This window comes from Amazonocrinis nigriterrae CENA67 (assembly GCF_016056305.1).
Classification (GTDB): domain Bacteria; phylum Cyanobacteriota; class Cyanobacteriia; order Cyanobacteriales; family Nostocaceae; genus Amazonocrinis; species Amazonocrinis nigriterrae.
The window spans coordinates 94,429-152,093 of sequence record NZ_JAECZC010000001.1 but is presented as its reverse complement, the minus strand read 5'-3'; the positions used below and the strand labels follow the sequence as shown (position 1 = coordinate 152,093).

51 protein-coding genes are annotated in these 57,665 nt (G+C 41.5%); 29 read left to right on the top strand and 22 right to left on the bottom strand.

Features of this window, described 5'->3' with window-relative positions; all coding sequences use genetic code 11:
- Positions 1-723, top strand: a 723-nt coding sequence (locus I8748_RS00675; protein WP_198122789.1) for an NAD(P)(+) transhydrogenase (Re/Si-specific) subunit beta, incomplete at its 5' end; no start/stop codon positions are given.
- 372 nt (positions 724-1,095) lie between these two features.
- Here the strand turns inward: I8748_RS00675 and I8748_RS00670 are convergent.
- On the bottom strand, positions 1,096-1,539 hold the full coding sequence (locus tag I8748_RS00670; RefSeq protein ID WP_198122788.1) for an HNH endonuclease: 444 nt from the start codon (positions 1,537-1,539) through the stop codon (positions 1,096-1,098).
- A 163-nt stretch (positions 1,540-1,702) separates the two neighbouring features.
- Between I8748_RS00670 and I8748_RS00665 the strand changes: the two genes are divergently transcribed.
- The gene (locus tag I8748_RS00665) at positions 1,703-2,374 is read left to right on the top strand and encodes a DUF4351 domain-containing protein (RefSeq protein ID WP_214662360.1); all 672 of its coding nucleotides are present in this window, start codon (positions 1,703-1,705) and stop codon (positions 2,372-2,374) included.
- A 21-nt stretch (positions 2,375-2,395) separates the two neighbouring features.
- The gene (locus I8748_RS00660; RefSeq protein WP_198122787.1) at positions 2,396-2,611 is read left to right on the top strand and encodes a DUF4351 domain-containing protein; all 216 of its coding nucleotides are present in this window, start codon (positions 2,396-2,398) and stop codon (positions 2,609-2,611) included.
- Positions 2,612-2,714: 103 nt separating this feature from the next.
- Here the strand turns inward: I8748_RS00660 and I8748_RS00655 are convergent, their stop codons facing one another.
- Together I8748_RS00655 and petN are read right to left on the bottom strand one after the other, a co-directional pair.
- On the bottom strand, positions 2,715-2,876 hold the full coding sequence (locus tag I8748_RS00655; protein ID WP_096558240.1) for a hypothetical protein: 162 nt from the start codon (positions 2,874-2,876) through the stop codon (positions 2,715-2,717).
- 7 nt (positions 2,877-2,883) lie between these two features.
- Positions 2,884-2,973 carry a cytochrome b6-f complex subunit PetN gene (petN, locus tag I8748_RS00650; RefSeq protein WP_010998401.1) on the bottom strand — a complete coding sequence of 30 codons (90 nt, stop codon included), beginning with the start codon at positions 2,971-2,973 and terminating at the stop codon, positions 2,884-2,886.
- Positions 2,974-3,195: 222 nt separating this feature from the next.
- Between petN and I8748_RS00645 the strand changes: the two genes are divergently transcribed.
- From I8748_RS00645 to I8748_RS00625, 5 genes are all read left to right on the top strand, one after another.
- The gene (locus I8748_RS00645) at positions 3,196-3,630 is read left to right on the top strand and encodes a hypothetical protein (protein WP_198122918.1); all 435 of its coding nucleotides are present in this window, start codon (positions 3,196-3,198) and stop codon (positions 3,628-3,630) included.
- 248 nt (positions 3,631-3,878) lie between these two features.
- Positions 3,879-4,442 (top strand): 3'-5' exonuclease, encoded by a 564-nt coding sequence (locus I8748_RS00640; protein ID WP_198122786.1) that lies wholly within the window; start codon positions 3,879-3,881, stop codon positions 4,440-4,442.
- Between the two features lie 550 nt (positions 4,443-4,992).
- Positions 4,993-6,432 carry a folate/biopterin family MFS transporter gene (locus I8748_RS00635; protein WP_198122785.1) on the top strand — a complete coding sequence of 480 codons (1,440 nt, stop codon included), beginning with the start codon at positions 4,993-4,995 and terminating at the stop codon, positions 6,430-6,432.
- 154 nt (positions 6,433-6,586) lie between these two features.
- Complete coding sequence (locus tag I8748_RS00630) at positions 6,587-8,086, top strand: carotenoid oxygenase family protein (RefSeq protein ID WP_198122784.1); 1,500 nt, start codon at positions 6,587-6,589, stop codon at positions 8,084-8,086.
- Between the two features lie 182 nt (positions 8,087-8,268).
- Positions 8,269-9,558 (top strand): Glu/Leu/Phe/Val family dehydrogenase, encoded by a 1,290-nt coding sequence (locus tag I8748_RS00625; RefSeq protein ID WP_198122783.1) that lies wholly within the window; start codon positions 8,269-8,271, stop codon positions 9,556-9,558.
- 242 nt (positions 9,559-9,800) lie between these two features.
- Here the strand turns inward: I8748_RS00625 and I8748_RS00620 are convergent, their stop codons facing one another.
- The 9 genes from I8748_RS00620 to I8748_RS00580 form a co-directional block, all read right to left on the bottom strand.
- Positions 9,801-10,415: a cytochrome c oxidase subunit 3 gene (locus I8748_RS00620; RefSeq protein ID WP_096558247.1), complete on the bottom strand. Its 615-nt coding sequence runs from the start codon at positions 10,413-10,415 to the stop codon at positions 9,801-9,803.
- A gap of 230 nt (positions 10,416-10,645) precedes the next feature.
- On the bottom strand, positions 10,646-12,331 hold the full coding sequence (gene ctaD, locus I8748_RS00615) for a cytochrome c oxidase subunit I (RefSeq protein ID WP_198122782.1): 1,686 nt from the start codon (positions 12,329-12,331) through the stop codon (positions 10,646-10,648).
- Between the two features lie 14 nt (positions 12,332-12,345).
- Positions 12,346-13,272 carry a cytochrome c oxidase subunit II gene (locus I8748_RS00610; RefSeq protein WP_198122781.1) on the bottom strand — a complete coding sequence of 309 codons (927 nt, stop codon included), beginning with the start codon at positions 13,270-13,272 and terminating at the stop codon, positions 12,346-12,348.
- 100 nt (positions 13,273-13,372) lie between these two features.
- Positions 13,373-13,975 carry a DUF2231 domain-containing protein gene (locus I8748_RS00605; RefSeq protein WP_198122780.1) on the bottom strand — a complete coding sequence of 201 codons (603 nt, stop codon included), beginning with the start codon at positions 13,973-13,975 and terminating at the stop codon, positions 13,373-13,375.
- Entirely contained in the window at positions 13,972-14,472 is a 501-nt protein-coding gene (locus I8748_RS00600) for a DUF2231 domain-containing protein (RefSeq protein WP_198122779.1), read from the bottom strand. Before I8748_RS00600 ends, I8748_RS00605 begins: the two co-directional genes overlap by 4 nt.
- A gap of 593 nt (positions 14,473-15,065) precedes the next feature.
- Positions 15,066-15,620 carry an HNH endonuclease gene (locus I8748_RS00595; RefSeq protein WP_198122778.1) on the bottom strand — a complete coding sequence of 185 codons (555 nt, stop codon included), beginning with the start codon at positions 15,618-15,620 and terminating at the stop codon, positions 15,066-15,068.
- 616 nt (positions 15,621-16,236) lie between these two features.
- Entirely contained in the window at positions 16,237-16,452 is a 216-nt protein-coding gene (locus I8748_RS00590) for a hypothetical protein (RefSeq protein WP_198122777.1), read from the bottom strand.
- Between the two features lie 25 nt (positions 16,453-16,477).
- Positions 16,478-16,639, bottom strand: a complete 162-nt coding sequence (locus I8748_RS00585) for a hypothetical protein (protein ID WP_198122776.1) — start codon at positions 16,637-16,639, stop codon at positions 16,478-16,480.
- A gap of 422 nt (positions 16,640-17,061) precedes the next feature.
- Positions 17,062-18,663: a 2-isopropylmalate synthase gene (locus I8748_RS00580; RefSeq protein WP_214662359.1), complete on the bottom strand. Its 1,602-nt coding sequence runs from the start codon at positions 18,661-18,663 to the stop codon at positions 17,062-17,064.
- Between the two features lie 134 nt (positions 18,664-18,797).
- Between I8748_RS00580 and I8748_RS00575 the strand changes: the two genes are divergently transcribed.
- Positions 18,798-19,478 carry a GntR family transcriptional regulator gene (locus I8748_RS00575; RefSeq protein WP_198122775.1) on the top strand — a complete coding sequence of 227 codons (681 nt, stop codon included), beginning with the start codon at positions 18,798-18,800 and terminating at the stop codon, positions 19,476-19,478.
- 53 nt (positions 19,479-19,531) lie between these two features.
- Here the strand turns inward: I8748_RS00575 and I8748_RS00570 are convergent, their stop codons facing one another.
- Together I8748_RS00570 and I8748_RS00565 are read right to left on the bottom strand one after the other, a co-directional pair.
- Positions 19,532-21,736 (bottom strand): carotenoid oxygenase family protein, encoded by a 2,205-nt coding sequence (locus I8748_RS00570; protein ID WP_198122774.1) that lies wholly within the window; start codon positions 21,734-21,736, stop codon positions 19,532-19,534.
- Positions 21,737-21,828: 92 nt separating this feature from the next.
- Complete coding sequence (locus I8748_RS00565) at positions 21,829-25,428, bottom strand: WD40 domain-containing protein (protein ID WP_198122773.1); 3,600 nt, start codon at positions 25,426-25,428, stop codon at positions 21,829-21,831.
- Between the two features lie 268 nt (positions 25,429-25,696).
- Here I8748_RS00565 and I8748_RS00560 point away from each other — a divergent pair, with 268 nt between their 5' ends.
- The 12 genes from I8748_RS00560 to I8748_RS00505 all read left to right on the top strand — a co-directional run bounded on the left by I8748_RS00560 (position 25,697) and on the right by I8748_RS00505 (position 38,007).
- Positions 25,697-25,906 (top strand): hypothetical protein, encoded by a 210-nt coding sequence (locus tag I8748_RS00560; RefSeq protein WP_198122772.1) that lies wholly within the window; start codon positions 25,697-25,699, stop codon positions 25,904-25,906.
- A 100-nt stretch (positions 25,907-26,006) separates the two neighbouring features.
- A complete protein-coding gene (locus I8748_RS00555; protein ID WP_198122771.1) occupies positions 26,007-26,999 on the top strand; it encodes a 50S ribosomal protein L11 methyltransferase in 993 nt (330 codons plus the stop codon).
- A 246-nt stretch (positions 27,000-27,245) separates the two neighbouring features.
- Positions 27,246-28,685 carry an iron-containing redox enzyme family protein gene (locus I8748_RS00550; RefSeq protein ID WP_198122770.1) on the top strand — a complete coding sequence of 480 codons (1,440 nt, stop codon included), beginning with the start codon at positions 27,246-27,248 and terminating at the stop codon, positions 28,683-28,685.
- Positions 28,673-28,957: a Rieske 2Fe-2S domain-containing protein gene (locus tag I8748_RS00545; RefSeq protein ID WP_198122769.1), complete on the top strand. Its 285-nt coding sequence runs from the start codon at positions 28,673-28,675 to the stop codon at positions 28,955-28,957. The genes I8748_RS00550 and I8748_RS00545 overlap by 13 nt, the downstream gene beginning before the upstream one ends.
- Before the next feature lie 210 nt (positions 28,958-29,167).
- Positions 29,168-30,445 carry an ATP-grasp domain-containing protein gene (locus tag I8748_RS00540; protein ID WP_198122768.1) on the top strand — a complete coding sequence of 426 codons (1,278 nt, stop codon included), beginning with the start codon at positions 29,168-29,170 and terminating at the stop codon, positions 30,443-30,445.
- Positions 30,442-31,704: an MFS transporter gene (locus tag I8748_RS00535; protein ID WP_198122767.1), complete on the top strand. Its 1,263-nt coding sequence runs from the start codon at positions 30,442-30,444 to the stop codon at positions 31,702-31,704. Before I8748_RS00540 ends, I8748_RS00535 begins: the two co-directional genes overlap by 4 nt.
- 211 nt (positions 31,705-31,915) lie before the next feature.
- A complete protein-coding gene (locus I8748_RS00530; RefSeq protein ID WP_198122766.1) occupies positions 31,916-32,866 on the top strand; it encodes an alpha/beta hydrolase in 951 nt (316 codons plus the stop codon).
- Positions 32,856-34,136 (top strand): ATP-grasp domain-containing protein, encoded by a 1,281-nt coding sequence (locus I8748_RS00525; protein ID WP_198122765.1) that lies wholly within the window; start codon positions 32,856-32,858, stop codon positions 34,134-34,136. Before I8748_RS00530 ends, I8748_RS00525 begins: the two co-directional genes overlap by 11 nt.
- Complete coding sequence (locus I8748_RS00520) at positions 34,137-35,060, top strand: alpha/beta fold hydrolase (protein WP_198122764.1); 924 nt, start codon at positions 34,137-34,139, stop codon at positions 35,058-35,060. It abuts the gene before it with no gap.
- A 307-nt stretch (positions 35,061-35,367) separates the two neighbouring features.
- A complete protein-coding gene (locus tag I8748_RS00515) occupies positions 35,368-36,108 on the top strand; it encodes a M24 family metallopeptidase (RefSeq protein ID WP_198122763.1) in 741 nt (246 codons plus the stop codon).
- Between the two features lie 79 nt (positions 36,109-36,187).
- The gene (gene ada / locus I8748_RS00510; protein ID WP_198122762.1) at positions 36,188-37,279 is read left to right on the top strand and encodes a bifunctional DNA-binding transcriptional regulator/O6-methylguanine-DNA methyltransferase Ada; all 1,092 of its coding nucleotides are present in this window, start codon (positions 36,188-36,190) and stop codon (positions 37,277-37,279) included.
- Positions 37,276-38,007: a 2OG-Fe(II) oxygenase gene (locus I8748_RS00505; protein ID WP_198122761.1), complete on the top strand. Its 732-nt coding sequence runs from the start codon at positions 37,276-37,278 to the stop codon at positions 38,005-38,007. The genes ada and I8748_RS00505 overlap by 4 nt, the downstream gene beginning before the upstream one ends.
- A 92-nt stretch (positions 38,008-38,099) precedes the next feature.
- Here I8748_RS00505 and I8748_RS00500 read toward each other — a convergent pair whose 3' ends face one another.
- The gene (locus I8748_RS00500; RefSeq protein WP_198122760.1) at positions 38,100-40,568 is read right to left on the bottom strand and encodes a lipoxygenase family protein; all 2,469 of its coding nucleotides are present in this window, start codon (positions 40,566-40,568) and stop codon (positions 38,100-38,102) included.
- Between the two features lie 312 nt (positions 40,569-40,880).
- On the opposite strand from I8748_RS00500, the gene I8748_RS00495 reads away from it, so the two are divergent.
- Entirely contained in the window at positions 40,881-42,812 is a 1,932-nt protein-coding gene (locus I8748_RS00495; protein WP_318781170.1) for a S9 family peptidase, read from the top strand.
- Between the two features lie 305 nt (positions 42,813-43,117).
- On the opposite strand, the gene I8748_RS00490 is transcribed toward I8748_RS00495, so the two are convergent.
- Positions 43,118-43,978, bottom strand: a complete 861-nt coding sequence (locus I8748_RS00490; protein WP_198122759.1) for a GGDEF domain-containing protein — start codon at positions 43,976-43,978, stop codon at positions 43,118-43,120.
- 1,369 nt (positions 43,979-45,347) lie between these two features.
- Here I8748_RS00490 and I8748_RS00485 point away from each other — a divergent pair.
- Positions 45,348-45,641, top strand: a complete 294-nt coding sequence (locus I8748_RS00485) for a hypothetical protein (protein ID WP_096558278.1) — start codon at positions 45,348-45,350, stop codon at positions 45,639-45,641.
- A 1,399-nt stretch (positions 45,642-47,040) separates the two neighbouring features.
- Here the strand turns inward: I8748_RS00485 and I8748_RS00480 are convergent.
- The gene (locus I8748_RS00480) at positions 47,041-47,256 is read right to left on the bottom strand and encodes a hypothetical protein (protein ID WP_198122758.1); all 216 of its coding nucleotides are present in this window, start codon (positions 47,254-47,256) and stop codon (positions 47,041-47,043) included.
- A 230-nt stretch (positions 47,257-47,486) separates the two neighbouring features.
- Between I8748_RS00480 and I8748_RS00475 the strand changes: the two genes are divergently transcribed.
- Positions 47,487-48,656, top strand: coding sequence for a homocysteine biosynthesis protein (locus I8748_RS00475; protein WP_198122757.1), 1,170 nt, complete (start codon positions 47,487-47,489; stop codon positions 48,654-48,656).
- Positions 48,657-48,780: 124 nt separating this feature from the next.
- Here I8748_RS00475 and I8748_RS00470 read toward each other — a convergent pair whose 3' ends face one another.
- Positions 48,781-49,779, bottom strand: a complete 999-nt coding sequence (locus I8748_RS00470) for a hypothetical protein (RefSeq protein ID WP_198122756.1) — start codon at positions 49,777-49,779, stop codon at positions 48,781-48,783.
- A gap of 604 nt (positions 49,780-50,383) precedes the next feature.
- On the opposite strand from I8748_RS00470, the gene I8748_RS00465 reads away from it, so the two are divergent.
- Positions 50,384-51,274, top strand: coding sequence for a tetratricopeptide repeat protein (locus I8748_RS00465; protein WP_198122755.1), 891 nt, complete (start codon positions 50,384-50,386; stop codon positions 51,272-51,274).
- Between the two features lie 119 nt (positions 51,275-51,393).
- Here the strand turns inward: I8748_RS00465 and I8748_RS00460 are convergent, their stop codons facing one another.
- Positions 51,394-52,011 carry a TMEM165/GDT1 family protein gene (locus tag I8748_RS00460; RefSeq protein WP_198122754.1) on the bottom strand — a complete coding sequence of 206 codons (618 nt, stop codon included), beginning with the start codon at positions 52,009-52,011 and terminating at the stop codon, positions 51,394-51,396.
- 252 nt (positions 52,012-52,263) lie between these two features.
- The gene (locus I8748_RS00455) at positions 52,264-53,259 is read right to left on the bottom strand and encodes a protochlorophyllide reductase (RefSeq protein ID WP_198122753.1); all 996 of its coding nucleotides are present in this window, start codon (positions 53,257-53,259) and stop codon (positions 52,264-52,266) included.
- A 519-nt stretch (positions 53,260-53,778) separates the two neighbouring features.
- Between I8748_RS00455 and dtd the strand changes: the two genes are divergently transcribed.
- The 3 genes from dtd to I8748_RS00440 all read left to right on the top strand — a co-directional run bounded on the left by dtd (position 53,779) and on the right by I8748_RS00440 (position 55,253).
- Positions 53,779-54,231, top strand: coding sequence for a D-aminoacyl-tRNA deacylase (dtd, locus tag I8748_RS00450; RefSeq protein ID WP_198122752.1), 453 nt, complete (start codon positions 53,779-53,781; stop codon positions 54,229-54,231).
- 105 nt (positions 54,232-54,336) lie between these two features.
- Positions 54,337-54,678 (top strand): photosystem II reaction center protein Psb28, encoded by a 342-nt coding sequence (psb28, locus tag I8748_RS00445; RefSeq protein WP_198122751.1) that lies wholly within the window; start codon positions 54,337-54,339, stop codon positions 54,676-54,678.
- 62 nt (positions 54,679-54,740) lie between these two features.
- Positions 54,741-55,253, top strand: coding sequence for a MogA/MoaB family molybdenum cofactor biosynthesis protein (locus I8748_RS00440; RefSeq protein ID WP_198122750.1), 513 nt, complete (start codon positions 54,741-54,743; stop codon positions 55,251-55,253).
- Between the two features lie 213 nt (positions 55,254-55,466).
- On the opposite strand, the gene mraY is transcribed toward I8748_RS00440, so the two are convergent.
- Positions 55,467-56,570 (bottom strand): phospho-N-acetylmuramoyl-pentapeptide-transferase, encoded by a 1,104-nt coding sequence (mraY, locus tag I8748_RS00435; protein ID WP_198122749.1) that lies wholly within the window; start codon positions 56,568-56,570, stop codon positions 55,467-55,469.
- 80 nt (positions 56,571-56,650) lie between these two features.
- Entirely contained in the window at positions 56,651-56,890 is a 240-nt protein-coding gene (locus tag I8748_RS00430; RefSeq protein WP_096552300.1) for a DUF3134 domain-containing protein, read from the bottom strand.
- Positions 56,891-57,137: 247 nt separating this feature from the next.
- Between I8748_RS00430 and I8748_RS00425 the strand changes: the two genes are divergently transcribed.
- On the top strand, positions 57,138-57,665 hold a 528-nt coding region (locus tag I8748_RS00425; RefSeq protein ID WP_198122748.1), incomplete at its 3' end, for a PAP/fibrillin family protein.

Sequence of the window (57,665 nt, the reverse complement as noted above, 5' to 3'; positions counted from 1 at the left end):
GCATCGGCTGCTGGGTTTGTGGTGATGAACAATATGTTGATCATCGCTGGGGCATTAGTGGGAGCCTCTGGTATTATCCTTACTGAAATTATGTGTAAAGCAATGAACCGTTCGCTGTTCAGCGTATTGTTCAGTGCTTTTGGTACAGCCGCCGCCGGTGGTGGTGCGGCTGGTGGTGCTGCAATTGATCAAACCGTCCGCAGCATCGATCCCGAAGAAGGCGCGATGATGTTGGGTTATGCGCGTAACGTGGTGATTGTACCTGGTTACGGTATGGCTGTAGCCCAAGCACAGCATAGTGTGCGGGAATTGGCAGATCAATTAGAACGTATGGGTGTTGATGTGAAGTATGCTATTCATCCTGTAGCTGGAAGAATGCCGGGGCATATGAATGTGTTGCTGGCTGAGGCAAATGTGCCTTATACCCAGTTGTATGATATGGATGATATTAATCCCCAGTTTGAACAAGCCGATGTGGCTTTAGTAATTGGGGCGAATGATGTGGTAAATCCAGCGGCGCGTAGTGATACCAATAGCCCAATTTATGGTATGCCGATTCTGGAAGTAGATCGGGCGAAGCAAACGATTGTGATTAAGCGCGGGATGAGTACGGGTTTTGCTGGTGTAGATAATGAGTTGTTCTACAAGGATAAAACTACGATGCTCTTTGGTAGCGCGAAGGATATGGTGTCGAAGTTGGTTTCGGAAGTGAAGCAGCTTTAAACGAACCGCCAAGACGCCAAGGGCGCCAAGGAAGAATTTAGAGAGTTAGCTTGCCTTGGGGATGTAATATTCCTGGGGCAAGTTTTTTAATCAATAAGCAAGTGTTGCAAATTTAAATTACAATGGCATACATTTTCAATTTATTCCATATTTCTATGGTATAAAAACCTGTATTTCTCTCGTCATCTGCCATAACACGTACTACTTTAATACCTGGACGCTCGTATTTCTCTAAACTTTTTTGAAGGTATTCTATGACATGTTTAACATTTTTATCTTCTACTGCAAAAAAATCAATATTAAAATTTCGTTCTATGAAGCTATTATCAACAATATAAGTTATACCACGAACAATTTTATGGCACAGACGCTCTATTTTTTTGATGGAATTATAATCGACAGATATTCAGGATAGTATCGATTGCTTTGTGAACGAAAATTTGGATAAATACCTTTATTTGGTAATGTTTTAAACTTAACTATTTCTTTTATTAGCTTCTCTCTTTTTCTTTGTCTTATTCGTTTCTCTTTACTATCGGTTGCATATTCTGGATCTATCGACCTTAAAACTTTTTCTGTAATCCCACTAGATTTTGCGTATTCAGGATCGATGCATAAACCTAATCTAAGTAGTAGATCTTCTTCCAACTTCCCATATTCTTGATTGCATTCTCTACAGGACGGTATTGTCCATCTTTGCAAATTTTCAGGAGTAGTATCTGGATACCAGGCAGACGGGAAAACATGATCCCGTGTTAAACTGTCTACGTTTTCTAGGCAATGTACACATCTGCCAGACTTATGTCGTTTAGCCATTATTTCCTTTAATACAGTCACTACTGAATTTGGTACTTATGTACTATAAAACTTATCCATATAAATAGTAATTTGTCAATAATCTAAAATAGATAATTTATAGATATATGCTTCCCTAATTCAGTCTCAGAAACAAAAAGCATGGTCTAAACAATCTCTACGATTGTTCGCCTCTTATCTTTTACTCTGCGTCCTCTGCGCCTCTGCGGTTCGTAAAAAAAGCCAATCCCACAACCAGCCACTACCCACCACCAAAATTTTACCAAGCGATCGCCCCAACAAAGCCGAGATCAGTTTTCATCAATTAGCATTTCCCAATAAGGTTATCTTGCAGTTCAACTATGATGTCATCCAGTTGAATCGCCTGAATTGGCGAGAATTCCTGCAACAACAAAACCCAGTAGCTAGTGCGCTCATGGCTAAAATGAACATAGCACCAAAAGACCGCCCCAGAGTAAAATCTGAGTGTCTGCGCTTGCTGGCTACCTTACAGTTAGATCCTGCAAGGATGCAATTGGTTTCTGGGTTTATTGACACTTACCTTCGTCTAAATGCTCAAGAAGAACAAATTTTTAAAACTCAAATCGCTCAATTTGAACCAACTCAACAGGAGGTAGTTATGCAAATTGTCACTAGTTGGATGGAGGAAGGAATACAACAAGGAGAGTTGAAAATTATTCAACGTCAATTAACAAGGCGAATTGGTGTGATTACTCCTGAATTACAACAACAACTGCAAAGGTTATCCGTAACTCAGTTAGAAAATTTAGCAGAAGCCTTACTAGATTTTTCAAATGAAGCTGATTTAATTGCTTGGTTACAACAATTAGAATGAGAGTTGCTGAAGGAAGTAGTTATGCAAATTGTCACCAGCTGGATGGAGGAAGGAATACAACAAGGAGAATTAAAAATAATTCAGCGTTTATTAACAAGGCGAATTGGTGTGATTACTCCTGAATTACAACAACAACTGCAAAGGTTATCCGTAACTCAGTTAGAAGATTTAGCAGAAGCCTTACTAGATTTTTCAAATGAAGCTGATTTAATTGCTTGGTTACAAAAATTACAATAGAAATTGCTGATTATTCTCAATTAAACGAAAGGACACGCTATTACCGTGTCCCTTCTCAAATTTTTTTGAACTAAAAAACCAGGCTCAATTTGCTGTGAGATAATTATCGCCGTTTAGCAGGAGTGCGTCGGGTTTCGCGTTTTTCGTCTTCTCGACGACGGCGATCGCGCCAATCTGCCAGCGTTAAGTATCCAATGCCACCAGTAACTGCTAGCAACAGCACAAAAGCAACTAAAGCCAAAATACTCAGGAATTGACTTTCCACGATTTCCTTACAATCCGTTGCGTCCCCAAACTACCATTGCAATTGACCAAGTAAACACAACCAAAAGTGATACCCAACCCAGTGTCAAAATCGCCATAGTTTTACTTTTGAAATTATTTACAAACCGTATCTAATATTTATCATACTGGGAACTGGGGACTTTGAAGTTAGTTGTCAGTTGTTATTCTCCCTCATCTCCCTCATCCCCTCTGCTCCTCTGCTCCTCTGCTCCGAAAGCTCCCCATCTCCCTCCGCTTCCTCAATACTCAGTCGCCATGAATACAGGAGTCAAGTGAAAGAAACTTCAGATCATCAATTGATGGCAGAACGCTTAGAATCTCTCAAAGCTGGAATCATTGGAGGTTTTTCTCTGAGTTCTGCTTTTATCATTGCCAGTTTTGTCAATACCTCACTGCTAGCGAAGTATTTTCCATCACTAGCCTATCTACAAATAGATTTTAATTGGCACTGGTGGCTAAGTTGTGCGATCGCTGTTTTTTCTGGTTTGCTGTTTGGCGTCACTTATCGCTATATCATCCGCTCAGATCAAAATCCTCAACTCAAAGCTGGTGGTGTGTTAGCTTTTGGTTTGGTGCGAGGATTAAGCCAGATAGAAATCGGCTGGAATTCACACAGCACAGTTTTGCCTTTTTTAGTGCTGGCTGTTGAAAGTATATCTTTGTTTGCAGTGGGAGCGATCGCTCTCCATACCGCTATTCAACTTGGCTGGCTCAAGCCTTTTCCATCAGTCTAAATTTCACGCCGTAAATTCTATGTTTAGTCAATCACAGGTGATTAAAATAGTGTATGAGATTGGCAATCATTACAAATTCAAGAAACACTCGAAACTCCAAAGCTAGATTTGATCAGAATTTAGGCAAGTGTTTCTTGAAAATAGATGTTGTTATATTACAATAATACTAAATACTACAATATGTATATAATATAGCTGCACTGCAAATTTGCAAGTAGTAAAAAAATACATAGTTTCATATCCTCAATATGAAAACCCAAATATCCCACTATTTTTTGATAGTCGATTTGGAGGCTACTTGCTGCAACAATGGCAGTATTCCCAGTCATGAAATGGAAATCATCGAAATCGGTGCAGTAATGCTTAATAGAGCAACATGGAAAATTGATTCAGAGTTTCAGCAATTTATCCAACCAGTTAGACATCCACAACTCACATCTTTCTGCACTGAATTGACTAGTATTAGGCAACAAGATATTAACCAAGCACTAAGATTCCCAGAGGCAATTTCTGGTTTTAAAGAATTGATTGATTTATTTCCAAATTATATTTTCTGTTCTTGGGGAAACTACGATAAAAAGCAATTTCTACAAGATTGTCAATTTCATAATGTTCCTTATCCTTTTACTCCAGAACACATAAATATTAAAAAGGAATTTTCAGAATATCTTGGCGTATCTAAAGGATTCGGTATGGCAATGGCTCTTGAACTTTTGGGGATAGAGTTAAAAGGCATACATCATAGAGGCATAGACGATGCAAGGAACATTGCAGCTATTTACAAATATATTAAAACTCAAAAAATAAGCTGATATTAGAGACTATTTATAAACATACCTTAAAGTAGAGAACCAAAGAGATATAAGAAAAGCTAAGATGATATTTTTCCTCAGTCTTCTATTTTATTTTAAGTGCAGCTTATAGATGCTCATCTACGAATTAACACTTTACTTAAGTACAAATGAAATCCTTATTTTTAAGTACTGGCAATTTATGAATTGCTAAAGTCAGTATTTAATTTTATAGACCTTTTCTCCAAGCGATCGCAATATTCTATGCTATACGGCTGCTGATTTATTAACAAAATTCAATAAAGTATAATTAAGAAATAATAACTTAAAACATATATCCTAAGTAACACAGTCACCCCTTGAGTACATTGACCCTTGACGGTTGACACTCAACAGTCATCAGTCAGAAGTCATCAGCCAACAGCACTAAAGCTTAATCACCCACATTTACAATGCTGTCAGCCAATGAGGATTTTTACCTGTACAGCTATAGATTAGCTCTTTTTACAACCCAAATCATAAGAAATCGATATGATAAAAAAGTCGATAAAACTTCAAAAAGATTTATCAAATGTTAATTGACTCCTCTGGCTTGTCCAAAGTAAGAGACTCAGTAAAAGACAGAATTTTCTTCGGCCATGAACCAAGTGCCGAGTTAATTGCCATTCTTACGGTCTACTTTGTCCAAGGCGTTATCGGGTTGGCGCGTCTAGCCGTCAGCTTTTTCCTCAAAGACGAACTGCTACTGAGTCCATCTCAGGTGTCAGCACTATTGGGAATTGTCACTCTACCTTGGATTATCAAGCCTGCTTTTGGCTTTATCTCAGACGGCTTACCCATATTCGGCTACCGTCGGCGTCCATATCTAGTGCTAGCCGGGATACTGGGAGCTATTTCTTGGGTGAGTATGGCAACCATAGTTCATACTAGCTGGGCAGCAACAGTGACGATCGCTATTACTAGCCTTTCTGTGGCTATTAGTGATGTGATAGTTGACTCACTAGTCGTCGAACGAGCAAGAGTTGAATCGCAAGCGGATATTGGTTCACTACAATCTCTGTGCTGGGGTAGTTCCGCCTTGGGAGGTTTGATCACTGCCTATTTTAGCGGTATGTTACTCGAACATTTCACTACCCGCACGATATTTTGGATTACTGCTTTATTCCCTCTTCTAGTCTGTGCGATGGCTTGGTTCATTGCCGAGTCTCCCATTCGCAAAGATGCTAATAATGAAAGTTATAACACTAACTTTCTAAACGTCAAGCATCAACTGGGGCAACTACGCCAAGCCATCAGCCAAAAAGCAATATGGTTGCCAGCAGCATTCATTTTCATTTTGCAAGCAACCCCAAGCGCTGATTCAGCCTTTTTCTTCTTTACCACCAACGAACTCCACTTTCAACCAGAATTTTTAGGTAGGGTACGGCTGGTGACAAGTGCTGCTTCTTTAGCTGGTGTTTGGATTTTTCAACGATACCTTAAAAGTGTTCCATTTCGCGTAATTTTTGGTTGGTCTACCGTCATTTCATCAGTTTTAGGAATGACCATGTTGCTATTGGTGACTCATACCAACCGAGTTATAGGCATAGACGACTACTGGTTTAGTTTGGGTGACAGTCTCATACTCACTGTCATGGGGCAAATCGCCTATATGCCAATATTAGTACTAGCAGCGAGACTTTGCCCTTCAGGAGTGGAGGCGACATTATTTGCCTTGTTGATGTCGGTGATGAACTTGGGAGGAATAGTTAGCTACGGATCTGGGGCCATCATCATGCATTGGCTAGGAATTACTCAAACTAACTTTGACTACCTTTGGCTGTTGGTGATCATTACTAACCTCAGCACTTTGTTACCATTACCATTCCTCAGCTGGCTACCAAATAGTGGCTCACAAACTGAGACACCAGTATCGCAACCAGTGTTAGCCACTAATGGGGAAACACCATTGGTACCAGATTTCATACCTGAGTTAATACTGCAAGAATCAGAATCAGAAGCAGTTGACTAACAAAGAATTTAAAAATGGTTATTGGGCATTGGGAATTGGAAATTGGTTTAGTTATTCTCCCCCTCATCTTTTTCATCTCCCCTACTCCCTACTCCCCACTCCCTACTCCCTAATTTACTACTAGAAGGCAAGGTAACAAAAAAATATAAAACATATGCAGAATTTAAAAATTCAACAAAACCCAATTTTAGAAAAATCCTACACTCGTGCAGATTGGCAAGGAGGATATCAATCCCTTAAAGAAGAGTTTGATTATTGGATTGATGATGTAGAAGGAGAAATTCCTCTAGAACTGCAAGGTACGCTGTTTAGAAATGGCCCTGGTTTATTCGATGTAAATGGACAACGCCTTCATCACCCATTTGATGGTGATGGTATGATTAGCCGCGTCACTTTTGCCAATGGTCGTGCCCATTTTCGCAATCGCTTTATCCGCACCGAAGGCTATGTAGCAGAACAACAAGCTGGCAAAATTCTTTATCGTGGTGTCTTTGGTACTCAAAAACCAGGAGGCTGGCTAGCCAATATCTTTGACTTCAAACTCAAAAATATTGCTAACACCAATGTTATCTACTGGGGTGGTCAACTTTTGGCATTATGGGAAGCAGCTGAACCCCATATCCTCGACCCCCATACTTTAGAAACATTGGGGCGAGAATATTTCAACGGTGTTTTGTCAACTGGTGAAGCCTTTAGCGCTCATCCCCGTTTTGACCCTAGTTGCGAACAAGATGGTGGTGAACCTTGCCTAGTAAACTTTTCTATTAAACCGGGACTCTCTACCACAATTACTATTTTCGAGGTAAATTTGGCGGGGCAAATTGTGAGAAAACACGCTCATAGTGTTCCTGGTTTTTGTTTTATTCATGATTTTGTTATTACTCCTCAGTACTGCATCTTCTTCCAAAATCCTGTCAAGTTCAACCCCATACCTTTTGTCTTAGGAATACGTTCAGCGGGGGAATGTATCGATTTTCAACCACATCAACCAACTCGCATAATAGTTATTCCTCGCTTTCCCCAAACAAAGGAAGCTAAGGTAAAAATTTTAGAAACACAATCTGGTTTCATCTTCCACCACATTAATGCTTTTGAGGTAGGTAATGAGATTTTTATTGACTCCATTTCCTACGAATCTTTACCTGAAGTAGAACCAGAAAGCGATTTTCGGCAAGTTAATTTTGATGCAGTTTCGCCTGGACAACTCTGGCGATTTTATCTCAACCTCGACGATGAGACGGTACAAAGTAAGCTCATTGAAAGCCGGTGTTGTGAATTTCCTACTCTCAACCCAGCTAATGTGGGACGAAACTATCAATATTTATACATTGGTGCGGCTCATGCAGAAACTGGTAATGCTCCTTTACAAGCATTGCTGAAAATAGATTTAGAGTCAGGAAAAAGACAACTTTGGAGTGCTGCACCCCGTGGTTTCATGGGTGAACCAATTTTCGTTCCTCGCCCAGGTTCAAAGAAAGAAGATGATGGTTGGGTGCTGGCTTTAGTTTATGATGCTGCTACTCACCGCTCAGATGTGGTGATTTTGGATGCCAGTGATTTCTCCAAAGGAGCGATCGCTCGCTTGCATCTCAAGCACCACATACCCTATGGTCTACATGGCAGCTTTACTTCTGAAGTGTTTGTAACAACTTGATATCAGATGGTTATTTGTCATTTGTGAACACAGATAGTTTTTTCTGTGTTCACTTGCTTTACCATAAAATGAAAATAAAAATGTAACAAAAACTACAAAAACCTCATAATCTCCAAAAACAAGGATAAGCTAGGCATATATGTATCTGGCTCGCGAATAAACCGCGATGAGGAGAAAATTTTATGGTTTCATCACCTGTGCTGCCGTTGGAAGCTGCTTCTCCAGCGCACATTTGCCCATTCGATCAAGCATGTAGCTACCTAGAGGCAGCAGCTAAGGAATTAAGGTTAGCTCAAGGAATAGTAGAAATACTCAGCCATCCGCGCAAAGTGGTAACAGTTTCTATTCCTGTAAAACTAGATAATGGTGAGGTGCGAGTTTTCGCCGGACATCGAGTACAACATTCCGATATTTTAGGCCCTTACAAAGGCGGAACTCGTTACCATCCAGCCGTAACACTGCGAGAAGTGTCAGCCTTAGCAATGCTAATGACTTGGAAATGTGCATTGTTAGGTATACCCTACGGTGGTGGTAAGGGCGGTATTGCCATAGATCCAAAGCTTTATAGCGTCGGTGAATTAGAACGCATCACCCGTCGGTATACCAGCGAGTTGATTAAAGATATCGGCCCTTCCGTAGACATACCAGCACCAGACATGGGTACTTCTGCCCGTGAGATGGCTTGGATGATGGATACCTACTCAGTAAATGTTGGTCATGCTGTACCAGGCGTTGTCACTGGTAAGCCCCTTTCTGTTGGTGGTTCACTAGGACGGGAAATGGCAACCGGACGTGGCACAATGATTATTGTGCGTGAAGCGCTAGCAGACCAAGGAAAATCTTTGGTGGGAGTGCGAGTAGCTATCCAAGGTTTGGGTAATGTGGGAATGGCTGCGGCTGAATTATTACACGAAGCGGGAGCCAAAATCATAGCAGTCTCAAACAGTGCAGGTGGAATATATTCTGAAAATGGTCTGGATATTCCAGCATTGAAAGCCTACGTCGCTGCTAACCGTAAGAGTATTGCTGGTTTTCCCCAAACTGTATCAATTAGCAATGCAGATTTATTGACGTTACCCTGTGATGTCTTAATACCAGCAGCTTTGGAGAATCAAATCACTCAAGAGAATGTCAATCAAGTACAAGCGCAGATTGTAGCAGAAGCAGCGAATGGCCCAATTACCCTTGAAGCCAACCGAGTCTTAGAGGCGCGGGGTGTGACAGTCTTACCAGACATTTTGGCCAATGCTGGCGGTGTTGTCGTAAGTTATTTGGAGTGGGTGCAAGGTCTTTCTTATCTATTTTGGGATGAAGAACGCGTCAACCGCGAAATGGAACACTTGATGGTACAAGCTTATCACCAAGTCACCAAACAATCGAAATTACGGCAAATTCCTCTGCGATTAGCAGCTTACACCTTGGGAGTCGGCAGGGTTGCCCAAGCTTTGACTGACAGAGGTCTTTATCCTTAATTTTTTACTTAAGGACTAAACTTTTCAACTTCGTGTCTTAGTGTCTTGGTGGTAAAAAACTGACTTTTAAACCACCCTCCGGGTGACGCTCCTGCGTCGCTAACGCTGCGCTCACGGCAGTTCCTCATGGGGGTTTCCCCCATGAGGAACTGCCTCACCAAGGCACGAAGACACAAAGGTAAAAATAATTAGGCATGGAAGTAATTACTCTCATGCCCAATTATTGATTAGTTTTTGAATCCTTATTGCCAAATATAAATAAGGATAAACAAAACAATCCAAATGACATCGACAAAGTGCCAGAACAAAGAAGTAGCATTCACACCAAAGTGACCTGTCTCGTAGTTGCCAGGTATGAACGATCGCACTAAAATAATCAACTGCAACAGAATCCCGGTAAAAACGTGCAAACCGTGGAAACCTGTTAATAGATAAAACATACCTCCGAAGGTGCCAGCGGTGAAGCCAAAAGCTAGGTGACTCCATTCAATGGCCTGTCCCAGCAAAAAGTAGCTTCCCATGGCCATCGTTGCTAAGAGAAATAGGCGAAATCCCCACAAGTTATGACGTTGTAGTGCCCGTTCCGCCAAGTAAATTACAAAGCTACTAGCAACAAGAATTACCGTATTGATTGCAGGTTCTTTAATTTCTAATCCTTCAACACCAGCTGGTAGCCAATTAGGAGTAGTTGTTTTGTAGATAATGTATCCTGCAAAAAAACTGAGGAAAATAACACTTTCAGACAGTAAGAACACAATGAAGCCAAACATCTTACTGCCTTCTTCATCATGACCATGTTCGCCGCCTGTCTCATGCAGATGTTGCTGCAATTCATCTGAAACAATATAACTGTCCATTGGTGGAATTATCCTTTATCTTCAAAATCAAGCATTGGGAATTGGGAATAGGGCATTGGGCATTGGGAATAAAGCATCGGATTAGTTATTCTCCCTCATCCTCCTCATCTCCCCTGCTGTCTAAACGTTAATCTTTGGTGTAAAGTGAGTAATTTTGGGTTAGGACATTGGGCATCAAGACAAGTATTTTATGCACTATACGCTATGCCCCATGCCCTATGCCCAAAAACTTACTCTACACTTGTCAATGTCGCGTGACTATGAACTTCTTGTGTTAACGGTTCAGATTTGCCGTAACCATAAGGTTCAGAGATGACGATGGGAATTTCTTCAAAGTTCTCTACTGGGGGTGGTGAAGAAACCAACCACTCTAAGCCAATGGCCCGCCAAGGATTGTCTGGTGCTTTTTCACCTTGCATCCAAGAAATCACCATATTGAAAATGAAAGGCAAAGTGGACATTCCTAATAGGAATCCGCCGAGGCTAGCAATAATATTCCAGAATTCATACTCTGGGGCGTAAGAAGCAACTCGCCGTAACATCCCTTGTAATCCTAATGGGTGCATCGGTAAAAAGTTGAGATTGGTACCGATGAAGGCTAACCAAAAGTGCAATTTACCCCAACCTTCGTAGTACATACGTCCGGTCATTTTGGGGAACCAGTGATAGATGGCAGCATATAAGCCCATCGTCACGGTACCGTAGAGGACGTAGTGGAAGTGTCCGACTACAAAGTAAGTATTGTTAACGTGAACATCAACCGGCACAGAGGAAAGCATAATGCCTGTGATACCGGCAAACACAAACATCACTAATGCACCCAAGGCAAACAGCATGGGCGTATTCAGCCGCATCTTACCGCCCCAGATGGTCGCTACCCAAGCAAACACCTTAATGCCAGTGGGTACAGACACAAACATCGTAGTCAACATGAATATCAACCGCATCCAGCCAGGAGTACCGCTGACATACATATGGTGTACCCAAACAATAGCGCTGACTACGGCAATTAAGAGGGATGAAATCGCAACTACTTTGTAGCCAAACAGAGGCTTGCGAGAATAAACAGGGAAGATTTCTGAGAAGATGCCGAAGACGGGCAAAATAATCACGTAAACGGCGGGGTGGGAGTAGAACCAGAAGTAATGCTGGAACATCACAGGATTTCCTCCGTTAGCTGGGTTAAAAAAGCCAGTACCAACGGTGAGATCCAGTAGTAGCATCACTGCACCAGCAGTCAATGCAGGTAGTCCGAATAGTTGGATAATTTGGGCGCTAAATACTGCCCAAACAAAGAGAGGCATCCGGAAGAAGGTCATACCTGGCGCCCGCATCTTCACAATTGTGGTGACAAAGTTAACTGCCCCCATAATCGAAGATACCCCAGATATTGCCACCGCTAACAGCCAAATAACTTGTCCATTGATTAAGTTACCTGTGGGATTCTGGAGACTCACTGGTGGATAAGACCACCAACCGGCTTGGGCTGGCCCACCAGGAACAAAGAAACTACCCATCAAGAGAATCCCGACTACAGGCACCATCCAAAAGGCGACGGCGTTGAGGCGAGGAAATGCCATATCTCGCGCCCCAATCATCAGGGGTACTAGATAGTTAGCAAAACCAACTAGTGAGGGAAATGTCCACAAGAACAGCATGACAGTGCCGTGCATGGTGAACATGCCGTTATAAACGGTGCGGTCTACTAAATCTGCTTCGGGTGTTATCAGTTCTCCCCGTAGCACCATTGCAAAGATACCGCCGACTAGAAAGAAGAGGAATGAAGTAACAAGATATTGGATACCTATGACCTTGTGGTCAGTGCTAAAGCTGAAGTATCGCTTCCAGTCACCTGGGGATTCGTGGTGAGGCTTCTCAGTTGGGAGACTGAGGCCTTCAATAGGGATATTTGTCATCGGTGAGTTTCCTTTCAACCTGGGTAATTAACCAAAGGAGATGGCGCAGGTGCAACTGTCGCCCAACCAGTTTTGACTGCCTGAGTAGATGCTTGTGCATACTCAGAAGCTGCTTGATTGTTGGCTGGTGATGGTTTATGGGTTGCAGCTTGGGCTAGCCATTGGTGGTATTGTTCGGGAGATTCCACAACTACATTGGCTTGCATGGTTGCAAAGTATGTGCCGCTATATTGAGAGTCGGTGAGGCGATATTCACCGGTGCGGATGGGAGTGAATTCAAAGTCGATAGTGTGGTTGGGAATGATGTCTTGCTTGAGACGGAATGCAGGAATATAAAAGCCGTGCAGCACGTCTTCTGATTGCAAGGCTAAACGCACCCGGCGATCGCTAGGCAAATGCAATTCTGTACTAGTAACATTTTTCTCTGGATAGTGGAAAACCCAAGCCCATTGTTTAGCCACTACGTCAATCTTTTCTACAGGTTCAGCTAAAGCATCAACAGGTGCGTCTTTTGTTGCTGCATAAGCCGATTCCATTCCCATCGGATTATGTAAGTGAACTAGCTGGGCTGGGCCTTGAATTGCCATTTGTTCATAAACTTGAGAACTGTAACCTGCAATCCAAAGCACTAGCAGAACAGGGATAGCTGTCCAGACAACTTCTAAGGTGATATTACCTTCAATTGCTGGGCCGTCGCTGAAGTCATCTTTTTTCGCCCGATGGAAAATAATCGAATACACCAGAGTGCTAGTTACTCCTAGGAATATGAATGCACCCAGTGTCACCAAGAAGCTAATCAAATCGTCAATTAGGTGAGATTCAGCTGCTGCTTGTGGGGGAAGCCAAGAATAAGCTTGCTTACCTATCCAGAGACTCATGAAAGTCACTGCGATCGCACCCGTAAACAGCGTCAATATATTTAATATCTTGCGAATGTTCATAGTTAACGGGAATTGGGAATTGGGAATTGAGAATTGGGAATTGGGAATTGGGTATTAGACAACTGACCACTGACCACTGACAACTGACAACTGACAAATCTTACTTAAGGACTGTGTTCAGGTCTTTGCCTAACCGCAACAACTTATCTGCTGTGTTGTGTATGCCAAATTCGGCAGCCATTTGCGCTCCCAGTGTGCCGTGGAGGTACATAATGAACATGACTACTAAACCGGTGAGTAAATAACTCCAATGCACTTGTCTATCTGCATCTTCACTCCAGACGAAGCGCTGCCATCCTCTCCAGATTGTCATAATCAGAATCAGCGCTAATAAGAATACGCCACCAACGCCATGCCAAAGCATGGTTTCCATTGCCTGCAATCCCCAGGCGCTTTTAACATCGGTTGGTGGAGTTGCCAGCAGCATTTCATAAAAGCCTGCTGCGACGGTGAAAAAAGTGATGATGCTGGAAGCTAACATGTTGTACCAACCAACATCAAAAAAGTTGGCACGTTCAACTGAAATCGCTAAAAATTTGAAGACCCATTTTTGGAAGGGAAACAGCACACCAACGATATCAAAGGTAATGCCGATGATGAACAAACCTAGAGTTAGATGTACCAAGTTGGGATGAATGGGAATGGTGTAAGGTAGCCCATTTGCACCCAAATCGCTCAATTGATTGATCAGTTCAGAGTTCATGGCAAAATTCCTTCCTTTACCGCTTCCACAACTGGGACTGTGTGCAGTCCATATACCCAGACAAGTTCATCTCCAAGATAGACCTGCAAGCCAACTATCACAGTTAACAGCAGTCCTGCCCCAAGATAATAAATTGGTAATTTTTGTGGGTTGCGAGAACGAATTACATAGCGCCATGCTGTAATGGTCGCAATCAATCCTGAAAGTGACCAACCAATTAAGGTGTGTACATTTAGTACTGATTTAGCTAGATCGTAAGGTTGTGCCAAGCCTGCTTCAAATTGACCAAAAATGATGGCAACGAAGATGGCGATGGTAGCAACGAACATATTCCACCAACTCACCTCGAAAAGATGAGTTTTACCAGTAAAGTAACCAACTACATCACAGAAGAATGCAAACAATACCATCGCAATTACGAAGTGGACTACGATGGGATGGATCGTATCTGGGTAAGGTAAATTGTGATCGTTCAAAGATGTAAGATACTCAAGCATTGTATTCTCCTGGACATATCTACCGCTCCTCGTTAAACTCCTATGATTGACATGCAATCACAACACTACAAGCATTCACAGATAGCCGGAATTTATCATCAGATCTGCGTAGCGAAATCCGGCGGCTCTTGTGTCAGCTTTCTTGTAGCCAAATGATGGGGGGCTATTATTTATAGTTAATGATTGAGTTTAATTTATTTGTTCATGCTGATACTCTACAACAGTGATTTTTAATTTTTATAAACAAAATCAATGTTGGGAATTTGATTTAGTGTGTCCTATCTAATAGCTTAAGTTTTTTTTTAGTAATTGTCAAAGTATTAGAATATAAGCCCAAAAAAGCTTTATATCATAGCTTATTTTGCTGTTTTCCATAAATTGCACATCGAAAAATATTTAAATGTACAACAAAAAACATTTCTCAAAAATACATTTGTAATAGTAAATACAAAAGTATTTACAGCATGTTTTCTAATTATAAATCTAGTAATAATTGAAAGTAAATTAGTAATTATATTGGAAGTAGTAAGGCTTTGTAACAAGACCCCCGATTTCTTGTATAAGTCGGGGGTCTATGACAATTAAATATGACTTTATAGCCTACCTACAAACTCATCATTGTCAGTCAGGCGTTGGCTGTTCCAGAATTGTTCTGCAAATGCAACTGCTGGGTGAATTGGGGCTTTTGGCTTGGTTTTCAGTTCCATAGAGGTTTCATGAAGCAAGCGATCGCCTTTGGTTGAGTTACACTTATCACATGCGGTTACAACGTTGTCCCAACTGTGTTGTCCACCTTTTGAGCGGGGAATCACATGATCAAGGGTTAGATTCTTGGTACTACCGCAGTATTGGCAGGTATGGTTGTCTCGCTTCAGCACTTCACGGCGATTCACAGGAGGTACTTTCCAATGCCGTTCGGGATTGCCAATGGTCAAACGGATGTGTTCAGGAACTTGCAATACAACATTGGGTGAACGCACTTCCCAAAGCTTGGTGCTGCCAAACTCTAAGGATTCTGCCTGACCTGTGATTAAAAGTGCGATCGCTCGTCTAATATTAATACGTGCCAACGGTAGATAGTTCTTAGAAAAGACTACCACCGAGTTTTGTAATACATGTGGTTGTTGATTTCGCTGTCGAGCTTGCATATGTTAGTTGACTCCTCAAAAAACAACCCCCGCCTCTGATTATCAAAAGCGGGGGTGGGGAAGTACTCACTTTTTGCCCTATATTAGTGCCAGAAAGTATCCGCACCCCCCGCTCTGGATCAGTTGATCTGGATTGATCAATTTGGAAATAACTGCCTCTACGCCAACGCTTGCAGATTTACCGCCTAATAATCGATATTTTCCCTCAAACCCAAACAGCACGACTATTCGACCTGAAGCCTTGCTGGCTCGGCAATGCATCGCGTGATTCATGTTTGAAGAAAATCTGCCCATAATCGACAAGTTGTAATCTTTGTAATAAAGGCTAATATTTATAATACACTTGTAGTATGTATTTGTCTAGCAATTGGCAATTAAGGGAAAAAGCTATTTATATGCTGTGACTTTCATTTAGGAATTGATAGCAGTCGCAGGATGGTTGAGGACAGTGCTAATTACTCAAAGCTAGGAAATAACATCAAATCCGATAGTGTCTAGATGGTAAAAAAACCGCAGAGACGCAGATGACACAGAGGAAGAAAAAGAAGAAATAATTCCAACACAGACGGATTTGATATTATTGGGTTTTTACTCAGCACTTTGCTATAAATGCCGATTAGCTTACTAATATCGCCAGTCCTTTAACTGCGTTACTAGAAAATAGCGTACTACGTACTTTAGCGATGTCCACTGCAATCTGGCGAAAGATTTGCAAGAGTAGCTTAGTGTCAAAGCAGACACCCCGATTAAATAATGGCTTAACCTCATTTTCTACTACAGCGGTGAAGCTACGTACTAGGCTACGTTCACCAGACAAAGGTGTATCGAACAAAGCAACAGCTATGCGCCTAAATCCTTTAATGCTGGGCCAGTAAAGCTTGTATCAGTAATTTCAGCATTTCCACATAGAGAGGCCGAATGCCTGGATCAAGCCAAGCCATCACTGTAGCTACTAAAATAGCTATTGTGGCAGCATAGGCCAGCAAATTTACTGTTTTTGGGGGTAATTTTTTTACCATATTTAACGCTTCGTCAACTACTTTTAAAAGGTATTTGGTGAAGCGCTCAAGCTTTGTTGATTTAAAAGCTACTTTACAATTATTTACATACCCATCTGCCCAAAATGGGCAGATGGGTACGACCTCGCAAGAAAGCTAAGTGGGTAAATGTTCCACTTAGCTCACAGTCGCGCAAGAAAAGTGAACAGCATGACCTCATCAAAGCCTTGCTAGACAAGGCTTTTGTGCTATTCAGTCAAGAGCGTTTCTTGCTTGTTTCGTAACTCTTGGCTATAGCCGTACTTGTAGACCACTGTAGACGGCTGTAGATGACGAAAAACTCAGCTTTTGCGATTACTTCGCTTTGCTCGTAATGACGTAAAATCGTAATCCGTGCGTCAGTCCTGCTAAAAAAGAAGGACAGCCATCAGTCACTTAGCTATTCATACAGAAACCATTGTCTGACTTTGGGTTTGCAAGTAACGGTAAAGACGATTCAAGGCATTGATATAGGCATAAGCTGCTGCTACCACAATATCAGTATCCGATGCCTGACCAGAGAAGATGCGTTCTTCATGCCCTATACGAACTGTGACGGTTCCCAATGCATCAATTCCTGCGGTGACAGATTGGACGGAAAACTCAGTTAGTTGATTGGGAATCTGCACCAGTCGATTGATTGCCTGATACACTGCATCCACTGGGCCAGTACCTACACTCGCATCCGTCAGAATTTTGCCTTCGGGGGTGACAATTGTGATTGTTGCAGTTGGACAAGTGCAATCACCGCAGATTACTTGCACATGTTCGAGTTGAAAGCCACTGTCTATATAAAGTTGTGTCTCATCTCGAACGATCGCTTCTAAATCCCAGTCTGACATTTCTTTTTTCTTGTCTGCAACTTCTTTGAAGCGATTGAAGGCTTTGTTCAAATCAGCCTCACTCAGTTCAAAACCCAATTCTTTTAGTCTAGTACGGAAGGCGTTTCTGCCAGAGTGTTTACCCAACACAATCCGATTTTCTGGCAAACCGATGGCGGAGGCTTCCATAATTTCGTAGGTTTGGCGGTGCTTGATGATACCATCTTGATGGATACCAGACTCATGGGCGAAAGCGTTAGCGCCGACAATTGCTTTATTCGGCTGTATCAGCATTCCTGTTAATTGGGAAACCAAACAAGAGGTTTTGTAAATCTCCTGAGTTTTGATGTTGCACAAGGGTACATCAGAATCGACTGCACGACCAAAGTAAGGGTTAAAAAAGGGTTTGCGGACTTGCAGCGCCATGACAATTTCTTCTAATGCTGCATTCCCGGCTCGTTCGCCAATGCCATTGATAGTACACTCTACTTGACGCACACCATTTTCAATTGCCGCTAAGGCGTTAGCTGTGGCTAAACCCAAATCGTTTTGGGTATGAATTGAAAGAATCACTTGGTCGATATTGGCAACGTTTTCTCGAATGCCTTGGATTAAATTACCGATTTCTTTAGGTGTGCAGTAGCCAACGGTATCAGGAATGTTGATTGTAGTTGCACCTGCTGCGATCGCTCTCTCTAACACCTGATAAAGAAACTCAGGCTCAGTACGGCTAGCATCCATTGGTGAAAATTCTACATCGTCTACAAAGTATTTGGCATAGGCAACCATTTCTTGTGCGATCGCCAGCACTTCGCTACGAGACTTTTTCAACTGATATTTGAGGTGAATATCAGAGGTAGATATCATTGTATGAATTCTCGGACGAGCAGCACCTTTCAATGCTTCGGCGGCTGTTTGAATATCTTGGCGAACGGCTCTAGCTAAACTGCAAATAATCGGGCCATCCGCTATCCCTACTTGTTCAGCAATACTTTTAACAGCTTGAAAATCTCCAGGACTAGCGACGGCAAATCCGGCTTCAATCACATCAACCCCTAATAGAGCCAGTTGATGAGCGATCGCTAGCTTTTCTTCTACATTTAGAGTTGCGCCTGGTGACTGTTCGCCATCCCGCAGCGTTGTGTCGAAGATAATAACTCGGTCTGCTTGTGATCTAATGCTCATAACTGTCTCCGATAGTATTGGGGATTGGGAATTGGGTATTGGGAAAATTTTTCCCTAGTCCCCAGTCCCCAATCACCAGTCCCTTACTTTGGATATTGTATACATTTTTTTGGATATTGTATACAATATAAATTATGAACTTAAATGAACTAGCAGCCAATGTGCTGCAACAACAACGCAGTACCCCAGACTTAATTGCCGACGCTTTGCGAGAAGCGATTCTACGGGGTATTTTTGAGGAAGGGCAATCTTTAAGGCAAGATGAAATTGCTACTCAGTTTGGAGTCAGTCGCATTCCCGTGCGTGAAGCCCTCAAACATTTAGAGGCGGAAGGTTTGGTTACACTGCATCTCAACCGTGGGGCCATGGTGTCGGTGTTGACAGCAGCCGAGGCGCAGGAAATTTGTGAGATTCGCAGTGCTTTGGAAGTGAAAGCAATGCAGCTGGCAATACCCAAGTTAAATACATCTGACTTAGAAAAAGCTGCTGTGGTTCTAGAAGCAAGCGACCAAACAAGCGATGCGGGAGTATTGGCGAAACTGAATTGGGAATTTCATGCCACACTCTACGCAAGTGCAGAACGTCCGCGACTGCTGACAATGATTAAAAACCTGCACGTCAACATAGACCGCTATGTCCGGTTACAAATGGCACAAATGGATTATCAAGAACGCTCTCAAAAGGAACATTATCAACTCCTAAATGCTTGTCGTCAGCAGGATACAAAAGCGGCTGTGCGGCTACTAAAACGACATATTGACACAGCCGGAGAACAGCTAGTTACTTATTTGCTGCAAAAAGCGCAAAAGCGGTAAAATGTCTGAAATTAAATTATTAAGAGTTACAGCACAAATTGCATCAATTATATCTATTGTTTGGCAAAAATCTTGCTCATAACTGCTTCGGGAGTTTGCTGGATAAAGTGTGGATAGATAATTTCCTCAAATAATTCTTTGATTTGCAAATTAGAGTCTTTAATTAATTCTCTGTAATCTTCATATACAGAGATTTCGCGTTTTTTACGACGTTCATCTTCTGTATACTTTTCTTTATTAATTTCTTGCAACCAAGTTGAGTGAATAGTTAATCCAATATTGAGGCTAGAGTTATCAGAGGGCGCACGCAACCTATAAACTGGATTGTTATTGAAGTCATCCGCATGTAAAATCCAAAATTCATCTTGAGGTTGATTTGGATTTTCTGGATTATCAGCAAGAACCACACAAACTATATAACCATGAATTGAAGGATCTTTATCTTCAGGGCAAGGTGAAGAACTAGGAATGAACTGTGGTGTGCAAGCAAAATGTCCATATGGAAATTTAAAACAATCCACAATTTCCATCTTTTCTGCATCTAACCTCAATAATTGCGTGGGCTTATAGTCTTTAGGTAACTGAGTATAATGAATGTGGCGAAACCTACTATCTTTATAAGCTCTATAAATACGTTCAGGGATGGTTTCCCAAGAAAAACCCCACGACATCCAGTAAATATTTTTAACTATATCTGCCGTTTCATTTATGGATTCATTACACAATTCACGGCGTGTATAAACAGATAGAGACCAGGTAAATCTGGGGTCGCTGATAACTTTGGCATTGCTGATTACCCCAGCTTCAGCATCAATAATGTAACGTCCCAGGCAACCTAAATCCATTGTTCCTACAATCATGCCTGTTAATTCTTGCCGCAATTTATTTTTGCGAGCTGAGAAATCATATTTACCTACCCACTCAGTTACATCTGAGCCATTATTGTGTCCTACATGTAGAATAATTTTGTTTTCAGGGTTTTTGTAATCGACAGTGAAATGTGAGACTTCACGAGGTATAGTAACCTTTTTAACTTTTATTTTTTTCTTTGATTTTTGCTGAATTGTTGCAGAATTTAAATTATTTTCTTGTTTATTAGATAATGATTGACGACGTACAATATACAAATTAGTATAAGGTTCTGGAGGAATTAAACTTAATAATATGCTATAAATCCACGTACCAAATTTTAGGATATTTGTCCCTGCACCTTTATGATGTTTTTTATCAAAAAGAGATGAACGGAAAGTGTTTATAATAGAAACTATAGGGTTATTTAACTTATCAATCCAGGCTAGCCGATCTCGTAAAAAAGGAGAGAATATTTGAGCAAATTCTATTTTGAAGGCTATGTCCATAAAAATTATATAATCTTCGGTTATAGCCATTTGATGGATACTTTGATCTGGGCTAACTGTTTGTCCATCGGGGAGTATCATCTCCCATGAGGAGAAATCTTTTGTTACCAAATTATAGCGAATCAAAGTTGCATAACCATAGCGGATAGAGTCGATAATTTTGGTAATAGGATTACGATAATTGAATTGGTGTTTAATCCATTGTAAAATTTTTTGTATTGGCTTTCTTAGCCTATCTTTATAGCCTGTTGAGTAGTTGATAGTAAATAATTCTTCTTGATAATTTTCAGCTTTTTGAGATTTTAATTCCATCACATCGCTAACTGGATGAGCAGGATTAGAATAAGCACCAAAAATATCTGATAATGGGAATATTTCTTTCCATTTGTTGGTATTTCCTACAGGCTCCAATATTTCTAAAGTGTCGGGGTCAATTTCATAAGGGCGAGCTGCATCGAAAGTGACAAAAAGTTGATTATTCGTTTTCAAAAAAGCAGTATTTAGCTGATTACGCGAACCGAGAACTTGGCTGCGGCGGCTAGGCCCACCATTGCGAAACTTAAAGTTGCTAGGATACTTGTTTGGTTGCTTTTGGATAGCTAAGTCAGCATAATAACAAGGAGTTTTAGAAATTTTTGTCTTTAACTTTGCTTGACATCCCGTAAAATCTAGGCGATAAATCATACCATCACCATTGAGAACGAAACTCTCGTCACCATCCTCAGTATCGTCACTATAGGGTAAAGGAGCAGCAATAAAAACATAACCTGATAAATCATCAGGTAAATTGTCTACAAGAGATAATTCATTACTTTTAGGAACTTGTTGAAATATTGATAATTCGATTTCGTCGATTTCATCACGGCTAGCTTTCACTACCGAATTAGGAATTTGATACATTTTAAAATTATCCTTGATTTTAAAATTTGTAAAAAATTAGTGGTTTGAGCTTTTTTAAAGAAAAATAAATCCAAAGTTTTTGGATTTATTTTTTATATTGCTCCTAAAGTCATTAGATCGGATTTTTCTGCAACAGTGAGTCCTGTTGCTCCTGAAATTTGCATTCCTTCATAAGGTCTTTTAGTTCGCAATACGGCAAAATTTTCACCCGTGTTCACATCCCAAAGAATAATACTTTCATCTTGGCTAGCACTTGCTACTAGTTGACCATCTGGGCTAAATATTACTGACCAAACCCAATTTTGATGCCCAGCCAACTCTTGAATACATTTACCATCATGAACATTCCAGATGCGGATAGTTCGTTCGCAGGCACTAGTTACAATTTTTTGTCCATCAGGGCTAAAAGCTACAGATAGCACACTAGCATCATGCCCTGTTAAATTGCGAATACACTGACGCTTGCGTAAATCCCAGATTTTAATTGTTTTATCAGTACTTACGCTTACTAATAGTTGACCATCTGGACTAAAAGCTACCGACTTAACTCGACCTTTGTGCCCTTCCTCTTCCAAACTATATAGGCAGATGCCAGAAGCTACATCCCAAATGTCAACTGTACTCTCTCCGGCAGTAGCAAGCAAGGAACCTTCAGGGTTAAAAGTTGCTGCTCCTATTCGGTCGTCATATCCTTTTAAAGTATGAATGCATACTTGCTCATTTAATTGCCAAATTTTGATAGTTTTGTCATAACTTCCACTTACCAACAATTGGCCATTGGGACTAAAAGTAATACCCCATACATCACCAGCATGTTCGCTAAGAGTATACAAGCAATTACTGTTATTTATATCCCATATTTTGATTGTTCCATCTTCGCTGCCGCTAGCAATCAACTGACCATCAGGATGTAAAGCTACCGATAAGACAGGGCTTTCATGTCCTTTTAGTGTATGAAGATTTTGGTGGCTGAAAATGTCCCAAACTCTTACGGTATGGTCTTGATGAGCGCTGACTAATTGTTTGCCGTTGGGCGTAAATTTTGCCGATTTAACCCAGTTAGTGTAACCTTGGATGATTTTGAGGCATTTGCCGTCAGTAATGTCCCATATTCTCACTGTTTGGTCATCACTGCCAGTTGCTATCTGTTGCCCATCAGGATGGTAAGTGAGCGACCAAATTTGATTTGTATGCCCTGTAATTGTTTTTAAACATCTGCCGTCGGTAATGTCCCAAACTTTTATAGTTTTATCAGAACCTGCACTGGCAATTTGCTTGCCATCAGGACTAAATGCTGCTGTCCAAACCCAAAATGTATGACCTTGTAAAATATGTATGCAATCACCATTACTAACTTTCCAAAGCCTGATACTGCTGTCAAAACTACTACTAGCAATCATTTGACCATCTGGACTAAAACTGACACTCATAACCCAGTCTTGATGACCCTTAAGAACTCGGATACATCTACCAGTTTCTACCTCCCAAATTCTGATACTTTTGTCATTACTACTACTTGCGAGCAGCTTACCATCTGGACTAAAACTAACACTAATAACCCAACCTTCATGTCCTTCTAAAACTTGCAAGCATTCACCATTGTCAACATTCCAAAATTTTATTAGTCCGTCATCTCCGCAACTTGCTATTAAATTACCGCTAGGATGAAAAGTTGCTGTACGTAATATATTTTTATGGGCATCAATCGTACGAATGCAATTACCATTTTTTAAGTCCCAAAGTTTTATTGTTTTATCTTCACTGGCACTTAATATAATCTGATTATTTGGGCTAAAATCTATATTATATATCCAACTATCATGGCGATTTAAATTTAAAATATTTTGTCCTGTATCAACTTGCCATAATTTAGTTGAGCAGTTTGTATTACTAGTTGCTAACACTTGTCCATCGGGACTAAACCTGACAGATATAACTGCACCAAAAACTTTAGTAAATAGAGTTTTTTGAAAATTACAGTTTGAAAAATTTACATCATGTAATTCTATCCCTTGAAGATAAGCCTGCCGAATTGTTAAATCTGAGAAATCATAACCAGATAGGTCGATTTTTAAATGAATAAATAGGTGAAGAAGATTCCCAGCTATATAACCTTGTCTAAATGGTAATTCTTGTTTGATTTGGGTGAGAATAGATATTAATTTATTTTTAATATCAATATAGCTACCCAATTCTGATGCTAATTTATCAACTATTGGTTGAAGTATAAAGCGAATTTGTGCTTCTCTGATATAGTCTTTACTTTCGGCTTTAATCAGGGCGTAATCATTGAGGAATTTCTGTTGACTATTTGTAATATCATCACAGACCCCAACGATTATTCTCTGTGTCACATACTCCAAAACTACAGGTTGCAACACCAGTTGCTTTTCTTTTTGTTCAATCAATGCACGACGAGCAAGTGACTGTACCCCCTTTACCAACTCTCCCGTTACTGTTTCAAAAACAAAATCTGCTGCTAACTGGGGTAAAGAAACAGGTTCTCGATTTACTGCCAACCAATACATCAGTTGCTGTTCCAATGGCGACAGACGGTTAAATTGTTGCTCCAACAAGTCTTGGATATCCTCAAACTGCAACTTTCCTTGTCGTAGTAAGGGGATTAATTGCCCTATGTCACCCGCGCATACTTCTTTTACTGCCGCAGCTGCTATTTTTAAGGCTAATGGATTACCTGCGTAATGCGTGCATATTTCTTGTAACTCATTATCGTTGGCTGCAAAACAGCCCTTGGCATTCAAAATTTTACGCCCTTCAACTGGTGTTAGTCCAGACAAGAGCAGCGATCGCACCTTAAGATTTGGCCCTTCTAGTAGCGCTATCTCCTTCGGTTTCTCACGACTTGTTAGTATCAAACAACTTTGATGGTTAACTTCTCCAATTTGTTTTAGTAAATAACCGTAACCTTTATAACGCTCCTTGTATTGTCCAGCACTAGTACCACCTTCCAAAATAGATTCCAGATTATCGAGTATTATTAAACACCGAGATGCACGTAAATAATGTAAAAGACGTGAAACCTTATCTTCCAGGGAATCAGGCAAAGTTATTTCCTGTTTCTGAGATAAAAACTCAACTACTTGTATCAAAATTTCTTCAACTGGAGGTGCATTTTGTAGCGATCGCCAAATTACATATGTAAAATCATCTTGTATTTGTTGTGCCAGCTTGATTGATAAAGTAGTTTTACCAACTCCCCCCATACCAAGGAATGCTAACAGACGACAATTGCCACTGAGAATGCATTGATGCAGGTTTGTCAGTTCATCATTCCGACCATAAAAAGTTGATACATCAACCACATCTCCCCAATCTTGATATTTAACAGGAGTTTGTAACTCTTGTATTGCAGGTGCTTGTGGCTCTGGAAAATTACTCCGTACTGTTTCGGCTATGCTAGGTTCCAATAAATACAATTGACGTTCTGTCGCTGCCTGAAAATTGGTTTTAGTGACCTTTTCTTCAAACACTTGCGAGAGTAGTTTCCACAAACTTGGGCCGACATCTTGCTTGAGATATCTATTGGAATAACCGTGTGCTTCGGCGATTTTTTCGTAGTTTTGACCTTGCAAAGCACCTTGGAGAATCAATATTTGCACATCTTTTAAGTGCTTTTGCGTTTTTGCAAAAACCACTTGATCAACAAATCTCAGCAATTCCTCAAGGTTCATAGTAATGACTTTCCTTTGGCTGAGTTTACGTCAGATTATACAAGTTTGTAACTGAACTTTCCTGAATTTTCCTGAATTTTTTTCAGCTTTTCGCTTTTTAACCTAATTTTTTTGTTACGAATTACTGAACTTATCTGTATTGTTGTTGAAACTCAGAGATTCTATATTTGGAATGTAATCGAGTTGTAAGACTCATTTTTTTGCTATAAAACCTCAAAGCATTAATTTGCTTATCCAGTTATATCTATTAGCACTCAGGTAAGTAAAAATGACTGATGCCAATCAAACTAATCCAGTTGAAAATCAACTTTTTTCAGATAGAGAATATTCTGGAAACAATGAAGTAATTAATACTTTGCTAGAATCGCCAAATTATAGATTTAACGACATTTTTTCTGTAAGTACACGTTTTCCCAACCAACAAGTCAATGAGCGATATTCTCAATTAGAACAAGAGTACACAGATACTGAGATTTAGTTACAGGAAAAATATAGTTATTTTGCCATAATTGCAAAGACTATATATGTTGAACTGTCACAATTTATCAGCCAATTAATTTTTCGGAGTTCATGAGAAAATGCCAACATCTAGAGTTGAAAATCAGAATCTTGCTAATGGAGATAACTTAGAATTTTTTGTAAATCCAAATTCTACGCGCACAGAATCTGTAGGTGTACTTCACCCCGTAAGTTGGGAATCACTTATCCCACGCTGGCACTTTGCTATGCTCAATGATGTCGAACGTAATAAAGCATTTGAAACTGCTATTAAACACGTCATACATCCAAATAGCACAGTGCTAGATGTAGGAGCGGGTTCGGGATTGCTGGCGATGATGGCTGCTCGTCAAGGAGCTAGTTTTGTGACATCCTGTGAGATGATCCAACCAATCGCACAAATGGCGAAGAAAATCATTGCTATCAACGGATTTCAAGACCAGATTAAAATTGTCCCGAAAAAGTCAGATGATCTGATTGTTGGTTTAGATTTAGCTAAACGAGCCGATGTTTTAATTACAGAAACCGTTGATTGTGGGCTTGTAGGTGAAGGTATATTACCAATCATTCGTCATGCTCGACAAGCATTGTTGACTCCAGATGCAGCAATTATCCCAGCTAAAGCAGTAGTTAAATTTAGCCTGTTAGAGAGTGATTTAGTACATAATCTAAATTTTGCATCTAATGCAGCTAACTTTGACGTTTCATCCTTCAATACTTTCTCTACAGCCGGCTATTTTCCAGTTCGGCTATGGATTTGGCCACATCGCTTGTTAAGTAAACCCACTACAGCATTTGAATTCGATTTTCGAGTCGATCCATTAAAACCACGTCAGAAAGAAATATCTGTAAAAGTCGAACACAACGGGACTCTTCATGGTGTTGTTTTTTGGTTTGATTTGGATTTAGGTAACGGAGTTGTTTTGAGCAATGCAGTAGATAACGAAAAATCACACTGGATGCAAGCAGTGCAATGCTTTGAAAAACCGATGTTTGTTAAACAAGGCGATCTATTGAAATTGATGGTACAGCAAAGCGATACCAATATCGATTTTCAGATTACCAAAGCATGAGGAAATGAGAGGATGTTTTAAAAGAGGGATGCTGTTGTAACAAAGTTCACAAGGCTGAAGCTGAAATTTCAGAGACCAAACTTTTGCGATCGCACAACCTCAGAGGCTTTTATCTATATATCGATGATTCATTTCATAATCTGAGAACTTACATCATTTTTGACTGACTTCGATTGTCGAAATATCCTCTGAGTAGTTTTCTACAAATCAAGAAATTTCTATTTAGGTTAAACAGGTAAGAATATCATGCAAACAAAAACTCGATTGTCACAAGAAACCTCTACTACTCTAAACATTACTGGCTATGATTTTTTCAAGTCATGTTTAGTTGAATATGGCAAATGCGACTTATTTAAGGATACGGAGGAATGGTTGCTTGAAGACAATCCTTATCGTCGCACTTTGCGACCACACATTTTCCATCATTTAGACTTTTCAAAACCTCTAACTCGCAATAATTTGCTGACTTACAATAGTTTGACTGCTAATCGAACATTGTTGACTGTGTATGAAAGCAATTTTGTATTCATGCCAAAACATGATTTTGCTCTTAAACGCCAAGATTTTGAAAAATTCTATGACCCAAAACTTCTAACTCTAGGGAATATTATCCGACCTTGGTTAGAACGCTACATTTTTTCATTCCTTGATACTGAAATATCTGTGACTGGTAATTGGAATACTGCTGCTGTTGAGGAGTATTTCCAGGAATATATCGAAACAGTCAAAAACACAGAAAATAGTCAAGTAATGGAAACCATTGAAGGTTCTAAAGATCCAGTCCACGCTGCCAAAACCTTTTTGATCCAATTAGCTGGTGATTTCCTAGTTGAATCTTCCGCAATGTCTAGGAATATTTTGGGTAACTATGGCTCTCTGCAATCAGAGCTATTTAAGGTTGTGATTGACGAATACGGCTACGGTGTTCATCAGACAAAACACAGCAAGTTATTTGAAGAAACACTTGAAAGCGTTGGCTTAGAATCGACACCACACACCTATTGGCAATTTTATTTAACATCTTCACTGATGTTAAATAATTACTTCAATTACATCTGCAATGATCACTCTCATTTCTTCCGCTATTTAGGAGCTATTTTTTACGCAGAAACAACCTTCATTAAATTCTGCGAACTTACTGCCAAAACAATGAGGAAAATATTTGGCTCAACCATTAATAATCGCTATTTTACCGAACATGTCCATATCGATCATCATCATAGCCGCATGGTGTTAGAAAAACTGATTAAACCAGCAATATCCACTTATGGAGAAGGAATAATTCCTGATATTGTGCGGGGTTTTGAGGAAGCCAAACTGATATCTGAAATTGCCGATCAAGATTTCATTGACCAGGTACATTGGGCTGACAACGGACTTAACTACAAAGCCTTAGCATTGCCAGTCTATGCAAAAATTCAAGAAGGTAAAATCAATCCAAAAATGCAGCAGTTCATTGAGCCTCGCGGTGAATTGTCAGTGACTCACGTTCATGATGGTGATGAGCTTTGTTATATCGAGTCTGGTGTGATGAAGTTCGTTACTGGTGACGATCGCTATACAATCCTCAATGCTGGCGAAGGCACAGTTATTCAGCACAATCGACTGCACGGAGCCATCATTGAATCCGAAGAATGTGTGTACAACATCTATTCCATCGGAGACTATCAAAAATGTCTGTCATAAAATTTGATCCACATCTATCAAACTTTTTGATTCATGGTGATCGGCGTTTCTTCCTCATATCCTTGGACAACAGCACATTCTTAGTAACAGATAATTGTCCTCATCGAGGCGGGCCGCTTCATCTAGGCAACTTTGATTGTCAAAAAAACACCATCATCTGTCCTTGGCATGACTTGGTTGTTTCTATTCATCACCTACAAAAGTCTGCTGTACCTTTAGTCTGGCGCAACGATATTGCAGTGGCTGTTTTATCTGAAGCAAAGTCAAAATAATTCGTAATTGATAATTAGTAATTCGTAATTTTTACCCTTACCTCAAGGTAAGGGCTTGTACCCTCAATGATGTAATTATTAATTCCTAATTAATAAATTTTTAATTACGACTTACGAATTACTAATTATTCTGTCAATCAAATGAGAAAAGTGTTTGTCAAAATGCCACAACACTTATTGAATACCAAGTACTTATAAGGAACCAAAATAGTGACTTCACAATCCAAAAAGACTAATTCTCCCCACCTCCCTACCATTCTGTTGGTAACCAGTGGCTACCATCTGTATCGTGAGTATCTGCTAAAAATGGTGGCGGAACATTCAAATGTTTGGCTATTTCTCGATTCTGAACCGAACTGGCAGATACCTTACATTGTGGGTTACACAGTGGTTAATACACTCGATGCCCAAATGATGATTGAGGTGGCACGAAACTTAGCTGACGACATCAAAATTGACGGGGTGCTTTGCTGGGATGAAATACGCATGGTGGAAACTGCCAAACTCGCCCAAGCCCTTGGTCTTCCAACCACAGACCCTGAAAATGTCGGTCGCTGTCGTGACAAACACCTAACACGCACCTTTTTGGCGGCATCAGGAGTACCACAAGCTACCTCAATACTTGTCTCATCCATTGATGAAGCAACCAAAGCCGCAGAAACTATTGGTTATCCTGTGATCATCAAGCCGCGTGCATTGGGTGCAAGTTATGGGGTCAGCCTGGTAAACAAAGCAGAACAGCTAAATACAGCATTTGAACATGCTAAAACTGCAACTGAGGATGGCGTACCTATTTACGATCAGCGTGTACTCGTTGAAGAGTATATGCAAGGGCCAGAAGTCAGCATTGATGTTGCATGGGTTAACGGAATCATGTATCCCCTGTTCGTTGCGCGCAAGGTGACTGGCTTTTTCCCTCATTTTGAAGAAATTGGGCATGTAGTGGATTCTCACGACCCATTGCTTGAGTACGCGCCATTTATCTCTGTTCTAGAGCAAGCACACAAAGCTGTGGGATTTCGCAACGGAATCACACATACCGAGCTACGTTTGACGCAGACTGGCCCCAAGATAGTAGAAATTAATGCTCGACTTGGTGGTGATATGATTCCCTGTGTTGGTTGGATTGCTTCTGGGATTAACCCTGGTCAAGTGGCTGTCGCAGTTGCCTGTGGGCAACAACCAAACGTTGAGAAAATACATAAAAGAGTTGCTGCTATTCAGTTTCTCTATCCTGAAAATGATGCGATCGCAGATAGTGTCCACATTAATCATGCTGCGCTTCCAGCGTCAGTTGATGTTGCCGCTTCCCTGGTTTCACCTGGACAAAAATTATTACTACCCCCAGCTGATCATGTCTCCTGTCGCTATGCTTACGTAATTGTGCATGGAGACAACGCCCAAGAGTGTACAGCAACTATTGAATCGGCTGTCCAAGCCTTTACCTTAAAAACCAAACAACTCTCCACAGTAGGAGGTCTAAATTGACTACTGCAAAGCGCGATTTTAGAATGCTGTGGGCTGGGCAGTCGTTGAACCTCTTGGGAGACCAATTTCTGGTGATTGCCCTACCATTACTGGCCGTGCAGGTAATAGGAGCCTCTGCTTCCCAAGCCGTGCTGCTACCCTTTGCCCTTTTTATACCGTTTTTGTTGTTTGGATTGCCAGCAGGTGCGATCGTTGACCGGCTACCACGACGATTGACAATGATCGTTTGCGACAGTATCCAGGCAGTCATCTTTACAATTGTAGCTGCGCTCACATTCAGCGGTACTCTCACCTTTCCAATCCTGATGTTGCTGGTTAGCATTGCCGGCACAGCTGTAGTGTTTTTTCAAATCGCCTACACTTCTTATATTCCAGAACTTTTTTCCGAAGCACGGGACTTGCAGCGATCTAATTCACGACTATTTTTCTCTGAGTCGATGACTAAGACACTTGGCCCTATGGCTGCTGGGCCAGTCATCGCCTGGTTGGGAGCTTCTGTAGCAATTGCAGTGAATGCAGCGACATTTATCATATCTGTGCTGTCACTATTGGCCATTAAGCATAGACATCCGACCAGAATCAGTCCAGTCAAGAAGCAAGAACGCGGTTGGATATACCGTGATATTCGTGAGGGTTTGCATTTCGTATTCCGCCACCAACGGCTAGAGCCAGTTATTATGTGCGGGGTGGTATATGTGATGTTTTCCGTGATGATCGAGTCTAGCCTTGTGCTTTACTGCCTGAATGTGCTGGGTTTAAACACGATCACCATTGGCTTTGTTGTCGGTGCAGCTGCCGCAGGTTTTCCGCTGGGTAACCTCATCTGTACTAAGCCTGTTCGCCGTTTTGGTGTTGCCCGTACTCTTGTGGTGAGCGCTGCTGTCTCAGTATCAGGTTTAATTCTCATACCAATAGCTGGTTCCCTAGGTTCAGTCCCTGGTCTGATTGCCGCCAACATATTACACGGTTTTGGAGAGGGTGTTTTTGGCCCCACAGCATTGACTTTACGACAAACTGATACACCTGACCACTTGCTTGGCAGAATCAACTCGGTACAGCGATTTTTGATGTGGGGTGTAATTCCAATCGGTAATTTGATTGCTGCCTTGACTATAAAACTTTTTGGATTGAGCGGTGTGTTATGGGTCGGCGGTTTTGGAACTGTTTTCTGTCTACCTCTACTAATGCGTAGAGGCATCCTCAACGAATTGTTAAATCCTCGGACTTCGGTTCTGGCTCAAAGCAGGTCGAAAACATAAAAGGATAGCTCTAACTGGCAGGGGAAGCAGGGAAGCAGGGGAGCAGGGGAAGCAGGGGATAAAAAGATTTTTATTGTGCTGTCGAGCCTGCAAAGATATTTTGCCAGAGTACTAGGCGTCAAAAATCTACCTTGAGCTTGAGTCAAAAATCTCAACTCATACTCAGATGCAGCATATCTGCACAAATTTTATCAACTTTATTTGGAGAATCATGATGATATACGCAGAAGGCATAAATGAATTTGTAGACCGTTGCAACAAAGTCATGCCACCTGATTTTTACACTTTACCTATTGATCAGCAACGGGATATGTACTTTGGTCTGACCAAAGAATTTCCCTACCAGATGCCGTCTGGGGTATTGGTGACTGATGACACGGTTTCATATGAAGGTCGAAAACTCCCTATTAGGGTATATCGTCCAAAACAGAGAAAAGGTCAAGGACTGCTAATTTATATTCGTGGTGGTGGATTTGTGGTCGGCTCGTTAGAGACACACAACACAGTTGTTGCAGAACTATGCGAGAAATCAGGATTAGTCACCATCGCCCCAGATTTTCGCATGTCCCCTGAACACCCTTTTCCGGCAGCCCTTGAAGACTGTTATGGTGTACTGTGTGGTGTTGTCAACGATGCCCAACGATTGAACATTGATGCCAATCGAATTGTCATTGCAGGAGATAGTTCTGGGGCGAACATGGCTGTCGCCGTCTGTATGATGAGTCGCGATCGCGGTGGCCCTAAGTTACGGGGTCAAGCACTGATCAGCCCGGTTCTGGACTTTACTCGCTGGCGTCAAGGAGGTGTGGATGCTCCCTTGTTAACCGGCGGTGAAATGGAATACTACACAGCTTGCTATGTACCTGAAGCTGAACAGGCGAAACATCCTTACGTCTCTGCGCTGATCAGTGGAACTTTTCATGATTTGCCACCAGCGTATATCATGGGAGCCGAAATGGACTCACTTTTAGTTGACTCTGAGGAATACGCCCGACTCCTGTGTGAACAAGGAACACCAGTTAAGTTGGTTGTTGAGCCAGGTTTAGTACATTCTGCTGTCAGAGCGCGGGGCTTAAGCCCGCAAGTTGCTAACGCCTGGGAAAGGTTCTGCCATCATGCGGCTTTGTTTGCTGCTGAGGAGGGTGCTAATTATGACAACTAGTAATCCACAGGGCCCAGTAGTAATTGTTGATCCATATTCTTCTGGTGCTTTCTTTGCGCCAGCATTCACCCAAGCAGGAGTGCCCGTTGTAGCAGTTTTATCTAGCCCTACTCCTCCAGATGTATATGCATCATCCTATCGACCTCAAGACTTTTCACAGATTCTCATTGCAACTGAGGATCTCTCAGAGGTTGTGAACAAACTCAGAGAATTGCGTCCACGATGTGTACTACCTGGATGTGAATCAGGAGTGGAACTTGCAGATGCGATCGCCCCCCAAGTGGTCGAGGATCTAGCCAATATTCCAGAAAAGGCCAGCGCTCGTCGCCATAAGGGTGACATGGCCGCTGCGGTGGCACAAGCTGGGCTACCAATCATTCCCCAGTTGTGTACTAATAATGCTGACGAAGTAGAAAAATGGTTATATCAAACAGGCCTGATTGGGTGTGATCTGGTGATCAAACCACCCAAGAGCGCTAGTACCGATGGGGTAACTAAAGTGCCTAAAGGTGAAGGTTGGCGCCAGATTTTCAATGAAATGCTAGGCAAACATAATCGTTTAGGGATACTCAACGACAAGCTACTTATACAAGAATATACCCAAGGTGTGGAATACGTTATTGATACCATTAGCTATGAAGGTAAGCACTCAATTAGTGATATCTGTAGATATCACAAAATTGATAACGGCCCATATATGGCGATTTATGATCGCATGGAATGGCTTCCTCCGACGATTCCAGAATATGACCAAATCGTGGATTATGCGCGCGGTGTACTTGATGCGGTAGGTATGCGGTATGGTACGTCCCACCTCGAAGTGATGCTCACAGAACATGGGCCAAGACTCATCGAGATTGGTACTCGACCTCATGGAGGTGGTCACCCGCGCTTCTGTCGCATTGCTACTGGGGATAGTCAAGTGGATCGAGCGGTTCGCTACTTTACCCGCAATGGCTCTATTCCTGACAGCTTTCAACTAATCACTCACGTTTTAGTAGTGTTTTTAATCTGTCGAGTTGAAGGCATAGTGAGTAACGCCGAAATATTCGATCAAGTAAAGGAACTGCAAAGTCATCATTTTTCAGTGATCAACATCCAAAATAACGATTGGTTAGAACCGACAAAGGATCTTTTCGCTAGTCTCAAACTAGGCTTCGTTGTCTTGGCTCATGCAGATCAATCCCAAATTATGGAGGATTATAAGCTGATCCGCAGCTTAGAGCAGCAACTGAAACTCAATTCCCCAAAAATAACTATCAAAGTGTAAATGTCTACGAACCATCCTCAAGCAACAATAGACTTCATACACCCACCTGGGCAGTATTACAATGTTCGAGGTCGAAGACTTTGGGTAGAGCAAGACGGAATTGGCGAACCTGTCATTTTACTGTCTGGTCTTGGCCCAGCAGGTTCTCACGTGATTTTTCATCCCCATTTCGATACGCTAACTACTGATTACCGAATAGTTTACGTAGATCTGTATGGACGCGGCCGCTCTGATAGACCAGAAAATCTCAACGAAATTACATTTGAGAGTGATGTTGCTGATGTAGCTGCACTTCTATCAGAACTCAATCTGGGGCCAGTTCATTTGTACGGATTTTCCTATGGGGGTCTTCTTGCACAGGCGATCGCCCTTGACCATCCTCATCTGGTACGTAGTCTGGTATTGGCAAACAGTCTCCACAGTCCAGAAATGTGGCAACTCAACCACGTTAACATCAACCGCGAAATTGCTAACCAATGCCCTGAAGTTTGGGCAAAAATTCAGGCATTACGTGCAGATGGCTTTCCCTCCACAGATCCGAAGATGCAAGAACTATTTGCCAGCGCTGCTAAGCTTGTACGCTTCTACAATCCAGAAAACGCTCGACTGCTAGCCACCGAGCCTGGGGCACGCAATTTAGATCTCTACCCGCTATTTTGTGGTGAGGATGTGGACTTTATCATCGGCAATCAGGTTGCTAAAATACCGGATTTTCGACCTCGGCTAAAAAGTATAACTGCCCCCATATTAGTACTTGCGGGACGGTTTGATCGCGCACTGTACCCCGCACTACAGTATCAATTCCTTACCTATGCCCCAAAAGCAGAATTTCATATACTCGAACGCAGCGGATCTTTTTCTCATGTTGAAGAACCAGAAGAGGTGTTTCGTATCTTACGAAATTTTTGGCAGCGGCTCGTGTAAATAAACGGCGTTATTACCCCAATAGGAAGAATGGTAAAATTTACCATTCTTCACCTTAGACGGACATGATATAAGAGACCGTTTGAAATAATTATGTGCCAAAATTGCCTATAAAAAACGAACCTTTAGCAATTGCTCATATCACAATACAGTTCAGTTAAACATTTTTTCTTTTTCTCTGTGCCCTCTGCGCCTCTGCGGTTCGTAAAAATTGACCTTGATAAAGTGTTACTGCCATCGCAGAAAATATGTGTGTCAGTTGTGTAAATCCTGAACATTAAAGCAAAACCGTATAAATCCTCAACCTATGAATAATTTGTTATGTACTGATTCAACTTTAGAACATCAGCTAATCTCGGCTCGTAATCGTGGTCTTTTACTCATAGAACACATTAAAATTCGTAATTTAATTCAGGCTGGATGTCAAACTAGAGAAGTACAAAAGGTAATTTACGAGTTAGCAGCACAAGTCCTTGATTCTGTAGATCATAAACCACGATTTTGGCATAGACAGATATTACGTGTAGGTGAGGATACGATTAATCCCTATAGTTCCCAGGTTAAAAATAATGTCATTCAGCCAGGAGATATCGTTTTTTTTGACCTGGGTACTGTTCTCAACATGGAAGTAAATCCCGTTTTGAGAATAGAGACTGACCTGGGACGTAGCATGATTGTACCTGGCCCAAATATTGACCCTGATAAAGTGAAAATATGCAATGATTGTGAACGTATATTTCTGGAAGGCAAAGCTTATTATCTACAAAATCAAGATATGACTGGCAAAGATTTATATGAATATATATCGCATCTTGCTAGGAGCAATGGCTGGCAACTGAGTTCACAATTTCATTCAGGTCATTTAATAGGAGTATTTCCACATGAAAGAATACTTGGAAATACTCAGTTTGACTATATCTGTCTGGAAAATACCAAACCAATGAGCGCTCCTGATAAGTTTGGCAATAAACGGTATTGGATACTCGAAACACACTTAGTTCATCCTCACAAATTATTTGGAGCTTTCTACGAGGATTTATTACTGTAAGATGAGACAGCAAGAAATCGATGGTAGTGTTGAGTTGAACTGCATACTATTTTAAGCAGAATGAACAGAGCGAGCGATTATGAGTACCCTAGTTTCATCATTTTCAACGGATGCTCAGCGTTGGGAGGCACTGGTACAACGCAATCCACAGGCTGATGGTGGGTTTATATATGCAGTTCAAACTACTGGAGTGTACTGTCGCCCAACTTGTCCATCACGTCTGCCAAAGCAAAACAATGTTGTATTCTTTGAATGTTGCGCTCATGCTGAAAAGGCAGGATTTCGTCCCTGTAAGCGATGTCAACCTCATGCCCTTTCACCTAATCACCAACAAATAGAAACGATCGCTCACATCTGCAAACTCATTGAGCAATCCCAAAAACCTTTATCTCTTCAGAACATGGCTAAGATAGCAGGACTCAGCCAGTATCACTTTCATCGCTTGTTTAAGAAAATGGTTGGTGTTACACCCAAAGAGTATGCCAATGTCCATCGAGGAAAGCGAATTCGTGAAGAACTACAACAGGGAAGCTCTGTAACTGAGGCAATTTATAATGCGGGGTTTGAGACAAGTAGCAGTTTTTACGATAAATCAACAATGATGTTAGGGATGACACCTACTAAATATCAGCAAGGTGCAGATGGCATTGAGATTCAGTTTGCCGTTAAGCGATCGTGGTTGGGTTGGGTTTTAGTTGCAGCAACAACCAAAGGAATTTGTGCAATTCACTTGGGTGATATTGAAGAAGTTTTGATTGAGCAGTTACAAAACCAATTTCCCAATGCCCAATTGAGTGAAAGCGACTCAACTTTTGAGGATTGGATTGAACAGGTTATTGCCTTTATAGAGATGCCTCAGCAAGGGCTGAATCTCCCCCTTGACATTCAAGGAACTGCCTTTCAGCAGCGTGTTTGGAGAACACTCCAAGACATTCCACCTGGTAGTACCGCTAGCTACGCCCAGATCGCTCAGCAGATTGGTAATCCTAAAGCAGTTCGTGCGGTGGCTCGTGCTTGTGCAACCAATCAGCTTGCTATTGCTATTCCCTGTCATCGTGTGGTTGGCAGTGACAATACTTTAAAAGGCTACCGCTGGGGATGCGATCGCAAACGTGCCTTACTAGAACGTGAAGCTGCACAAACTGTTACTCAATTTTCTAATTCACAATGATGTGTTCTTCCATCGACACCCCATCTTTTCCCGAACGGATCGAAGCCCTAGATTGGGAAAAGATTCTGCAAACTTTGTACTTTCAAGGATTTGCCAAGACTGGGCAAATTCTCAATCTTCAAGAGTGCCATCAGATTATTAACCTTTATGGTGATCGCGCTCAGTTCCGCAGTCATGTCAAGATGGAGCAATATCGTTTTGGACAGGGAGAGTACCAGTACTTTGCCTACCCACTACCAGTGATCGTTCAATCGTTACGGGAGACGGTCTATCCTTATCTGTTGTCAGTAGCAAATACATGGAATCAAGAATTGGGTAATGTGTTCAGGTTCGCCAATACTCTAGAAAAGTTTCTCGAAACTTGCCATCGTGCTAAGCAAGTGCGACCAACGCCACTGTTACTCAAATATGAATCGGGTGATTTCAACTGTTTACATCAAGATTTGTACGGTGAATTAACATTTCCACTACAAATGGCAATACTTCTCAGTGAGCCTGGGGAAGACTTTGTGGGTGGAGAGTTTGTGTTAGTGGAGCAAAAACCAAGAACACAATCAAGAGTCCATGTTGCACCATTACATCGTGGAGAAGCTGTAATTTTTGCGGTGAGCCATCGCCCGGTTCAAGGCACACGAGGGTTCTATCGGGTGAATCTCAAACATGGCGTCAGTCAAATCCATTCGGGTCAACGCTACTGTTTAGGGATAATTTTTCATGATGCAACTTAGTTCGACTTGATCCAAAATTAAGAACTTGGTTTTCTTTAATGATATTAACGGCAGTAGGGGGACACAGCTAGCTGTGCCCCCTATCAACACAATTAAATATTAGTACTCATCATGATTGATTCTACAGGTATTCCAGGCTGTATGAGTTTTCGGCGTTTCCAAAGCCGATCCTTCAAGGCGGAGGGGCCGACTTCCATTACAGGGTTATAACGCACACTAGAGAGTGTCCACAGTAGGGTGACTTGTTTAGCGTGTTTTTCAGCTACAGTGATGGGGTTGTATTGAGGATGGTGTCCGTCCCAAAGACCAATGCTGGCATAGGCTGGATCGCCTCCGTCATCATACTGTTTGTTATTCACCCAAGAATGGAAAAACGAAGAAAGGTAAATTACATAAATACATAACTGCTTGAGGTCGTTAATATTAGCGATCGCTAATGACTGAGATTTCTGTCCCAGAACTGAATGGCTAACTAAATCCCCAGACATGCCCTCAATTTCTGACCAGTAAGCTTTTATACCCGCTTCTTGTTGCTGGAAGAATTCTGACACATATTCTTCTATGGCTTCCCATACACTCAATGCTGCTCTATCGAAGTGGTTATTCTGGACTTCATCTTTTAATGCCTGAATATGAGGACTCCAGTTGCGGTAGGAAAGGCGACTAATTTCATCTTTGAGTACTATGTCTACTTCCTGCGGGCTTAAAGATGAAGCTTCGGGAATGAAGCCTGTATCACCAAGAATCAGTGCTGCACCTAAACTATTGATGTTGAGTAGACCGTCAAAGTGAGGTTCTAACAGCAAGCGAATCGGGTTGTTAACCACATTGCGATAGTACGCCATTGCATACTGATCCAAATTCATGTGAGTACGCCCCAGGTGAGATTGAATTTCCTGAAAGACGAACTCAGCAGTCCGAAATAACCGCTTTGACCACTCCCAGTCTGCATCACCAGGCTTATGAGTCTCTGTTTTGCCATTGAGAATAAATTTAATCGAGTGCAAGTGTAAATTATGATCTTCAAACTTAAAGCGTGCCTCGATTTCTGCGGGTAAAATACCTGCTTCTTCTACTTTATACTTGCGACAATCGTAGCGGATAGTATATTGCCAAGCCTCAAAGGTATGCACTTGGTTAAATTTGCCTGGGTTGAAGCCGTTGAGGCGGCGTTCCACAAAAAACTGATCTTCATACTTATCAGGACGTGTACGGGTGAGGTTAGCCGGCATCCATTGAGGAGGAGTTTGTCCTAATGCTTGCATTGTTTCCGCAACACCGACGATACCCAACATGGGGATGGTTCCAAAGGGTCTGGCGGGGAAAAGATGCAGCCCAAAGTTAGCTATGTAACGCGGCTTCGGTTTTACTCGGTCGGGTAAAGGACGGCGAAAATCATAGCGTGGGATATCTTGACCTATCTGTCCGTAGTAGGTGTAAACTTGTTTCGGATCTGGTTGATTGCCCTTGATGCCCCAGTCTACGAGTTCAGCACTCGGTTGCTGGAACTTACGCATATTAGCCGAGATTTGATAGACAACCGATCGCAAATGATTCAGCGAAGCAGTTTCATTAATAGAGTGAGCCAGAATCAACGATAAATCAGCAGGAGCATGATATGGGTTAAATTCTAAGGGTTCGGCTAGTTCACTGGGTACGATTTCAGTTAAAGAAATCACTGCTACATCTTTGCAAGGATACTGGGTTTCATCCCAAGGTATAGTACAATCTTTTGCTTCTTCGTTGGCTGCTTGATTGTCTGAAACTGCACGTAATTGGAACTGTAAAATATACTTGACTCCGCCATTCTTCACTCTCTGCTGATAGTCATTTTGCAGATAGGTTTCTGGTCTAGTGTCATTTTCCAAACGAGGCAGGTAATCAAGAGGTAGCCGCAAGTCAGCCGAGTTAATAAAGCCAGTATCCGCCGAGCGATCGCTATTGATCAAGCGGTAACGCAAGTAATATTGTTGACCATCAAGCCCTACAAATAAATATGTAGTTTCAGAATAATAGTGCAGTTTGGTGTAAGAGTCGGGATTACGGATAATTTCTGCAAATATGGGTGTAATCTTGGGAAACTCCACCAGCAATTTGCCTCGGTCTTGCAGCGAACTAGCCACCCAACGAGAAAACGAAGCGGCATCAGGTAAAATAAAACAACGCCCTGTACTCATTAATACATCTAAAATAGGTGTATGCAAGTCGAGGGCGGTGATGGGGGCATCGGCTGGGCCATTGAGAATGCGTAGGGTTGCTCCACGTCCGTCTAAAATTGCATCATCCCGGAACCCCTTAATGTTGGCATGGCGCAAGAGAACTGGGAATTTTTTTCCTGCTTCCAATAGGCGATGGGGTGGAATATCCGGTTGCTTGACAACCTCAAGTACCCCTTTTGCCACGGTTCCAAAGGAATGGGTTGCCCGTCTTCCCTTCAGTTGGGCCATCTGACCAAAAACCCGCGCAATATCAGAAATAATTTTAGAAAACTTTGGCTCAATATCCCGGACTCTCGGATCACCAATGAGATGGTCAACCGGGTTTTGAATTTCGTTAGCCATATCTTGCTGTCACCTAAATTTAAAAGTAAAAAATGCTGCTAAACACACAATGCTAGCAGTAGAATCACATAAAAATTCCCGATTGTACAAGTCAATCAGGCACTATATGCAGGCTCAGTATTACTGAGTCGCATACTTCATGATACGCAACTAAAACTGAGGATTCCTGGGAACGTAAGGATGCTACACAAGTATTTACCCAAGTTAAAAATTACTGTCTGCCGAGAGGATTAATGTCTTAACTCCCGAATTCTGCTGTAATTGTCTTTTAGTAGATACCTTAATTTTTGAAATCGGGGAGTTGTATAGCGCGTGATCAAACCAGAGGTAGCATCTTACGGGTCTTGGCGATCGCCTATCACCACAGACTTAATGACTGCACGTACTATAGGATTGGGACAGATTGCTCTTGATGGCGAAGATATTTACTGGAGCGAGTTACGACCGTCAGAGTTAGGTAGAACTGTAGTGGTGCGACAAACTGCAAATCATCAAATTCAGGATGTTATACCTACTCCCTTCAACGTGCGTACTCGTGTCCATGAATATGGCGGCAGTTCTTTTTTAGTAGTTGATGGTACTGTTTACTTTAGTAATTTTACTGACCAGCGCCTCTATCGTCAGGATGTTGGTAGTGAGCCGCAAGCTATTACACCTGAAGCAGCTATACGCTATGCAGACTATGTATTTGACCGTCAACGTCAGCGAATTATTTGTGTATGCGAAGATCATACAGTTGCAGAGCGTGAAGCCGTCAATACAGTAGTTAGCATCGGGCTAGAGAAAGATAGTCAAGTTCAAAAGTTAGTATCGGGAAACGACTTTTATGCCTCGCCTCGCCTCAGTCCTGATGGATCTCGCTTGGCTTGGCTAACTTGGAATCATCCTAATATGCCGTGGGATGGCACGCAACTCTGGGTAGGCGAACTGAAAGCCGATGGTTCGTTAGGAAATACTCAACAAGTTGCAGGCGGTTTAGATGAATCTATCTTTCAGCCAGAGTGGTCACCGGATGGCAAACTGTACTTTATTTCTGACCGCACAGGTTGGTGGAATATATATCGCTGGGAAAATGGGGATATAGAATCACTGACCGAAATGAAAGCAGAATTTGGTCTTTCTCAATGGGTTTTAAGTACATCTACTTATGCTTTCGAGTCGGCTAACCGGATAATTTGCACTTACACCCAACAAGGCAGTTGGTATTTAGCTAGTCTTGACACCACAACTAAACAACTAGAAGCACTAGCAACACCTTATACAGATATTAGTTCTGTCCATGCAGCCGCAGGAAAGGTAGTGTTTGTGGGAAGTTCTCCTACAGAGTTAAGAGCGATCGCACAACTAAACTTGACTAATGGCACGTTAGAAGTACTACGCAGCGCTAGTGATGTGACAATTGATGCTGGTTATCTTGCCCTACCCCAGCCAATTGAATACCCCACAGCGGACGGTAAGACAGCCTATGCACTGTTTTACCCACCAAAAAACCATGATTACATCGCCCCTGAGGGTGAAAAACCTCCTTTAATCGTCAAAAGCCACGGCGGCCCAACAGCAGCAACTTCTAGTAGCTTGAGTTTTAGCATTCAGTATTGGACTAGCCGAGGGATAGCGGTTCTGGATGTGAATTACGGTGGTAGCACAGGCTATGGACGGGAGTATCGCCAACGATTAAATGGTCAGTGGGGAATCGTCGATGTAGATGATTGTGTGTCTGGTGCGCGTTACTTGGTGGAACAAGGGAAAGTAGACGGCGATCGCTTGACAATTTCTGGCGGGAGTGCTGGTGGTTATACAACGCTTTGTGCTTTAACTTTCCGAAATACTTTCAAAGCAGGGGCTAGTTACTATGGAGTTAGTGATTTAGAAGCTTTAGCACGGGATACACACAAGTTTGAATCCCGGTACTTGGATGGGTTGATTGGTGCTTATCCACAACAGCGTCAAATTTATCAAGAGCGATCGCCAATCAATTTTACCGACCGTCTCGCCTGTCCAGTAATTTTCTTTCAGGGACTAGAAGACCGGGTAGTCCCACCCAACCAAACTGAAGCAATGGTAACAGCCATGAGAGCTAAAGGTGTGCCTGTGGCTTATGTTCCCTTTGCAGGTGAACAGCATGGCTTTCGCCAAGCCCAAAACATCAAACGCTCATTAGAAGCAGAACTCTACTTCTATTCACGTATTTTCAACTTTGAACTTGCTGAACCAATCGAACCAGTAGTAATTGAAAATCTGTAAGTTGTCAGTTGTCAGTGGTCAGTTGTCATATCATGTCCGGTTAAACAGAAGTCAATTGCGAACAAAGTGAAGCAATCCCAAAGTCCTTGCGATTGCTTCGTTCCACTCGCAATGACATATCGTAAGTAATTAGGCGGACATAATATCAGTTGTCAGAAGGCAGAAGGCAGCAAGGAGACAGGAGTAAAGAATCATCTTCCTCATCGCCCTTATCTCCTCCGCTCCCCTGCTCCTTTGCTCCCCCGTTACCCCTAATCCCCACTCCCTCCGGTCGTGGGGGCCCCGAGTTCCCCTGCTCCCTACTGCTAACTAGCATCCTGCAAACTGACTGATGATTCGTGCTGCAACATGTTTTTTCCTTGTTTTTTGGCAAAATACATTAAAGAATCTGCTTTTTCTATCATGTCGCTAACTGAGTCTGGAGGTTCATTAAAAGTAATAGCACCAATACTAAAAGTTACCGAAAAACCTTGTTGCTTCATCGAGGCTAAAAGAAGTCTTTGGACTCTATGAAGTACTACTTCTGCTGATTCGTAGCTAGTTCGTGGCAACAAAATAGCAAATTCATCACCACCAATTCTGGCGATTATGTCAATTTTACGAAGTGTACTTTTAGCAACATCAGCGACTAAACACAAAAGTTGATCACCAACACTATGGCCAAATTGATCGTTTACTTGTTTAAAATTGTCAATATCTATGTAAGCAAATGTCAAAGTTTCTTGATGTCTGACAGCCTTGTTAATTTCATGTTTTGCTAAATCGAGAAAAAACATCCGGTTTGTTAATCCAGTTAAAGCATCAGTTCGAGCAAGTTTTTCTAGATTTTTTAATGTGGATTTCAGTTCTGATAACAAATAGTTAGTAAATAAGAAAAAAGCTAAATTGACAATTGTGTTCCAGTAAGGTACTAAAAAGTGTGAATAATAACTTGCTGCTCTTGGGTTGACCATAAACCATGTAATTGAACAGATAATTGATATTAGCAATCCAGTACAATTACCTGCTAACCATGTAGCAATACCAACAGGAAATAAATAAAAAATTGATACAGAAATGTCTGAGGGTATGTAGTAATCAATTAAACCTATTATGCTAGCAAGACAGATACTTAGTAAGAATGATAATGATTTTGGTTGTGCATCTAATATTTTGATTAAATACATATTCCCCTCAATTTAACTGCACCATTATGTGCAGTTACTTGTGAGTGCTGAATACACTCAGTTTAAGCTTTTTTTCACCGAACCACATCTTGTTTACGTTGTCAATGTTCAAGTCAGTATTGTTGGGGGCTTACACACTCAACCGACAACATTGTCTAGATATGATACCAAAATTAGGATAGCTAAATATTATTTAAAATTCGTCGAGTAGTCTTGTAGTGAAAACTTTGAATACAAACTCAGTAGTAAAAAATTGGTAAGTCAAGTAACCCTGCGAGCAATTTGTGGGCAAATCTTAAATAAGTAGTAGTCTTCATGAACTCTGTACACCAGAAACAATGAAAATTCTTTGTGTCTTGGTGTCTTTTGTGAGGCAGTTTCTAATCTCTTAACTAGCACATTTTAGAACCGTTATACAGTAAGACTTTGAGAAATATCATAAAAATGTGCTTTTTTCATATTTTGCGGGAGCATTAATCGCGCCCGTGGGAGGCTCACATCTTGCACCAATAAAAATTGATGTAATTTTATTACTCAGTAAAAAAGCAAAACCATTAATTTAGCAATAAAAAACCATAAAAATGAAGTAGTTTTATCGCACATTTTTTTACTTTACTTGTGGTTGTACTTAGAGGTGTAAGATATCAGTAATGGAGGTTTTCCACATTAAGAACTGCTGATCTCCGCAGCGGTAGCGAGCTTGCTAGCGTCACCCGTTCTATCCTACTTGTTTGCCAAGTAAACTTTGCATGGCGGTTGGCAGAAGGGAAAGAACTTGTATAAGCCTCTCCTCTGCTCCTCTGCTCCCCTGCTCCTCTGCGGGCCTCCACCTGGCAATTTGGGTTGGTGAACTGCTACGTTCCTCTATCTTACGGGGAAGCAAGTTACGCAAAGCGCGTCTTTGAATGAGAAGCTGCACAGGCTGCGTACCACCCGCTACGAATGAAACAAACACTTTCTTCCCCTACTCCCTACTTTCTGTGTTTGTTGAAAGAATTTGCTCATCAGAAGTAATTGCTGGCTCTGCAAGTGCAAACATATATAAGGGCATCAGCTATGAGGAATAGATAATAAATTTTTGCCAATTCTCAATGCCCAATTCGCAGCTGAAGATATAGTTTATACCTTTGAGTGGAAAGCTATCGTTATTTAAGAGATACTGCGGAAGTATTTGCTTAAAGAGTAAAAGTACTCCACAATCAGGGTTTTAGCTCAAAATCACCCCTCAATTTTATAATTAAATCATACTTTAGTTAGATGTCAATCAATCGTTCATATTGTAGTGATTAATTCCGTATTTTACCTGAAGCATTATAGTTTGATACTTGTGTAGTATGTAACACAACGTTTTTTTATTTTCTCAGTCATTGTGAAATCTATTCTACAGACCTACTTGGAACAAGAAATCTGGATACTAATAAGAGATAAGTGGTACTTTGCCACAGTTATCGGGGTTTGGGATGATTTGTTGTGGTTTAAACACAGAACTTACAACAAAGAGACAGAGGAGGATACCCTGTGGGAAATGATTGTCAAAATCAGTGAAATAATTGCTGTTGACAAAGTTAAGTCTGTTGTCAGCAGAAAACCAGACGTGTTTATGTCACGACTACAAGAAACAGATAAAAGCGCTGGTAATTTTCATCAAGAGCCAGAAAATTAGTTAGAGAGCAGGGGAGCAAAGCAGCAGGAAAGATGAGGGGGATGAACAGATGCTTCACCGCATTAGCTGTTTGTTGTAGCAACTGCCATAGAGATGAGGCAGAAATAACTCGTAGCTCCCCACTACCTATTTAAATAGGTTTACAGCACTCAAAGGCTGATATATTAATTCTTTGACAATTTGAATCTCAAATCCGAAATACAGTTGGTATTATCTTTCGTTACCTGCTAAGCTTTAGTATCTAAGTATATTTTACACAGTCTTCTAGCTCATCTGTTCGTAGACAAAATTTTTTATTTATTTTTGCCACTTTGCTCTAGCATAGAGTTATAGTAGATAGACAAACGTAGCGATCGCGTGCATGTATAAGGCTAAAAAATGCTAGCTAACTGGTTATTGCTACTCCACATGGCAATGGTCTAAAATTTAGCAGCGTTAGCAGGCTTTGTTGAAAAGCTGGTCAAAAATTTGCCAAGTGCTGATTCATCACGGCTGACTAACTATCTACCTCAGCAGAATTGAGGCGGTCTACATCTGCTTCTGTTTATAAGGTCAATCTTTGGTAAAAAGCTTCTAGGGCTAGTTGTGTATAGACTATTCCCTAAATCTGAAGTTTTATAGATGATTTAGTGACCGAATTAACTTGAGCATAGTCCAAGCTTTTGGACGTAAATTTATTTTTTCTGCATTCCATGATTTGGATGCTCAATTCAAGGCTGACAAATTTTAATTTGCAAGCCCATTATCCAGTTATATATTTAGTTTTTGTGATGCAATATGAATAAAATAACCTCACAGTAAAAAACCTAGATTAAACTTAAAAATCAAAGTTATAGCGACTTGCAATTGATTTTGGTACACTGTAGAAGTAATTCATGAATTGCCTCTACAAATAGTACCTTGGCTGAAGGACTAGAACTTTTCCAACAGCCTTTGCAGCTGGGTTCAAAATTCAAAAATATTAAATCTCTTCGCTACAAATCAAAGAAACACTTTTAAGAAAAAAGCTCGATTATATAAGCCTTTGAACGAGTGTTTCTGAAGAGGTATTTAAATTTTTGGTGTTTACCTTTTTACTTGCATTGGCTTTTGATATCAAGTTCAGCTAATTACTTATAATTAAAAACTCTACGCTTCTCTCTTCGGCTTCACCTGATTACAAAAGGTTGGGCAGTTCTTCGTGTCAGTGCGTTTGAGTATCAACTTTAATTATGATGTAACTCTTGAACTCTGACTTGCTCTGCAAAATTAATTACATACAATCAACAAAGACTTTATAATATTATGAGCGATTTTGATTTTATCTTAACTATTTGCATCCTCGCAGTAGCCTATCTCTTTAGTGTTTACTTGTGTATAGCGTTTTATCAAAATTCAAATCACTAAAACTGCTGACTACTTATTTCGTGGTGAAAGAATAGCAAAATACTTGACTCAGGATATCCAAAGCTGGGTGTGGTGAAAGTTCTATGCCCAGATTGAAGCTATCCATGATTGTAGCTAGCGATCGCCTCTGGTGAATGCACCACGCCATACGTAATAGTGACCATCTTCTGTTATTTTTGTCAACTATGCCGTAATTGTTTACTTCTGTCGCCTGCTCATACCATTTCATGAACTAATACTAATTTTTTCATCGGCTGAGAGCAATCTTAAAAAAGATATGACTAGAAAATAGCTTTATAGGGAAAGGGTTAGGCTTTTGATTACTGAATCAGTGAAGCAAAGTTAGATAATTTAAGATAAACTGCTTACTACAGTCTGAATGATAAAGAAATTAGATAATTTCTCAACAGAAAAAGTAACCAAAAAAATCAAACAAAGGCATAGTCCGCTACATTTAAAATGCGAACAATTGCAGAAATTAACGAAAAAATTAACCGCCAACGTGCAGTAGTACTAACGGTTGAAGAATTAAAAGCACGAGTTGCAGAAGTCGGTGCTACCAAAGTTGCTAAAGAAGTTGATGTGATTACTACTGGCACTTTTGAGCCGATGGAATCAAGTGGTGCAATTATTAATCTTGGACACACTGACCCTCCAATCAAAATTCGTCGATGCTGGATAGATGGTGTTCCGGCATATAGTGGTTTTGGCGCTGTAGATTTATACTTGGGTGCTAGTTGTGCAGTGGATGTAATGGATGGAGAAGAAGTCCGGGAACGCGGCGGTGGTCATGTGATAGAAGATTTGATAGCAGGCAAACCTGTACACGTAAGGGCCCTAGGACAAGTAACAGACTGCTATCCACGGGCAACTTTTGAAACAACAGTTACTTCCAACACGATAAATCAGTTTTATTTATTCAATCCGCGCAATCTCTATCAAAATTTTATTGTGGGGGTAAATGGAGGCGATCGCCCACTTTTTACTTATCTAGGCCCATTACAACCGCGTTTAGGAAATGCAGTTTACTCAAATCCCGGTGCTGTTTCTCCCCTACTCAATGACCCCGATTTGCAACTAATTGGCATTGGTACAAGGATTTTCTTAGGCGGTGGTATTGGTTATGTTGCTTGGGAAGGCACTCAGCATTTCCCTTTACAAAAGCGCTTAGCTAATCGTACACCCATTGGGCCAGCTGCGACTTTAGCTTTAATTGGTGATGCTAAACAAATGGATGCTCGTTGGGTGCGGGGTTGTTACTTTAAAAGTTATGGGCCTTCCTTGATGTTAGGCGTAGGTGTCCCACTACCGGTATTAAATCAAGAAGTAATTGAACGCTGTGCAGTTCAAGACAAAGACTTGGTAGCGCCAATAGTGGACTTTTCTATTCCTCGGCGCGTCCGTCCCACCTTTGGGTTGGTGAGTTACGCCCAACTTAAATCTGGGCGTGTCACCATTGAGGGTAAAACTGTCCGGGTTGCTCCCCTTGCCAGTATGTTTTATTCTCGACAAATCGCCCTAGAGTTAAAACAGTGGATTGAAGCAGGCACTTTTACCCTCACAGAACCAGTTTCTCCGATTCCTGTAGAGCGATCGTTTCTACCCCAAGACCGCTGGACGGATTTTTGAGAAGAGCAAGGGAGCAGGGGGAGCAGGGGAGCAGGGGAGCAGGGGAGCAGGGGAAGATAAGGTAGAAGTAATTTCCCCATTCCCCATTCCCATTCGCCATTCCCCATTCCCCATTACCCATTCCCTACTCTTGCGTAGGCTTTGGTCGTTTAATCGGCTTGGGAGCGGGTGTTTTAGGTATCGGTTTTGACACTACAGAGGGTTCGCTACTGGCGCTTGTTTTCTTAATTGGACGTGGCGTTTCCCCACTACTGCGTCTGGGAGGAAATGGTTTTCTCATTCCACCGCGAGGCCCACCTTTGAATGGTGGTCTGCGTTTTTTGGGCAAATCAGCTATCACTTCAGCATGTTCTACTACCAATACGTCAGCTTCTCGCTTGACTTGGAAGTCCCAGAACTTACCCACTGCTTTTGTGGTCAACACACCCTGCAATTTCAACTTAAAATACTTGGGTTTCTCAGTTGGTTTGCGCGCAGCCTGCTTAATTTTGACCACTAAACTTTTAGCGTCAAAAGACTGGTAAACTACCTCGCCACGAACAGAAAAACCACCATCTGGAATCTCAGATGAGGGTGCGAAGTTGCTTAAACTTTCTTCATGGTTCTCAGTTAAATCATCATCGGGTGTCTGCGACTCTTGTGACCCCGAATCTTGCTGAACTTCTTCTGTTGGCTGTTTAGCCAGATTTTCTGGCTCCCAAACGCCTACAATTTGGAGGTGTAAGGCGTCATTCTCTTGCCTTGTGCGTGGATAAACTACCCACAGATGATCTCTTTCTAGGTCTAAATGATTCTTTACTAAGCTCATAATTCGACCGAGTAGCACGGCGTTCAGTTGTACGCCATCTGCGGTCAGCAAAGTACCTTGAGTAAATTGTTCGCTGCTAGCATGGTAGCGACCTCGGACTAATCCGATCGCGCGGTACTGCATTGGTTCACTCGGAGGTGGAATCGGCTGTTGCCGATTGGCTAGATTTCCATTAGAGGTAGTCTCGCTAGAGTTAACAGGCGAATTGTCAACTTTAGGAGCCTGGACTGCTACTGTCTGAACATTAGCGGCTGGCTCTGTATTGGTTTGAGGTTGGTTGGAGGATTCAGGCGAAGGCATCAGGTCGGAATTCATAAAAACTCCTTGCGGCGGAGACACATCCCATTGTGGGATTTAACAAAGGCAGCTGAAAAGAGCGTTGTGCGGCTGATGAAAGTATATTAGCTTTCTACAAACTCACACTAGAGCGCCCTACGCAATTTGCAAAACGCTAAATTCAAGTTTATAGACTAAACCTGTAATTTAGCGCTTTTATACTAGTTTCGGAAGCATATCATAGCTACTATTTTGACGGCTCCTCCTAAAGTCATCAATTACTTGAGTAGCATAAATAGTTATTTGTTATAAAATTCACAGACAATTGGCGGTATTCCGCAAAGTTTTGGAAATTTTTAACTTTGTGATTTATGTAAATGATAATGTCAACCAAGGATAAAGTATAAAGTATGTAGACGCTCTCAAGGGCGGCTTCCGGTAGAGTAAGATGAAGTACTACTAACAGGTAAATCTAAGCTTGAAAAAAGAAGCTGTACATTAATCTTCTTCACCACGGATCAATCCGCTTGCTTGTATTCCTGATTCAATGAAGCACAAAGTATAAAACTTTGAATTTTTTATACCTTATCCTTCATACTTCATTCTTTCTTCGGTCATTAGAGTTCTGGAGAAGTATAAAACTGTGTCTCAACCACGCAACCGCTGGATAGTTCAGGTAATTTTGGTAGTGGCAATTCTTGCTTTTGTGGGAGTTTCAGTAGTTCCCATCATTGGAGCATTTAATAATACACCATCTACAAACCAGAATAATCCCAGCCCCAGAGGTAGCTTAGCTTCCTCGGAGGAAAAAACAAAATTGGAAGACGAAGTACGGGGTTATGAACTGGTTTTGCAAAGGGAACCAGAAAATCAAACTGCCCTCAAAGGCTTGTTTAAAGCACGGTTAACATTACTGCGTCAAAAAGGAAAAGGAGAGATTACAGCATCTGACATTCAACAGGCAATTGAACCCCTAGAAAAGCTAGCCAAGCTCAATCCTGAAGAAACACAATATGCTGTGCTGCTAGCTCAAGCCAAACAACAAATTGGTGATAAAGAAGGCGCTGCCCAAGCTTATCGCTCTATTTTAACCACAAAGCCAGGTGACTTAAATGCTTTGCGGGGAATGGTGGCTCTTTTGATAGACCAGCAACGCCCAGAAGCAGCTATTGGCTTGCTACAAGAAACACTCCAGAATGCAACCCAAGCAAATACAATTCAGCCTGGAAGTGTGGATACAGTAGCTGTGCAGGTGTTACTAGGTAATGTTCACGCCTCACAGAAACGCTACCCTCAAGCTATTTCAGTATTTGACCAAGCAATTAATAAAGATCCCAAGGATTTTCGTCCCGTTTTAGCAAAAGCGATGTTATTAAAGCAACAAGGAAAAATTACAGAGGCAAAACCTTTGTTTGATAGTGCTGTGGCTTTAGCTCCTGCTAAGTATAAAGACGAAATTAACAAAGCAGCAGCCGCTTCTCCTATTCCAACTCCTGCTGCATCGGCGACACCTGAAAGTAGTTCGCAGCCGTGAGTTTTTGAGCAGGGGTGCAAGGGTGCAGGGGTGCAGGGGTGCAGGGGAGGACTTGCAATAAATTTTTCCTCATTCCCCTATCCCCCCATCTCCCTATCTCCTCATCCCCCCCATCTCCCTCACGCTCCTTCGATAGCTGCAACTACACCAAAAATTAGAAATAGGCATCCACCAGCGAAGGTGAGTTGACGTTCAGAAATGCGCCCGGCAATCATTTTGCCACCGATAACAGCGATCGCAGCACAAATGGCATGGCCTAAAATAGCACCTACAGTCACCCCAATGGGATTATTTCCTGCTGCTAGAGCAATGGTAGCAATTTGGGTGCGATCGCCCCACTCGGCCATAAATGTCAAAACAAAGGCTTCTGTTAAAATTGCCCAGTAACTTTTTCGCTTTGGTAGTTGCAAATCTGCCTGTTTAACTGCTGCTTTTGCCTCTTCTACAACTTCCATATCATAAGCAGCTGGCATCTTCTTAGCTTGATACAACAGCTTGATACCAAAGGCAATAAACAAAACTATTTCGGCGTAGTAAATATAAATTTTTGGCAACAAAGACACTGTTTGTCCCAGTAAGACCGAAAGTATCGTCATAGCAGCTAAAGCAGCTATCACACCAGCGAACACCAACCGTCGGGAGTGATGCATCGCTAAAATCATAGCGATAAAAAATGTTTTATCCCCTAATTCTGAAACTGTAATTAGTAGTAAACCTGCGGTAAAAGCCGTTAACACTCTCTCAAGCTCCTGAAGAATCATCTACTGATGTGAAGCTCAATGAGAACCAAAAGACCTCACCGAGCTTCACACTTTTTCTGTGTGAACTCAGTGAAGGTCTCGCTACCAAATCTTAATTATTTGTCACCTAAACCAGGCTCATCGCCAGCATGTTGATTCAGGTTAACTGGCTTTGATATTCTTTGCCAGTAGCTACTCCCCTTCTATTCGATAAAAATTGTACATCTATCTCTAGTAGGAGTCAAGTCATCAGTCAACTGTCAACAGTTTTTCAGCCTTTGGTGATGCAAGTCCAACCAACTGTTCACTCAGTTCCCACAAGCGTCCAGCTTTAGCATCATCACGAGCTTGGGGAGAAACTTTTTGCACAAAGGATTTACCATCTTTTTTCTGACGATTTCCCCAACTCCAATAAGCGCCAGATTGCTTGTATTCTGGATCGATGACTACCGCTGCAACTCTTTCTCCTGCGAGTTCTTGAGACACATATCCCCCAGTGATGTGCTTTTGGAACAAGGGGAAGAGTTTCTGGAACAGAGGATAGTGGTTGCGGAATAAAGGTGTTTCTGCCACACATCCCGGATACAGAGAAGTGAAGGTGATACCAGTTGATTCGTGATAGCGGCGATGCAGTTCGCGCATCGTCAGCACATTGCAGACTTTACTATCTTTGTAAGCTTTGACGGGTTCAAACTTCTTTCCATCAATCATCGAAATCGGTGGTTTAAAGCCAGCTGCAAAACCTTCCAAATCGCCCAAGTCTGGACGCGGCGGAATCTTACCACCTAATTCATCTGGGTTATGGGTGACAGTTCCCAAAATCACCAGTCGCCGATCCGCAGCAGGAGACTTTTTCAAATCATCCAGCATCAAATTACACAACAAGAAATGACCAAGGTGATTAGTGGTCATGGTTAACTCATAACCTTCTGGGCTGCGTAATGGCTCTTTGATTAAAGGCATATAAATTGCAGCGTTGCAGACCAATGCATCCAAGGATTTGCCAGTGGCCCTGAAGTTATTCACAAACCGTCGCACACTGTCCAAGGAACCGAGGTCAATAAGCATAATGGTGTAGCTGTTCTGGGGTATTCCCAAATCTTGAGCAGCTTTTTGTGCCTTTGCCAAATCCCGACAAGCCATGACTACATGCCATCCTCTGTTAGCAAATGCTTTCGCAGCATACAAACCTACCCCAGAGGAGGCACCTGTGATTACAACCGTTGACTTCCGATCCTGTGCCATTTCAATTCAAACTCTGTTAATCGCCTTTTCCTATCTTCAGGATCTTACATCACGTTGTTGTACCAATATTTTTGTAAACTTGAGTTTAACACTTGGTAATAAATAGCTAAATATATTAATTGTTATAGCCAGTTTTTACGAAATGTTAAGTCCAGATGTGGGGGCAAAGCTCTAATCAGATAGATACTGATCATTTGTCACTTCTAGTAGTTCGTATGGACACACGCTAGGAAAGGATTCTATTGGCAAATTTCGATTTTATCTGTATTGAAATTATTAGTAAATATGCCTAAATTGTGCGAATGTATAAATAATGCGAATACTAAAAACACCGTATAAAGCTACTACAGCAATCTCAAATAGTTTGTGAACTATGCTCTGTGTTCTCTGCGACTCTACAGTTTAATAAGTAAATTATTTAACTATAAAATCACCTAGATAGCAGAGAAAAAGGCAAGCTAACCTTTTCAAACAACCAACATCCCCAAGGGCGATCGCATTTCTCACATCTAACCTCTTATGCGTGTTATCATCCAGCGAGTTAAATCATCACAAGTCACCGTAGAGAGTGAAATCATCGGCAAAATTGGACGGGGACTCAACTTACTTGTAGGTATTGCTGATACCGATACAGAGGTTGAACTCGACTGGATGGCGCGTAAGTGTTTGGAATTGCGGCTGTTTCCCGATGAACAAGGGAAGGACAAGTGGCAAAAATCTGTGCAAGAAATTGGTGGTGAGTTGTTGGTAATTAGCCAGTTCACCCTTTACGGCGATTGTCGCAAAGGTCGCCGCCCTTCCTTTGATCGTTCAGCTGCTCCCCAATTAGCGGAAGATTTGTATAACAGCTTTGTTGTCAAGCTACGAAGTAGCGGTTTGCATGTAGAAACAGGTAAATTTGGTGCAATGATGCAAGTCGCAATTGAGAACGATGGCCCAGTAACTTTGTTACTCGAACGCGAAGCAAGTTAAGCCTCAAGGTTGAAGATAGAGAATATAAGTAGCCACTAGACTGGTGAGTTCTAAATAATGAGAGAATATTAAACTAACCATTACAAAACTTTAAATTCATTGATCATGGCGAAAATCCAGTTTTCTAGAGGTCTTGACGAAGAAGTAATACCAGACGTAAAGTTGACGCGATCGCGCGATGGCGGTCAGGGAACAGCCACGTTTATTTTTACAAAACCTCAGATTTTAGACCAAGGCACCACCGAAGACATCACAGGGATGTATTTAATTGACGAAGAAGGGGAAATAGTTACCCGCGAAGTTAAAGCTAAATTTATCAACGGTCAACCGGAAGGATTAGAAGCAGTTCACATAATGAAATCTATAGAGGAATGGGAGCGGTTTATGCGCTTCATGGAACGGTATGCCGAAGAAAACGGTCTAGGATTTACGAAATCTGGTAAGTAGTCAGTAGTTAGTAGTCAGTTGTCAGTTGTATCAAACAACTGACACTGACAAATAACCAAAGTATGACACAACAACCTCACCCAGACTCGCCTGGAATTACAGTAACTTGTGCCGTTGTTACTGTTAGCGATACACGTTCTCCCGAAACAGATAAGAGTGGTCAAATCATCCAGCAATTACTTGTTGGTGCTAATTATGCTGTAGGAGCCTACACAATTATTAAAGATGAACCAACCCAAATTCAACAACAAATAGAATTGTTGGGGCAAAATCCCAATTTAGACGCTGTGATTTTCAATGGTGGCACTGGCATTGCACCCAGAGATACTACCTACGATGCCATTGAGAAATTGCTAGAAAAGATTTTGCCAGGATTTGGAGAATTGTTTCGATTTTTAAGTTATCAAGAAATTGGTTCACGAGCGATCGCTTCTCGTGCTGTGGCCGGTATTTATCAAAATAAATTAATCTTCTCCCTTCCCGGTTCTAGCAATGCGGTACGGCTGGGAATGGAAAAACTGATTTTGCCAGAACTCGCTCACTTGGTAAGTCAAATGCGGAAAAGGGGCGGTTGAGTCAGGTAAGCCAAAGATTGATATAGGACTTACGCAAAAAAACTATCAAACTCTTATTTCCCCGTGTACCCTGCGCCTCTGTGGTAGCCTGCGGCAAGCCACTTCGTGTCTACGATTTTCCGTTACCTATGCGTAAGTCCTGTGATATTTAAATAAAAAAGAACCCCCAAAACATCGAGAGTTCTTTTTCTTAAGTTAGTTTTTCAACAATTTTTAGAATGGAGCGATCGCTAAACAAATTGCAGCTAGAAAAGCGCCGATAATATAAAATACCGCAACTACTTGCAATTCTGACCAACCGGTTAGTTCTAAATGATGATGTAAAGGAGCCATTCTAAACAAGCGCTTGCCTTTGCCATCGGGGCCTTTGGTGGCTTTGTAATAACTTACTTGAGCCATTACAGAAAGGGTTTCTACGAAGAAGATACCACTAAGAATAAACAGTGCTACTAAGCTGTTAGTCAGCAATGCTACAGCAGCTAAAGCACCGCCCAAAGCTAAAGAACCAGTGTCACCCATAAAAACACGGGCTGGGTTACGGTTATGAGCTAAGAAACCCAAGCAACCACCACTTAAAGCAGCACAGAAAACCATCAATCCTGGTGAAACAGGCGCAATCAATACACCTAATGCTAATAAAGCGATCGCTACAGTTCCGGCTGCCAAGCCATCAATGCCATCAGTTAAATTAGTAGCATTACTTTCTGCCACTAGCACAAATCCAGCTAAAGGCCAGAATAGGAACCCCAAAGGTAGTGCAAAGCCCACCCAAGGCAAAGCAATATTTGTGATATTAGCTGGTTGATTAAACATCAGCCACAGACAAAAAACTGCTGCAAAACCGATTTGCAAAGTCAGTTTCATCCGGGGGGATATGCCTTTGTTCGACTTGCGGCGGAGAATCTGCCAATCATCGAGCCAGCCAATCAACCCATAGCTGAGTGTTAAACCACAGACAGCAAGTACTTCTTTATTAAAATTAGATGCTACACAGGCAATAATTACAGCTACAGGTACAAAAAATATACCGCCCATTGTTGGGGTACCTGCTTTTTTTAAATGCGCTTGAGGCCCATCTTCACGGATTATTTGACCAGTTTTGAGTGCTTGTAGTAACGGTATTACTACGTAGCCTATAGCAGCAGATAATACCGCCGACAACAACAGTGGCAAGGTGAGAGACATACCTTGCCAAGGCCATCTATTGCCCATCCAATCGAAAACCAATGCTGCTACACTTAGCCCAGCGGCTAAACAAGAAGCTAGACCGATACCAGAAAAGTTTAATCCTTGGTTAGGAGATAATTTAGCGTCCACAGATGTTTCCCTTCACTCCACACTTAACAAATATTGAATAGCAGGGACGATAGATATCACCAAGTCGTAGCCACAACAGGCTAGTCTTCGGCTATGCCGATATCATCATCGTCGTCATAATCAAGATCGCCAATTCCGTCTTCTCCACCCAAAAACTCTGATATTTCTTCTTCTTCATCAGAAAAATCAGGTTCGTGAACATCACGCGCTATCAGACGACCGGTGGTTTGCAACCAGTCCAACAAAGAAGTTTCTTGCTTTAATGGAATTACAGCGGCTCGTTGGTTGCGGGGTTCTTCACGCAAGGGAGAATTTAACATACGACAAATACACAATAAAATTCATGTAACTAGACATTAAGAAGTCTATCACTTGACACGCGGTAATTTAGTTATTCATACATTCAACTCGCGGCTTGATAAATCCGCAATCTGTCAAAAATATTTTATTCAATAGTGGTAAAGCAACTAGGGATAGATTTTTAGTCATTTGTACGGACTGAGACATGGGAGATGAATTTCCGCTGAATGGTGGATGCAAACCTGATGATTTTGGAGGTAAAGGGCGATGATAGGAAAAGCTATTTTAATCGAAGCGATCGCGGGTACAAATCGCGGGTTACTAGCCAGCGAACAGCAGAAACAGGCTATTTTATCAGCGATCGCTCGTTTAGAAGATTTCAACCCAACACCGCGTCCGGTGGAAGCCAATGACTTGCTTAATGGCAATTGGCGATTACTTTATACCACAAGTAAAGCTCTTTTAAACTTAGATCGCATACCTTTTTATAAACTTGGTCAAATATATCAGTGTATAAGGGTAGAGACTACCAGCGTATATAACATAGCTGAGATTTATGGCTTACCGTATCTCGAAGGATTAATTAGTGTAGCTGCCAAGTTTGAACCAGTTTCCGGTCGTCGTGTCCAAGTTAAATTTGAGCGCTCTATTGTAGGCTTAAAAAGCTTGATAGGGTATAGTTCTCCAGAAAACTTTATCCAGCAAATAGAAACTGGTAATAAATTTATGGCGATTGATTTTCCCATACAAAGTGATACACAACAAGGCTGGTTGGACATCACTTATCTAGATAGC

Excerpts from the sequence above, each read along its gene's own strand:
- I8748_RS00670 (WP_198122788.1), bottom strand. The coding sequence starts at position 1,539 with ATGGCTAAACGACATAAGTCTGGCAGATGTGTACATTGCCTAGAAAAC.
- I8748_RS00660 (WP_198122787.1), top strand. The coding sequence starts at position 2,396 with ATGCAAATTGTCACCAGCTGGATGGAGGAAGGAATACAACAAGGAGAA.
- petN (WP_010998401.1), bottom strand. The coding sequence starts at position 2,973 with ATGGCGATTTTGACACTGGGTTGGGTATCACTTTTGGTTGTGTTTACT.
- I8748_RS00645 (WP_198122918.1), top strand. The coding sequence starts at position 3,196 with ATGGCAGAACGCTTAGAATCTCTCAAAGCTGGAATCATTGGAGGTTTT.
- I8748_RS00640 (WP_198122786.1), top strand. The coding sequence starts at position 3,879 with ATGAAAACCCAAATATCCCACTATTTTTTGATAGTCGATTTGGAGGCT.
- I8748_RS00635 (WP_198122785.1), top strand. The coding sequence starts at position 4,993 with ATGTTAATTGACTCCTCTGGCTTGTCCAAAGTAAGAGACTCAGTAAAA.
- I8748_RS00630 (WP_198122784.1), top strand. The coding sequence starts at position 6,587 with ATGCAGAATTTAAAAATTCAACAAAACCCAATTTTAGAAAAATCCTAC.
- I8748_RS00625 (WP_198122783.1), top strand. The coding sequence starts at position 8,269 with ATGGTTTCATCACCTGTGCTGCCGTTGGAAGCTGCTTCTCCAGCGCAC.
- I8748_RS00620 (WP_096558247.1), bottom strand. The coding sequence starts at position 10,415 with ATGGACAGTTATATTGTTTCAGATGAATTGCAGCAACATCTGCATGAG.
- ctaD (WP_198122782.1), bottom strand. The coding sequence starts at position 12,331 with ATGACAAATATCCCTATTGAAGGCCTCAGTCTCCCAACTGAGAAGCCT.
- I8748_RS00610 (WP_198122781.1), bottom strand. The coding sequence starts at position 13,272 with ATGAACATTCGCAAGATATTAAATATATTGACGCTGTTTACGGGTGCG.
- I8748_RS00605 (WP_198122780.1), bottom strand. The coding sequence starts at position 13,975 with ATGAACTCTGAACTGATCAATCAATTGAGCGATTTGGGTGCAAATGGG.
- I8748_RS00600 (WP_198122779.1), bottom strand. The coding sequence starts at position 14,472 with ATGCTTGAGTATCTTACATCTTTGAACGATCACAATTTACCTTACCCA.
- I8748_RS00595 (WP_198122778.1), bottom strand. The coding sequence starts at position 15,620 with ATGCAAGCTCGACAGCGAAATCAACAACCACATGTATTACAAAACTCG.
- I8748_RS00585 (WP_198122776.1), bottom strand. The coding sequence starts at position 16,639 with ATGGTAAAAAAATTACCCCCAAAAACAGTAAATTTGCTGGCCTATGCT.
- I8748_RS00580 (WP_214662359.1), bottom strand. The coding sequence starts at position 18,663 with ATGAGCATTAGATCACAAGCAGACCGAGTTATTATCTTCGACACAACG.
- I8748_RS00575 (WP_198122775.1), top strand. The coding sequence starts at position 18,798 with ATGAACTTAAATGAACTAGCAGCCAATGTGCTGCAACAACAACGCAGT.
- I8748_RS00570 (WP_198122774.1), bottom strand. The coding sequence starts at position 21,736 with ATGTATCAAATTCCTAATTCGGTAGTGAAAGCTAGCCGTGATGAAATC.
- I8748_RS00565 (WP_198122773.1), bottom strand. The coding sequence starts at position 25,428 with ATGAACCTTGAGGAATTGCTGAGATTTGTTGATCAAGTGGTTTTTGCA.
- I8748_RS00560 (WP_198122772.1), top strand. The coding sequence starts at position 25,697 with ATGACTGATGCCAATCAAACTAATCCAGTTGAAAATCAACTTTTTTCA.
- I8748_RS00555 (WP_198122771.1), top strand. The coding sequence starts at position 26,007 with ATGCCAACATCTAGAGTTGAAAATCAGAATCTTGCTAATGGAGATAAC.
- I8748_RS00550 (WP_198122770.1), top strand. The coding sequence starts at position 27,246 with ATGCAAACAAAAACTCGATTGTCACAAGAAACCTCTACTACTCTAAAC.
- I8748_RS00545 (WP_198122769.1), top strand. The coding sequence starts at position 28,673 with ATGTCTGTCATAAAATTTGATCCACATCTATCAAACTTTTTGATTCAT.
- I8748_RS00530 (WP_198122766.1), top strand. The coding sequence starts at position 31,916 with ATGATGATATACGCAGAAGGCATAAATGAATTTGTAGACCGTTGCAAC.
- I8748_RS00525 (WP_198122765.1), top strand. The coding sequence starts at position 32,856 with ATGACAACTAGTAATCCACAGGGCCCAGTAGTAATTGTTGATCCATAT.
- I8748_RS00520 (WP_198122764.1), top strand. The coding sequence starts at position 34,137 with ATGTCTACGAACCATCCTCAAGCAACAATAGACTTCATACACCCACCT.
- I8748_RS00515 (WP_198122763.1), top strand. The coding sequence starts at position 35,368 with ATGAATAATTTGTTATGTACTGATTCAACTTTAGAACATCAGCTAATC.
- ada (WP_198122762.1), top strand. The coding sequence starts at position 36,188 with ATGAGTACCCTAGTTTCATCATTTTCAACGGATGCTCAGCGTTGGGAG.
- I8748_RS00505 (WP_198122761.1), top strand. The coding sequence starts at position 37,276 with ATGATGTGTTCTTCCATCGACACCCCATCTTTTCCCGAACGGATCGAA.
- I8748_RS00500 (WP_198122760.1), bottom strand. The coding sequence starts at position 40,568 with ATGGCTAACGAAATTCAAAACCCGGTTGACCATCTCATTGGTGATCCG.
- I8748_RS00490 (WP_198122759.1), bottom strand. The coding sequence starts at position 43,978 with ATGTATTTAATCAAAATATTAGATGCACAACCAAAATCATTATCATTC.
- I8748_RS00480 (WP_198122758.1), bottom strand. The coding sequence starts at position 47,256 with ATGAAATGGTATGAGCAGGCGACAGAAGTAAACAATTACGGCATAGTT.
- I8748_RS00475 (WP_198122757.1), top strand. The coding sequence starts at position 47,487 with ATGCGAACAATTGCAGAAATTAACGAAAAAATTAACCGCCAACGTGCA.
- I8748_RS00470 (WP_198122756.1), bottom strand. The coding sequence starts at position 49,779 with ATGAATTCCGACCTGATGCCTTCGCCTGAATCCTCCAACCAACCTCAA.
- I8748_RS00455 (WP_198122753.1), bottom strand. The coding sequence starts at position 53,259 with ATGGCACAGGATCGGAAGTCAACGGTTGTAATCACAGGTGCCTCCTCT.
- dtd (WP_198122752.1), top strand. The coding sequence starts at position 53,779 with ATGCGTGTTATCATCCAGCGAGTTAAATCATCACAAGTCACCGTAGAG.
- psb28 (WP_198122751.1), top strand. The coding sequence starts at position 54,337 with ATGGCGAAAATCCAGTTTTCTAGAGGTCTTGACGAAGAAGTAATACCA.
- I8748_RS00440 (WP_198122750.1), top strand. The coding sequence starts at position 54,741 with ATGACACAACAACCTCACCCAGACTCGCCTGGAATTACAGTAACTTGT.
- I8748_RS00430 (WP_096552300.1), bottom strand. The coding sequence starts at position 56,890 with ATGTTAAATTCTCCCTTGCGTGAAGAACCCCGCAACCAACGAGCCGCT.